The 57,671-nt window shown below is 37.5% G+C and carries 46 protein-coding genes and 1 tRNA gene (1 of these 47 running past the window's edge); 18 read left to right on the top strand and 29 right to left on the bottom strand.

All coding sequences use genetic code 11. From position 1 onward, the window contains the following. From LB454_RS09165 to xrtF, 5 genes are all read right to left on the bottom strand, one after another. Nucleotides 1–497, bottom strand: partial view of a TolC family protein gene (locus LB454_RS09165; RefSeq protein WP_224464366.1) — the beginning only. It extends 766 nt beyond the left edge of the window; only the first 497 of its 1,263 coding nucleotides appear in the window; its start codon is at nt 495–497; the stop codon falls past the left edge of the window. Nucleotides 498–511: 14 nt separating this feature from the next. After that, nucleotides 512–4,426, bottom strand: a complete 3,915-nt coding sequence (locus LB454_RS09160) for an efflux RND transporter permease subunit (protein WP_224464365.1) — start codon at nt 4,424–4,426, stop codon at nt 512–514. A 209-nt stretch (nt 4,427–4,635) separates the two neighbouring features. After that, nucleotides 4,636–5,034, bottom strand: a complete 399-nt coding sequence (locus tag LB454_RS09155; RefSeq protein WP_224464364.1) for an HYC_CC_PP family protein — start codon at nt 5,032–5,034, stop codon at nt 4,636–4,638. Between the two features lie 17 nt (nt 5,035–5,051). Continuing rightward, nucleotides 5,052–5,489, bottom strand: a complete 438-nt coding sequence (locus LB454_RS09150) for an exosortase F system-associated membrane protein (protein ID WP_224464363.1) — start codon at nt 5,487–5,489, stop codon at nt 5,052–5,054. Continuing rightward, the gene (gene xrtF, locus LB454_RS09145; protein WP_224464362.1) at nt 5,482–6,033 is read right to left on the bottom strand and encodes an exosortase family protein XrtF; all 552 of its coding nucleotides are present in this window, start codon (nt 6,031–6,033) and stop codon (nt 5,482–5,484) included. Before xrtF ends, LB454_RS09150 begins: the two co-directional genes overlap by 8 nt. A gap of 135 nt (nt 6,034–6,168) precedes the next feature. On the opposite strand from xrtF, the gene LB454_RS09140 reads away from it, so the two are divergent. After that, a complete protein-coding gene (locus LB454_RS09140) occupies nt 6,169–6,630 on the top strand; it encodes a GAF domain-containing protein (RefSeq protein ID WP_224464361.1) in 462 nt (153 codons plus the stop codon). A gap of 1 nt (nt 6,631) precedes the next feature. Here the strand turns inward: LB454_RS09140 and LB454_RS09135 are convergent, their stop codons facing one another. Beyond that, complete coding sequence (locus tag LB454_RS09135) at nt 6,632–8,548, bottom strand: polysaccharide biosynthesis protein (protein ID WP_224464360.1); 1,917 nt, start codon at nt 8,546–8,548, stop codon at nt 6,632–6,634. 174 nt (nt 8,549–8,722) lie between these two features. On the opposite strand from LB454_RS09135, the gene LB454_RS09130 reads away from it, so the two are divergent. The 4 genes from LB454_RS09130 to LB454_RS09115 are packed head-to-tail and all read left to right on the top strand — an operon-like array spanning nt 8,723 to nt 14,464. Next, nucleotides 8,723–9,487, top strand: coding sequence for a polysaccharide biosynthesis/export family protein (locus tag LB454_RS09130; RefSeq protein ID WP_224464359.1), 765 nt, complete (start codon nt 8,723–8,725; stop codon nt 9,485–9,487). Nucleotides 9,488–9,496: 9 nt separating this feature from the next. Further along, nucleotides 9,497–11,890: a GumC family protein gene (locus tag LB454_RS09125; protein WP_224464358.1), complete on the top strand. Its 2,394-nt coding sequence runs from the start codon at nt 9,497–9,499 to the stop codon at nt 11,888–11,890. Continuing rightward, nucleotides 11,881–12,387, top strand: coding sequence for a C40 family peptidase (locus LB454_RS09120; RefSeq protein ID WP_224464357.1), 507 nt, complete (start codon nt 11,881–11,883; stop codon nt 12,385–12,387). Before LB454_RS09125 ends, LB454_RS09120 begins: the two co-directional genes overlap by 10 nt. A 13-nt stretch (nt 12,388–12,400) precedes the next feature. After that, a complete protein-coding gene (locus LB454_RS09115) occupies nt 12,401–14,464 on the top strand; it encodes a ComEC/Rec2 family competence protein (protein WP_322962863.1) in 2,064 nt (687 codons plus the stop codon). On the opposite strand, the gene LB454_RS09110 is transcribed toward LB454_RS09115, so the two are convergent. The 3 genes from LB454_RS09110 to LB454_RS09100 are packed head-to-tail and all read right to left on the bottom strand — an operon-like array spanning nt 14,461 to nt 19,105. Beyond that, the gene (locus tag LB454_RS09110; RefSeq protein ID WP_224464355.1) at nt 14,461–15,000 is read right to left on the bottom strand and encodes a thioredoxin family protein; all 540 of its coding nucleotides are present in this window, start codon (nt 14,998–15,000) and stop codon (nt 14,461–14,463) included. The genes LB454_RS09115 and LB454_RS09110 overlap by 4 nt on opposite strands. A 5-nt stretch (nt 15,001–15,005) precedes the next feature. Next, nucleotides 15,006–16,910, bottom strand: coding sequence for a peptide MFS transporter (locus LB454_RS09105; protein ID WP_262902779.1), 1,905 nt, complete (start codon nt 16,908–16,910; stop codon nt 15,006–15,008). A 5-nt stretch (nt 16,911–16,915) separates the two neighbouring features. After that, nucleotides 16,916–19,105, bottom strand: a complete 2,190-nt coding sequence (locus LB454_RS09100) for a S9 family peptidase (protein WP_224464354.1) — start codon at nt 19,103–19,105, stop codon at nt 16,916–16,918. Nucleotides 19,106–19,308: 203 nt separating this feature from the next. Here LB454_RS09100 and LB454_RS09095 point away from each other — a divergent pair, with 203 nt between their 5' ends. Continuing rightward, nucleotides 19,309–20,619 (top strand): hydroxymethylglutaryl-CoA reductase, degradative, encoded by a 1,311-nt coding sequence (locus LB454_RS09095; RefSeq protein WP_224464353.1) that lies wholly within the window; start codon nt 19,309–19,311, stop codon nt 20,617–20,619. Continuing rightward, nucleotides 20,619–21,530, top strand: coding sequence for a GYDIA family GHMP kinase (locus LB454_RS09090; protein WP_224464352.1), 912 nt, complete (start codon nt 20,619–20,621; stop codon nt 21,528–21,530). The genes LB454_RS09095 and LB454_RS09090 overlap by 1 nt, the downstream gene beginning before the upstream one ends. Before the next feature lie 56 nt (nt 21,531–21,586). Here LB454_RS09090 and LB454_RS09085 read toward each other — a convergent pair whose 3' ends face one another. The 7 genes from LB454_RS09085 to LB454_RS09055 all read right to left on the bottom strand — a co-directional run bounded on the left by LB454_RS09085 (nt 21,587) and on the right by LB454_RS09055 (nt 29,236). Further along, nucleotides 21,587–23,680 carry a peptidylprolyl isomerase gene (locus LB454_RS09085; RefSeq protein WP_224464351.1) on the bottom strand — a complete coding sequence of 698 codons (2,094 nt, stop codon included), beginning with the start codon at nt 23,678–23,680 and terminating at the stop codon, nt 21,587–21,589. Between the two features lie 151 nt (nt 23,681–23,831). Beyond that, entirely contained in the window at nt 23,832–25,121 is a 1,290-nt protein-coding gene (locus tag LB454_RS09080) for a hemolysin family protein (RefSeq protein ID WP_224464350.1), read from the bottom strand. Beyond that, nucleotides 25,121–25,312, bottom strand: a complete 192-nt coding sequence (locus tag LB454_RS09075) for a hypothetical protein (protein ID WP_224464349.1) — start codon at nt 25,310–25,312, stop codon at nt 25,121–25,123. The genes LB454_RS09080 and LB454_RS09075 overlap by 1 nt, the downstream gene beginning before the upstream one ends. Then, nucleotides 25,312–25,869, bottom strand: coding sequence for an LPS export ABC transporter periplasmic protein LptC (gene lptC / locus LB454_RS09070; RefSeq protein ID WP_224464348.1), 558 nt, complete (start codon nt 25,867–25,869; stop codon nt 25,312–25,314). Before lptC ends, LB454_RS09075 begins: the two co-directional genes overlap by 1 nt. 1 nt (nt 25,870) lies before the next feature. Then, entirely contained in the window at nt 25,871–27,241 is a 1,371-nt protein-coding gene (locus LB454_RS09065; protein ID WP_224464347.1) for a tetratricopeptide repeat protein, read from the bottom strand. A gap of 13 nt (nt 27,242–27,254) precedes the next feature. Further along, a complete protein-coding gene (locus tag LB454_RS09060; protein WP_224464346.1) occupies nt 27,255–28,505 on the bottom strand; it encodes a lipid outer membrane transport protein FadL-like protein in 1,251 nt (416 codons plus the stop codon). Beyond that, nucleotides 28,505–29,236 (bottom strand): type III pantothenate kinase, encoded by a 732-nt coding sequence (locus LB454_RS09055; RefSeq protein ID WP_224464345.1) that lies wholly within the window; start codon nt 29,234–29,236, stop codon nt 28,505–28,507. The genes LB454_RS09060 and LB454_RS09055 overlap by 1 nt, the downstream gene beginning before the upstream one ends. Before the next feature lie 95 nt (nt 29,237–29,331). On the opposite strand from LB454_RS09055, the gene LB454_RS09050 reads away from it, so the two are divergent. Then, nucleotides 29,332–29,404: transfer RNA gene (locus tag LB454_RS09050), tRNA-Phe, on the top strand. 50 nt (nt 29,405–29,454) lie between these two features. Further along, the gene (locus LB454_RS09045; RefSeq protein ID WP_224464344.1) at nt 29,455–29,736 is read left to right on the top strand and encodes a GIY-YIG nuclease family protein; all 282 of its coding nucleotides are present in this window, start codon (nt 29,455–29,457) and stop codon (nt 29,734–29,736) included. A gap of 429 nt (nt 29,737–30,165) precedes the next feature. Here LB454_RS09045 and LB454_RS09040 read toward each other — a convergent pair whose 3' ends face one another. The 4 genes from LB454_RS09040 to LB454_RS09025 form a co-directional block, all read right to left on the bottom strand. Further along, nucleotides 30,166–30,360: a hypothetical protein gene (locus LB454_RS09040; RefSeq protein ID WP_224464343.1), complete on the bottom strand. Its 195-nt coding sequence runs from the start codon at nt 30,358–30,360 to the stop codon at nt 30,166–30,168. Between the two features lie 117 nt (nt 30,361–30,477). Beyond that, nucleotides 30,478–32,607 (bottom strand): prolyl oligopeptidase family serine peptidase, encoded by a 2,130-nt coding sequence (locus tag LB454_RS09035; protein WP_224464342.1) that lies wholly within the window; start codon nt 32,605–32,607, stop codon nt 30,478–30,480. Nucleotides 32,608–33,094: 487 nt separating this feature from the next. Continuing rightward, the gene (locus LB454_RS09030; protein ID WP_224464341.1) at nt 33,095–33,820 is read right to left on the bottom strand and encodes a DUF6733 family protein; all 726 of its coding nucleotides are present in this window, start codon (nt 33,818–33,820) and stop codon (nt 33,095–33,097) included. Between the two features lie 401 nt (nt 33,821–34,221). Further along, nucleotides 34,222–35,214, bottom strand: a complete 993-nt coding sequence (locus tag LB454_RS09025; RefSeq protein ID WP_224464340.1) for an aspartate-semialdehyde dehydrogenase — start codon at nt 35,212–35,214, stop codon at nt 34,222–34,224. A 158-nt stretch (nt 35,215–35,372) separates the two neighbouring features. Between LB454_RS09025 and LB454_RS09020 the strand changes: the two genes are divergently transcribed. After that, complete coding sequence (locus LB454_RS09020) at nt 35,373–37,250, top strand: ABC-F family ATP-binding cassette domain-containing protein (protein WP_224464339.1); 1,878 nt, start codon at nt 35,373–35,375, stop codon at nt 37,248–37,250. 303 nt (nt 37,251–37,553) lie between these two features. On the opposite strand, the gene LB454_RS09015 is transcribed toward LB454_RS09020, so the two are convergent. Next, on the bottom strand, nt 37,554–37,715 hold the full coding sequence (locus tag LB454_RS09015) for a hypothetical protein (RefSeq protein WP_224464338.1): 162 nt from the start codon (nt 37,713–37,715) through the stop codon (nt 37,554–37,556). Nucleotides 37,716–37,761: 46 nt separating this feature from the next. On the opposite strand from LB454_RS09015, the gene LB454_RS09010 reads away from it, so the two are divergent. The 3 genes from LB454_RS09010 (at nt 37,762) to mfd (ending at nt 42,231) form a co-directional block, all read left to right on the top strand. Beyond that, nucleotides 37,762–38,571 carry an O-methyltransferase gene (locus LB454_RS09010; protein WP_224464337.1) on the top strand — a complete coding sequence of 270 codons (810 nt, stop codon included), beginning with the start codon at nt 37,762–37,764 and terminating at the stop codon, nt 38,569–38,571. A 49-nt stretch (nt 38,572–38,620) separates the two neighbouring features. Continuing rightward, a complete protein-coding gene (locus LB454_RS09005) occupies nt 38,621–38,797 on the top strand; it encodes a hypothetical protein (protein WP_224464336.1) in 177 nt (58 codons plus the stop codon). Between the two features lie 62 nt (nt 38,798–38,859). After that, entirely contained in the window at nt 38,860–42,231 is a 3,372-nt protein-coding gene (gene mfd / locus LB454_RS09000; RefSeq protein ID WP_224464335.1) for a transcription-repair coupling factor, read from the top strand. A 174-nt stretch (nt 42,232–42,405) separates the two neighbouring features. On the opposite strand, the gene rfbD is transcribed toward mfd, so the two are convergent. The 7 genes from rfbD to LB454_RS08965 are packed head-to-tail and all read right to left on the bottom strand — an operon-like array spanning nt 42,406 to nt 49,777. After that, a complete protein-coding gene (gene rfbD, locus LB454_RS08995) occupies nt 42,406–43,257 on the bottom strand; it encodes a dTDP-4-dehydrorhamnose reductase (RefSeq protein WP_224464334.1) in 852 nt (283 codons plus the stop codon). Continuing rightward, on the bottom strand, nt 43,254–43,802 hold the full coding sequence (rfbC, locus tag LB454_RS08990) for a dTDP-4-dehydrorhamnose 3,5-epimerase (protein WP_224464333.1): 549 nt from the start codon (nt 43,800–43,802) through the stop codon (nt 43,254–43,256). The genes rfbD and rfbC overlap by 4 nt, the downstream gene beginning before the upstream one ends. Beyond that, a complete protein-coding gene (rfbA, locus tag LB454_RS08985; protein ID WP_224464332.1) occupies nt 43,803–44,657 on the bottom strand; it encodes a glucose-1-phosphate thymidylyltransferase RfbA in 855 nt (284 codons plus the stop codon). Nucleotides 44,658–44,668: 11 nt separating this feature from the next. After that, nucleotides 44,669–45,676 (bottom strand): dTDP-glucose 4,6-dehydratase, encoded by a 1,008-nt coding sequence (rfbB, locus tag LB454_RS08980; RefSeq protein WP_224464331.1) that lies wholly within the window; start codon nt 45,674–45,676, stop codon nt 44,669–44,671. Between the two features lie 3 nt (nt 45,677–45,679). Further along, entirely contained in the window at nt 45,680–47,383 is a 1,704-nt protein-coding gene (locus LB454_RS08975) for a DUF6909 family protein (RefSeq protein WP_224464330.1), read from the bottom strand. A 21-nt stretch (nt 47,384–47,404) separates the two neighbouring features. After that, entirely contained in the window at nt 47,405–48,895 is a 1,491-nt protein-coding gene (locus LB454_RS08970; RefSeq protein ID WP_224464329.1) for a GH3 auxin-responsive promoter family protein, read from the bottom strand. A gap of 6 nt (nt 48,896–48,901) precedes the next feature. Continuing rightward, nucleotides 48,902–49,777 (bottom strand): M23 family metallopeptidase, encoded by an 876-nt coding sequence (locus tag LB454_RS08965; RefSeq protein WP_224464328.1) that lies wholly within the window; start codon nt 49,775–49,777, stop codon nt 48,902–48,904. Nucleotides 49,778–49,885: 108 nt separating this feature from the next. Between LB454_RS08965 and LB454_RS08960 the strand changes: the two genes are divergently transcribed. Continuing rightward, nucleotides 49,886–50,086: a Sec-independent protein translocase subunit TatA/TatB gene (locus LB454_RS08960; RefSeq protein ID WP_164005118.1), complete on the top strand. Its 201-nt coding sequence runs from the start codon at nt 49,886–49,888 to the stop codon at nt 50,084–50,086. Nucleotides 50,087–50,139: 53 nt separating this feature from the next. On the opposite strand, the gene LB454_RS08955 is transcribed toward LB454_RS08960, so the two are convergent. Further along, nucleotides 50,140–50,898, bottom strand: coding sequence for a UDP-2,3-diacylglucosamine diphosphatase (locus tag LB454_RS08955; protein ID WP_224464327.1), 759 nt, complete (start codon nt 50,896–50,898; stop codon nt 50,140–50,142). Nucleotides 50,899–51,024: 126 nt separating this feature from the next. Here LB454_RS08955 and LB454_RS08950 point away from each other — a divergent pair, with 126 nt between their 5' ends. The 4 genes from LB454_RS08950 (at nt 51,025) to LB454_RS08935 (ending at nt 57,420) form a co-directional block, all read left to right on the top strand. Beyond that, nucleotides 51,025–51,717 (top strand): head GIN domain-containing protein, encoded by a 693-nt coding sequence (locus tag LB454_RS08950; RefSeq protein ID WP_224464326.1) that lies wholly within the window; start codon nt 51,025–51,027, stop codon nt 51,715–51,717. 11 nt (nt 51,718–51,728) lie between these two features. Next, nucleotides 51,729–52,730, top strand: a complete 1,002-nt coding sequence (locus LB454_RS08945) for a ligase-associated DNA damage response exonuclease (protein WP_224464325.1) — start codon at nt 51,729–51,731, stop codon at nt 52,728–52,730. 107 nt (nt 52,731–52,837) lie between these two features. Then, nucleotides 52,838–53,740, top strand: coding sequence for an ABC transporter ATP-binding protein (locus LB454_RS08940; RefSeq protein WP_224464324.1), 903 nt, complete (start codon nt 52,838–52,840; stop codon nt 53,738–53,740). A 5-nt stretch (nt 53,741–53,745) separates the two neighbouring features. Next, on the top strand, nt 53,746–57,420 hold the full coding sequence (locus LB454_RS08935) for a M1 family aminopeptidase (RefSeq protein ID WP_224464323.1): 3,675 nt from the start codon (nt 53,746–53,748) through the stop codon (nt 57,418–57,420). The last annotated feature ends 251 nt before the right edge of the window (nt 57,421–57,671 follow it).

Raw genomic sequence — 57,671 nt, 5'->3', positions numbered from 1 at the left:
TCCACAATGGCTTTTAAATCTTTTAAAATTTGAAGCTGTTCGGCTTCCAATTCAGCGATGTGTCTTAACGCAGATAGGTCGTAGTACTTTTCAGCAACATCGAGATATAACTTCAATTTTTGATCTTGAAATTTTTCAAATTCTGCTTCAGCCTGGTAGGCAGCGATATCGCCTTTGGATTTATAGGTGCCAAACCAAGGCAGCATTTGCGTCAATGAAAATCTGGCGATTTGTGGTCCAACCCGCGTTTCAATCGGACTGATGAAATACCCAAAACTCAAATTAGGGTCTTGCCAGGATTTGGCCTGAGTGACTCCTTCTAGCCGCGCTTCAAACGCCTTGTATTGCGCTTTCAATTCTAAGTTGTTTTCAGCAGCAGCAGTTTTCAACTCTTCAAGGCTTTGAGCCTTCATCTGAAAACCAAAAAACAGCAAAACAGCAACCAACAGAAGTTGAGTTGAAAAGCTAACTGGTTTTATATATTGAATTTTAAACATAAATTTTTATTTATTTATTTGAGTTCGATTTCTGAAGTGTTTTTCAACACTCTACTGTAAACGAGATAGAACAAAATCGGCAGTAAAAAATAGGTCAAACTTGCCATCAACATCCCGCCAAAGGCTGGAATCGCCATCGGTACCATAATATCCGAGCCTTTTCCTGTGGAAGATAAGACTGGCAAAAGGGCGATAACGGTAGTTACGGAAGTCATCACCGCTGGTCGAATTCGTTTCAATCCACCTTCCATGACCGCTTCGCGCAATTCTGCTTTAGACTTGGTCGGGTTGGCCTTGAATGATTGCCTTAAATAGGTGGCCATTAACACCGCATCATCAGTAGCAATGCCAAATAAAGCAATGAAGCCTACCCAAACCGCCACACTCAAATTGATGGTTTTCAGCTGAAAAATATCCCGCAAATTTTCTCCAAACCAACTGAAATTCAGAAACCAATCCTGACCATAAAACCAAATCATGATAAATCCACCACTAAAGGCCAAAGCAATCGACGAAAACACCATCAAACTGATGCGTACCGACTTGAACTGAAAGTATAAAATCAAGAAAATCACGACAAAAACGACAGGAATAATCATAGATAATCGCTTTTCAGAACGCACCTGATTTTCAAAACTTCCTGCAAATCTGTAGGTCACACCACTCGGAACTTTTAAGTTGCCCTTATCAATTTCAGCAAGAATAGCATCTCTTGCCGATTCCACTGCTGTGACTTCGGCAACGCCATCAGCACGGTCAAACAGCACATAGGAATTGAGAAAAGTCTCTTCACGTTTAATCATTTGTGGGCCTGGCTCATATTCAATATCCACTAGCTCTCCCAGTGGAATTTGTGTACCAGAAGAGGTAGAAATCAGCATATTTTCTATGACCTCGGGTGTATTTCTCAGTTCTCGTGGATAACGAACACGTACGTTGTAACGCTCACGACCTTCCACAGTTTGGGTAAGATTTTGACCGCCAATAGCAACAGAAATATAATCTTGCACATCGTTGATGCTCAATCCATATCGGGCTAAATTTTTCCTGTTGAGTTCTAAATGCAAATAAGGTTTAGCCACCACTCGATCGGCGAAAACCGCTTGGGTTTTGATGTTATCCACTTGTTTTAAAATGCCTTCTAGTTGTTGCCCAAAACTTTCAATGGTTTCTAAATCTGGACCAGAGACTTTGATGCCCATCGGCGCACGCATGCCAGTTTGCAACATCACTTGGCGTGTTTCAATAGGTTGTAATTTGGGCGCTGAAGTAATGCCTGGAATCCTGGTAACCTCTGCAATTTCATTCCAAATATCATCTGGCGATTCGATATGTTGACGCCAGTTTCTGAAGTAGTTGCCGTCTTCATCTTCGCTTAAAAACGGCTCGAAATCATTTTCTATTTCAAATAAAATCTTGGATTGAATTTCATCTGAATAGGCTTCATTCGATGTATTCTGAAAAACAAATTCAGTATTATCAAACCATAGCACATCTTCAGAATTATTGGTGATTTCAACCTGATTATTTTGAGTTTTTAAACCCTTCAATTCAAAAAACCCATCAGCATTTGTTTTGAAAGCCTGGCGTTTACCATTTTCATTCAAGATAAATTCAGGTTTATACGTAATCAGATTTTCAAACATGGAAATGGGCGCTGGATCGATAGCCGATTCTACACGACCCAATTTACCGACAACGGTTTCCACTTCAGGAATTTGCTTCACTAGAATATCCATCTGTTGAAGTTTATCTTTATTGAATTCGATACCCGAATGCGTCATACTGGTTGGCATCAAGATAAAACTGCCTTCAGCTAAACTTGGCATAAATTCTTTACCAATACTGGGGAAAGTTTCGTCCATGTGTTTCCAAAACCCAGTGTCTTCAATTGCAAAACCAAGTGCATTGGAAGCTTGTTGGGGATAATGAAACACCTTTGAAAAACCGAGCCAAATCATTAATCCTATAAAAATCGCAAAAATGGGAAGTACTAAAAAGGCTTTGACGTGTTTTAAAAAAAACGTCAAAATCTGTTCATAATACCGTTGCAGTAACAAATAAAACGTCAGTAACACACCTACCAAAATTCCTACAAAAACAATATTCGAGAACATGGATTGTTGTGGCCCTAAAGGCAACCAAAAATTGGAAAGTAACACTAAAACTCCTGCCACCAACACATAAAAATGAAGGTTTTTAAGCTTAAATTGTTCTGCATAAGTTTGGTAGGAAACGAAATAACTTATGGCATAAAGCAAAATAAATACCCCTAACCAAAATTCATAAAAAATCGTCCAAACGCCTATAATTCCTAAGAAAGCATTGAGATAATAAGCTGTTTTTGTTTTGTTGATTTTAATCTTGAAAGCAAAATACATCAAGCTTGGCAAAACTAAAACAGTAACCAAAAACGCCGCAATCAGCGCAAAGGTTTTGGTATAAGCTAAGGGAATAAAGAGTTTTCCTTCGGCAGCTTCCAAGGCAAACACAGGCACAAAACTGATGACGGTAGTTAACACCGCCGTTAAAATTGCTGAACTCACTTCGGCTGAACCTTTGTAGATGTTTTTGACTAAGGAATTTTTTGGTGAGTCTTCCAATTTCTTCAAGACATTTTCAGAAAGGATAATCGCCAAATCAATCATGGTCCCGATGGCAATAGCAATACCAGATAAGGCCACAATATTGGCTTGCACATTGAAGAATTTCATGGCGATAAACACCAGTAATACCGAAATCGGTAAGACCGCCGAAATCACCACCGAAGCCCGCAAGTTGAACACAATGATAATCACCACCAAAAGGGCGATAATCAACTGTAAACTAATGGCTTCTTCCAGCGTTCCAATGGTTTCATTGATCAATTCGGAGCGGTCGTAAAAAGGCACAATTTTCAGCTGACTTTCGGTGCCGTCTGCCAGTGTTTTACTGGGCAAACCAGGAGAAATTTCTTCAATTTTCTCTTTGATATTGGTAATGGCCTGCATGGGATTGAAGCCGTCGCGAGCCACCACAACACCACCCACCACATCGGCGCCTGCCTTGTCGAGAATACCACGACGTTGTGCCGGACCTGTTTTAATGTTGGCGACATCTTTTAGATAAATCGGTACGTTTTGATACTCATCAACCACGATAGATTCAAAATCTTCAAGGTTTTCTAAATAGCCTAAACCTCTAACGATATATTCGACTTGATTGATTTCTAAAGTTTTGGCTCCTACATCCCGATTGCTTTCTTTCACCGCTTTAGCGACTTGCATCAAGGAAATCCCATACGACTTCAAGGCGTCGGGATTGACATCGATTTGGTATTCTTTCACGAATCCACCGATTGAAGCAATTTCAGAAATGCCTTTGGCACTGCTCAAGCCGTATTTCACATAAAAGTCTTGTACGCTTCGGATTTCGTCGAGATTCCAGCCTCCAGTGGGTTCATTGTTTTTATCTCTGGGTTCTAGCGTGTACCAAAAGACCTGACCAAGAGCCGTGGCATCCGGGCCTAACGTGGGCTTGGCTTCAGCAGGTAAAAGTCCCTGAGGAATGGAGCTGAGTTTCTCGAGAATACGAGAACGCGACCAGTAGAATTCGACATCGTCTTCAAAAATGATGTAAATGCTGGAAAAGCCAAACATGGAATTGCTACGCACCGATTCTACGCCAGGCAAACCCAGCAAATAGGTAGTTAACGGATAGGTGATCTGGTCATCGATATCCTGAGGAGAACGCCCTGGCCATTCGGTAAACACGATTTGCTGATTGGCGCCTGTATTAGGAATCGCATCTACAGGAATGGGGTTTTTAGGCAAAAATGAATCTGCCCATTGAAAGGGTGAGACCATCAAGCCGCCAATGACGATTGCAGCCAATAGTATAAATGACACCAGGCGCTGGTTCAGAAAAAATTTGATAATCTTATTCAACATAAGTATTTGATATTAAAAAACCTTTTTTTTGAAATGTTAAATGTGGTTTCAGCTATTGTCTGTTCGAGTGGTTTTTTGAATGAAGCCTTGCGGAATTCAAAAACAGTGTATCGAGAACCATTACGCAGTGAGCTCTCGATACAATTTCAATTTGTTTTTTGCCAAAAACGAATTGAAACCACACGAGATGACAGAAAAGTTTTAATAAATCAAATAAGGAAGACTTGATGTAAAATTTGAAAATCCCGATGGTATTGGGGAGGGTCGTAAATTTCAGTTGATGCAGTTTCCTGAGAAGGAAAATCAAGTAAATTGAAATGTATCAAGCTGAATATCGCAAATTCCAAAGGGATATCGAGATCAAATTCAGCCTTAGACAACTGAAGTTCATCTTGACCTTCTATGATTTCAACCTCATCATCGCAACACTCAGATTTTTCTTCTGAAGGATGGTTTTGATGCATCTCGCAAGGCTCAGCTTGAGCTAAAACCGCTTTATCCATCATGATGTTTCCACAATAGTGAATTCCTACCGTGAAAGACAGGGTAGAAAACAGCACGAGAAGTGCCAAGAAAAGGGATGCTATTTTGGAAACTAAAGTTTTCACACTACAAAAGTAAGCAATTATTTCTCTCTGACATTTTTCTTTTGATAGTAAAAGGCTGGTAATAAAATTAATACAAAGATAGGCTGAATCAAAAAACGGCGGATATAGAAAATAATAAGGTAGTTTTCTTTTTGCATGTCGCTGATAAAGAACCATAATGTAGCCATCAAAACCACAAAGGCAAGCCCGTAAAAAGACGCTGAAAACAAAAGTGTTCTTTTGGATTGAAACGCTAACCATATAATGGCTAAGGATAGAGCTGTGTTGAATAAGTACCTTGTAGCAGTATTGAATAACACGTGAAATGTATTGAATTGTGGAGCTTCCGCATAACTAAACTCAGTTCTATAGAACTCTAGCAAGGCATCTGGAAACAACTCATGCTCAAAAAAACGAACCAGGGCTAAGCCAAGAATAAGAATGCCTATCAATCCAAATCTAAGGAGCTTACTCATCGACTGTGTTTAGGTTAGTTTTATAATTTCTTATCCAAAAAATCCAAAGCAAAAAGACAAATCCATAAATAAAAATCGGGAATAAAGTACCGTGCATAAGTTCCTGGTATTTGGGGATTTCATAAATCCCTATGGTGAGGAGAGCTATGCGCAACACATTGAAAACGTAGATCAAAACGCTTCCGGCAAATATGAACAGCAGAGTAGTCTTCCAGTCTTTTTTGAAAGCCAGAATAAAGGATAAAAATAATATAATTACACTTACAGCATTGCAGCCTTCTACCACTCTTACAAGGTATTTGCCATCGATTCCCAATCGCATAGACGGATCAAAATGACTGGGAATCATTTTCGTCTCATAACCGAAGAAATTGACCAGGCTTTCAGTTTGTAAAGCGACGATATGAGTGATGGGTTCTGGAAAATAGACCTCTGAATCTGCATTGTCTAGGTAAAACTGGTAACCAAGCGTAAAAACGATATAGGTCCCAAAGAAAATCCCCAGGAACTTGATTACCGCTTTATTTTTTTTAAAAATTTCCAACTTTATAGGTCTAATTTCAAGTTTCTGACGTCAAATTGCACATCAGGTTGATTTGAAAATATTTAACAAATTTATAGAAAATGGCCTATCTGAAATGCTATTATAATAAATACTTTTGCGCAAAATTGTAATATTATGAGTTTCGAGAATTTAAAGCCAGAAATTGAAAAGATTCTTACGCAAGAGAATCTAGACCTTAACCATAGATTGACCGAAGTGTGTGACCTGCTTCAAACTAAAGTTGAAACGTATGACTGGGTTGGTTTCTATTTTAAAAACGGTGATAAACGTGAACTCATTTTAAAGGCTTTTGCAGGCGAACCTACCGACCATACCATTATCCCTTTTGGAAAAGGAATTTGCGGTCAAGTAGCAGAATCCAACCAAAACTTTGTGGTCGATGATGTCTCGGCTCAGGATAACTATATCGCTTGTAGTATAAACGTAAAGTCTGAAGTGGTGATCCCATTATTCGTAAATGGAGAAAATATTGGACAAATTGATATTGATTCCCACACTAAAAAAGCTTTTTCTCAAGAAGATGAAGACTTTTTAACCTGGATAAATGCTCAGGTGAGTAAACAACTCGAGGTATAACTTAAATTGCGTTTTTTTGCCGTTCGGATTCTGTTAGAGGTATAAATTCGGGCACTAGCTTTTTAAGGACTTCCACTGATTTTAATACGTTATTATTTGAGATTTGATTTTGAAGGTTATTGAGTAAAATCAATTTTTCACTATCAAAGTCATAGCTTGCTTTAGCTATCAGTATTTTTTGATGATGAGTGGGTAAGGTATTTTCTTTATCTGCCAGTAGTTCTTCATATAACTTTTCTCCTGGTCTTAAGCCCGTGTAGACAATATCGATATCTTCAAAAGGAACAAATCCAGACAAGCGAATCATCTGCTTAGCGAGATCTGTTATTTTGACTGGTTTTCCCATGTCAAACACATAAATTTCACCACCGTTCCCCATAGCTCCTGCTTCCAGCACAAGTTGACATGCCTCGTCGATGGTCATAAAATACCTTGTAATCTCTGGGTGAGTAACGGTCACAGGACCAAGATTTTCTATTTGTTTTTTGAAATGAGGAATTACAGATCCGTTGGAACCTAACACATTTCCAAATCGTGTAGTTATAAATCGCGTAGTAATCGATTTGTCTCTTGCAATGGACTGCAAATATATTTCGGCACTCCGCTTGGAAGCCCCCATGATGTTTGTAGGGTTTACAGCTTTGTCTGTAGAAACAAAAACAAATCTGGAGACCTTAAACTTTACAGCTAGATCTGTCAGATTTCTTGTTCCCATAAAGTTGACATCCAAAGCCTCAATCGGGTTGGCTTCCATCATTGGCACATGCTTATAGGCAGCTCCGTGGAAAACAACTTCTGGCTGAAAATGATCAAATATGGCCTCCAGGCGTTTGTAATTTCTAACGTTGGCTATAATTTTTTCAAAATGAAGGTTTGGATAATTGGATTCCAATTCTAAGCTCATATGGTGTAGTGGGGTTTCCGCCTGATCTAGCATCAATATTTTTTTGGGCTCAAAGCGAATGAGCTGTCTCACAATATCGCTACCTATAGATCCAGCCGCTCCTGTCACTAGTATGACCTTGTCTTTGTAGATGGACTTCAGCTTCTCGCGCTGAAGTTTGATGGGTGTTCTTTGAAGTAGATCTTCCAGATTAACTTTTTTAATTTCAGAAGAAATGGATTCTCCGCTCCAATCCTGAAGATCTGGAAGTTTATAGATTTTGAGATTCAACTCCAGAAGTTGATTCAATATATCAGAATCTGCAATTGCTAATTCTCTTAACTTTTGACTGGAGACGATTACAGAAGTTCCTCCTCGTATTTTTTTATGGCTTAATTGTTCTAAAGTGACGATTGGGAGAGTAAGGATTCTTGTTCTTTTCAACTTAGTAATTTCACTTATAAAACCCACAATATCAAAACTAGTTCTTGAGTCTGAAATAATGCTTTCTGCTAAAGCAACATCTGTGAGGCTAGTTCCTAACAAATAAGCTTTGGTTGAAGTAGAATCTGCATAAATAAGTTGATAAGCTCTTTTTACGATCACTCGAAACAAAAACAACATGGAGAAAACAATAAATCCATAAATTATCGCACCACCATTGACAAGGATTTTGGTTTGATAAACACTGTAAATGATCTCGTTGATAATTATAAGAGAGGCAACCGTTGTAATTGTAGTTTGCAGCTGTTTTATAGAATCTTTGAATCCCGTATATCTCACTATACCTGCGTAAGATTTAAAAATCAGAAAAAATAAAATCTGAATGGTAACTAAGGAGACAAATTCCCAATTGAAGTGAACGAACTTAAGTTTACCTTCACTTACCGAGGAGATAAGAAAAAAAGTAAACTGGGCCGATAATATGGAAATACATATATCAATTAAGAGTATAACGAATCTAGGCACATAGTTGCGGGCAAGTCGTTTTAAAATTTGCAAGCTGAAGCGCTTAAGTACAAGGATAAAGTTCATTTCAATTGGTTAAGATTCAAATGGATAAGCAAATTTACTTATAAATTTGACACTTGTCCACTTTGTGCTTTATTAAAAACATATTTACGTATATATTTAGTTTTAAGACCAAAAGACTTTCTTTTAAATAAAAAATTGCGCTTATTTGTATTAAATTTGATTAACAAAATCTTAATGAAACAATCCTTCCTATTTCTGTTGCTACTTGTAATCATGAGCTGTTCGACAAGAAAAGAAATCGTGTATTATCAAGATATTGATGATAGAGAATTTTCTACAATTGAATCGATTAATTCTCATCCTAAAATACAAATCAATGATATTTTAAATATCTCGACAGCTGCCTTAAATCCAGAAAGTGTATTGCCTTTCAGCTTTAATACAGGTGAAAATACTTCTATGCAGCCACGTCAGGTAGAACTTTTAAAATTAACCGGCTATTTGGTCAACAGTGACGGAGAAATCAATTTTCCACAGCTAGGAAAAATTCACGTCCGGGGTAAAACTACTCAGGAAATACAAGACATGCTTGAAGAGAAACTATCTCTTTACATAAAAAATCCAACAGTGAATGTTAGAATCATAAATTACAAGTTCACAGTACAGGGCGAAGTGAGACAGCCCGGGACTTTTGAGATCATCGAAGAAAACATGACCCTACCACAGGCCCTTGGATTGGCAGGAGATTTGACCATAAATGGGAAAAGAGAAAACGTCATGATTTTTCGCCAAGAAGGAGAGAAAAGGGAGGTCAAGCGAATTGATCTTACACAATCTGATTGGGTAAATACAGAATTTTATTTTATTAAGCCCAACGATATTATTTATGTAGAACCTAATAATCCACGTGTTAAATCCGCTGGATTTGTAGGAAATGTTGGTACTGTCATTTCAGTTATTTCCATTATATTCTCTGCCATAGTATTACTTGCTCGATAACCTCTTCTTATGGAAAACCAAAACTCACATCTTAATTCAGCTTCAAGTCCGGAAGACAGCAGTGAAGACCTCAAAAAAATTGTACTTCAGTACTTAAAATACTGGCCCTGGTTTATCATTTGTCTTGTCATATCAGTGTCTCTCGCCTTTATCTATTTACGGTATTCAACAAATATTTATCAAACCAATGCTCAGGTAAAAGTTCTTAAAGATCAAAGCGGGCTTGATTTATCTGGATTACAGGGTGGCTCCCCGCTCATAGATATGAGTAAGGTCAATTTAGAAAATGAAAGAAGTGTTTTAAAATCTAGAAGGATTTCAACAAAGGTGGTTGAAACCTTGGGGTTGACTAGCAGCTATTTCAAATCTGGTAATTTTAAAAGTTCAGAAATTTGGGAAGATGAGAGGCCATTTAAAGTCTCGTGGATAGAAAATGACTCTGTCTATGATACAGGGACGCCACTTTATACGGTTGAATTTTCATCTTTGAACGAATTTGAGATCAAAAATCCAGAAACAAATTTTTCAAAGAAATTTACTGTAGGAGAACCCATGGATGTGGAAGGCTATCCACTGGTACTTAATTTTAATCCAGATTATAATGGAGATATAACCCAGCTCAAGGGATCTACGTTTAACTTCAATTTCCGTTCTTTATCTCAGGCCGTAAGCTCGCTTACAAGTAAGGTCAGCGTTGAACCTCTTGGTGACAGAAGTGAAGTTTTAGACATTTCTATGAAAGGTCAAAACAAAGCTAAAAATGAAGCCATTCTGAATGCGCTTATCGATCAATTTAATGCCGATGGAATTGATGATAACCGATTGGTAGCCAAGAGAACTGAAGAATTTGTCATAGAACGTCTGGAGTTTCTGGTAAGTGAACTGGATACGGTAGAAAGCGGACTTGTAAGTTTTAAAAGTGAAAATGACATTGTAGAAATTGAGAATAACGCCACCGCTTTGTTTGGTAAAAGTTCTGAAGCAGAATTGCGAGTATTCGAAATAAGCAACCAACTGTCGTTGACCAAAAACTTTAAAGAAGAGCTTTTAAGACAGGACGAATATGATTTGCTTCCAGCACGCATAGGAATTACAAATGATAACATCAACAGTTTTACTCAAACCTACAATGAGAAAATCTTAGAAAGAGATCGCTTACTTATATCATCTACGCTTGAAAATCCAACCGTAAAAGAGGCCGAAAAGTTGATTGGTCAACTGAGAAAAAACATTCTCAACACCATCAATAATTACATAAGCAGTCTAGAATATTCTCTGAAAGAAGTAAAACGTAGAGAGCGTGAATTTGATTCAAATATTGGAAAACTACCAGAGCAGGAAAAAGAAATAAGAAACATAAAACGCCAGCAAGCAGTTAAGGAAAAGCTTTATTTGTTTTTACTTCAGAAAAGAGAAGAGGCCGCACTTTCCTACGCTATTACAGCACCAATTATAAAGGTAGTAGATTATGCTTACACCCAGCCAACGCCCGTGAGTCCAAAATCTCAAATCATACTTCTCTCCAGCATGGTTATTGGCCTTGTAGTTCCTTTTGGAGTGCTTTACATACTCTTCTTGTTTGATACCAAAATTAAAACCAAAGACCAGATACGAGCCTTTTTACCTAATATGCCTATTGTTGCAGAAGTTCCTCAACATCAAGAAAAAGAAAATAAGGTAATTTTACCTAATGACAGATCATCGATTGCAGAATCTTTCAGGATCATGAGGACCAACCTCAATTTTATGAGCATGAAGAGCCAGGATTCAGCATCAAATTCTGAGGTGGTTTTTGTGACCTCAACGACTAAAGGTGAAGGTAAAACCTTTGTAGCTATCAATCTTGCCTCATCCCTTGTAGCGGCCAAAAAGAACGTTTTATTAGTTGGATGTGACCTTAGAAACCCACAGATTCATAATTATCTCAACTTAAGAAAAGATCATATTGGAGTTTCCAATTACTTATACGATGATAGTATTTCCTTTGAGGAGTTGATCATCAAAAATGCTATTGATGAATTGGATCTGGATGTTATCCTCTCAGGTGATATTCCTCCAAATCCAGCTGAAATGTTGATGAGTTCTAAATTTAAGCAGCTACTTGAAGAGGCAAAACTAAAATATGATTACGTTATAATCGATACAGCACCAACTATTCTGGTGACCGATACAATTCTGATATCCAAATATGCGGATATAACCTTATACATCACAAGAGCTGGTTATACAGACACAAGATTGTTACCACATATCAGAGACATTCAAGACCAAAAAAAGCTTGTAAACATGGGAGTAGTTATCAACGGATTGGATGAAAGCGGAATAAATGCCTACAACTATGGATATGGGTATGGGTATGGAGAAAATTTACAAAAAAAGAAATCCTGGAAGTTTTGGCAATAACTAATAGTCTTAAAAGAAGATACTTTAATTTACTTTTTTGTGCCTTTGCTTTAGTACTTATATCCTGCGGTGGTTCCAAAAAAGCAAAGCAGGCCGAAATTGAGAGAGCAAATAAAGTTACAAGTATTGTCAATTATTCAAAGACTTATCTCGGAACTCCATACAAATATGGAGGAATGGCTCCGTCTGGAATGGATTGTTCTGGATTATTACAGCTTTCTTTTTCAAGATACGGTATTGAATTACCAAGAACAACCCGGCAAATGTCAAAAATTGGAGACAAGGTAAAGCTGAAACAAGTTGAAGAAGGAGATCTTATTTTCTTTAGAACTTCCAAAAGAGGCGGAAGGGTAAATCATGTAGGACTGGTTGTAAACAAAACTAATAAAACCATTGATTTTATTCATTCAAGTACGTCTCAGGGTGTCATGATTTCTTCTATCAACAATCCCTATTGGAAAAAAAATTACGTAAAAAGCAGGCGAGTGATTTATTAATCTAGACTTACATATGATGAAGTATGCTAACCTTTCTTTACTGCAAGTGTGTATAGTATTCTTCATTGGAATTTGGTTAGGATTCACAGATTTTGGGTTTACTTATTCAGTTTATTTCTATTTAAGTTTATCTCTCTTTGTTCTCTTTATTATTTCATTTTTGATGTCTAGATCGCATTCAAAATTGAAATTAGTATTTTCAAGTATTGCCCTTTTATTGGTTTGTAGCTTAGGCCTCATTAAAACCAAAACACATTTACCAAAACACCAGAAGGCACATTTTACTCACAAATTACCAAAGGTTTTATTACAGGACGAGTACATCAGTTTTGAAGGAAAAGTTGTAAAAACACTTAAGCCAAATGCTTATAAAGACAAATTTGAAGTTGATTTACAATCCTTAAACGGACAAGCGGTGAGTGGCAAAGTTTTGTTTCAAATTCCTGTGTCTTCAGGAACACCGATAAAATCAAACTCCAAACTATCAGGTTTTGGTCAACTAAAAGCATTTCAAGATCCCCAAAATCCTCAGCAGTTTAATTACAAAGATTATATGGCAACGCAACAGATGAGCCATGTCATCGACTCAAAAATACATGAAATTGTGGTTGAAAAACAGGCTGTGTTCAGTTTTGTAGGCCTGGGAGAGAAAGCCAGACAAAACATAAAGGAGTCGTTACAAAATCACAATTTTACCAAAGAACAAATGGGCATCATACAGGCTCTTCTTCTTGGTCAAAAACAAGATATAGACCCAGAAACCTATGATAGATTTTCCAAAGCTGGGGTAGTTCACATTCTGGCAGTTTCTGGCTTACATGTAGGGATTATACTTATTATTTTACGCTTTTTGTCAAGAGGGTTTCTTAGGTTTAAACACGGCAGGTTCTACCGGGGTGGTTTCGTATTAGTTGGAATTTGGGGGTTTGCAACTCTGGCCGGCTTCTCGCCTTCTGTTTTGAGGGCTGCTGTCATGTTCTCTTTCTTGAGCTTTGCTCTCAATAACAGACGAAAAACCAGCGCGATAAATACTTTAGCCATGTCTGCAGTATTCCTGTTGATGTTTAACCCTTATTTTATCTTCCAGGTGGGTTTCCAATTAAGCTACTTAGCCGTGGTGAGTATCGTCACTCTACAATCTAGGCTTTCAAAAATTTACCGACCTAAATTTTGGCTGGATAGAAAGATATGGGACATTATAACAGTGACTATTACCGCTCAGCTAGGTGTTTTGCCACTAAGCCTTTACTATTTTCATCAGTTCCCTGGCTTGTTTATCTTAAGTAATTTGTTAATTCTACCAGGGCTAGGGATTCTTTTAGGAGGTGGTATTTTGATGATTTTGTTGAGTCTTACAGATAGTCTACCTGACTTTTTAAGTTCACTATATGGATATCTGTTAGATCTGTTATTGGCCATTGTCAATTGGATTTCCTCCAAAGAAGATCTTGTTTTTTCAGACATTTACTTTACAAAATCAATGCTCATCACTAGCATACTCTTACTTTTTAGTCTAATCCTCTGGAATTCGAGACGAAAATTACTAAGCTATTCTCTTCTGAACTTGTCTCTACTTGCTGTAATAGTAATAACTCATTTAGAATTTCGTAATCAACTTCAACAGAAAGAACACGTTATCTTTCAAACCTATAGAACCTCTCAACTAGGAATTTTGAATGGTTCTTTTCTGAATTTGTACAGTGATAAAACTTATCCTAAAGATTCTATTATGGGAATTTATCATATCAAGAATTATAAAACCCTTAAAGGAGTTGACACTGTTGAGCTAAAAGGCTTTAAATCAATTTATAAATTTAATGAGCACAGAGCTTTTTTTGTCTTGGATAGTACAGCAGTCTACCCAAAGCAAGGCTTTGAGCCCTATTATGTTCTTCTCAAAAATTCACCAAATATCAATTTGGATAGAGTTATTTCAGAAATAAAACCTAAGCAGATCATTGCCGATGGAAGTAATTACAAGTCTGATGTAGAACGCTGGCAAAATACCGCTAGGACATTCAATGTGAAATTTCACTCCACCTGGGAAAATGGGGCCTTTATTTTTCCTAAAGACTAGTTTTTGAAAGTTCCTTCAAAATCTGATTGATATTCCTGCCATGCTTCTTGAGTATTAAGCTCTTTATAAGCGTCTGTAGCAATCATCTTAAGATAAATCTCAAGTTGCTCTGCCGTTCTGTACCCTACAACTGGAGATATAACATTAGACTCTTCATCAAAAAAAACAACTGTAGGATAGGCATTGACTTTTAAAGCATGTGCAAAGAAGTGCTGAGCATTTCGCTTTCCTTTCCGATCTGGTTTATAATTTGGGTTGGTATAATCGAAATCCTGATAGGTCACTTTTTCTGTCCCTTCAGCATTGAACTTGACTGGATAATAGTGTTTATTTACATATTTGATTAAATCCGGATTCGAAAAGGTGTTTTTATCCATCTGCTTGCAAGGGCCACACCAATCGGTATAAATATCTGCAAATATTTTTTTAGGCTTCTTTTGCTGGGCTTCCAAAGCTTCATTCATAGTCATCCATTCAATCTGAGCATGAATAGAATTGATTATAAACAGCATTAAAACTAAATGTAGATACTTCATAGTGGTTATTTTACTTCGTCGTCTGCAAGCTCAAAGCCTTCTGCTTCCAGACCTTCGATTTCTTTTTCTTCGGCTCCATGAGTTAAGCGCTTTAGAGGTTTAAGCAATAGTATTACCAATATACCAAAAGCAACAGTAAAGGCAATAATTCCTGCAAAAGTTTTAAATTCTAAATCGGTTTGAAACTGATCCACATCTACTCTACCTAAATACCTACCGTCCTTGTAATCAAATTTCAAATACGTCAATAGTTTATCATCGACCGAAGAATTGTAGGGTTCAATCCTGTCTATTAATTCTTTTTGAGAGTCTTCTCCTTCATAATTAAAGATAGAATTGATGTTTTCCTCAGTATTTACCTCTTCAAAAACAACTTCACCAGTAGAATTGGTGTACAATTGAGTTTCAATAGTGAAGGCCTTATTGTTTTCGAAAGCTTCTTCTGCAGCATCATTTTCAAAAAATCGTGATAATTGTTCTTGGTTTGCATTGAGCTCTATCACAATACGCTTTGCCTGAGAAGACTCTCCTATGATTCCAGCCACCTTATTCCCTAAGCCTGTAGCTGCAAAATAGAGCCCCATCATTAAGGCGCCATAACGCAATGGTGCCAATTTTGTAATAAACGACAAGGCTACTGGAGAAGCGGAAAGCTCACCGATGGTGTGAAGTAGATAAGCAAAAATAAGCCAGTAAATTGCAGCTTCGCCATTCGCATCATAATCCATAGTAGCAAATACCATAAAGACAAATCCCAGCCCCATGATAATGACCCCCATCGCCATTTTAAAAATAGAGGACGCTTCCTTACCGCGACGTTTCATCCAAGCCCAAAATCCTGCTAAAGGAATACCAAAAATAATGATATAGGTAGGGTTAAGAGACTGAAGAAAAGCTGCTGGTACTTCCCAGCCACTTATAAATCGATCTGTTTTCTGTTCGGCATAGATATTCAATAAACCACCGGCTTGTTCGAAGGCACCCCAAAATACAATGACAATTAAGAAAGAAAGCAATAACACAATGAATCTGTCCTTCTCCACTTTACCGCTCAAATCTTCGTAAACCGTCATCATAAATCCTACAACAACCGAAAGGAAAATAAAAAAGATGATGTATGCAGAAACTTCAGTTTCCATAAACTGAATAGGAATTACAAACGAAAGCGCAATGAGTAAGACTAATACGGCCAGCGATTTCTTGGTAGACAGCATTCTTTGAAAAATCTCTTTGATGGATACCGATGGTTCATCAGTATTCATCAAACTACTAGGTTTATTTCCAACGTGAGTAAGATACCTTTGTCCAAAAATGTAGACCAGTTGTCCTAAAACCATACCTATAGCCGCTAAACCAAATCCATAATGCCAACCGTATTCTTTAGCAACAAGGCCAACCAGTATAGCTGCTACAGCAGCACCTACATTTATTCCTATATAGAAAATAGAAAATCCCTTGTCCCGTCTTGGATCGCCTTCCTTATAAAGACCACCTACCATCGTAGAAATATTTGGCTTCAACATACCAACACCAAGTACAATAAGTAAGAGCCCTCCAAAAAAGGCCCAATCCTGTTCTATAGATAATACTCCGTGTCCTGCTACCAAAAGCCAACCCCCAATCATGACTGACATTTTCTGCCCTAATATTTTATCGGCTATAATTCCACCTGGAATAGAAACCACATAAACAAGCATGGTATACCATCCGTAAGTGGCAAGCGCTTTACCTTCTTCCCAGCCCAGACCAGGATTGTCGGAGCTTACTTTAGCAAGCATATACAAAGTTAGTATGGCTCGCATCCCATAATAGGAAAAGCGCTCCCATAATTCTGTAAAAAATAAAATATAAAGACCTGCTGGATGGCCAAATAATTCTTTTTGATGGGCTGGTTTTACTGTGGCTTCCATAAAGGTTATAGGTTTTCTTTAATAAATTTAGTCATCAGAGTGTACAAGTGTAATCGTGTATTTCCTCCGTAAATTCCATGATTCTTGTCTGGATAAATTCTCCAGTCAAATTGTTTGTTGGCTTGCACTAATGCCTCTATGAGTTGCATGGTATTTTGAACATGCACGTTATCATCTGCACTCCCATGAACTAAAAGATAATTGCCTTTATCAAATTTATCGACGTGACTTATAGGTGAATTATCATCATAGCCAGAAGCATTTTCCTGTGGTGTAGTCATGTAACGCTCGGTGTAAACCGTATCATAAAATCTCCAACTGGTCACAGGTGCCACAGCGATAGCAGCCTTAAACACGTCATTGGCCTGGAACATTGCATTAGACGCCATAAAACCGCCGTAACTCCACCCCCAGATACCAATTCTATCTGCATCTATAAAGTCTCTTTCTCCAAATAATTTAGCTGCAGAAATTTGATCTTCAAGTTCAAATTTACCCAACTCTTTTTGGGTAACTTTTTTGAAATCTCTTCCCTTAAAGCCTGTTCCTCTTCCATCTACACAGGCTACAATATAACCTTGTTGAGCAAGCATTTGATACCAGTAATCGTTGGTCCCAAAGAAAGTATTGGAAACCGACTGAGAACCTGGGCCAGAATATTGAAACATTAGTAAAGGGTAGGTGTTTTCAGGATTAAAATTTGGTGGTTTTATCATCCATGTGTTCAACTTGTTGCCATTGACTTCAATAGTAGACAGTTCTTTTGGAGACAAATTGTAATTTTCAAGCTTATTGAGCAAAGCAGAATTATCCTTAATATCCCTTACCAGTTCGCCGTTACTTGCTTTGTTGAGCGTGTAAACTGGTGGCGTTTTGGTGTTTGTAAATGTGTTGACAAAATAGGTGAAGTCTGCACTAAAATCTGCTCTGTGAGTTCCAGTTCTTCGAGTGAGTCTCAATTTATTTTTTCCATTTGCAAGCACAGAGTACACATCTCTATTCACACTTCCATTTTCTGTACTTTGAAAATAAATCCGTCCGGACTTATTGTCAAAGCCATAAAAATTGGTCACTTCCCAGGCGCCACTGGTCACCTGATTGATTAGTTTTCCATCTTCAGCATAATGATAGATATGTTTCCACCCATCCTTTTCGCTAGTCCATATAAAACTATTATTGTTAAGAAATGTCAAATCGTTGGTGACATCTACGTAAGCATTGTCCTTTTCTGTAATCACCAACTTAGACTCTTTGGTCTCAGCGTTGATCAGATAAAGTTTTAGCTCATTCTGATATCTATTTAAACTTTGTACGCTAAATAAGTCTTCATCCTGAGTCCACTCCAACCTTGGCAGGTACTCATATTCACCTAAGTTTATTTTGGAATTGCTTTTCGTATCCAAATCGAAAAGATGCAAACTTACTTCAGCATTATCTTCACCAGCTTTTGGATATTTGAAAACATCCTGAGAGGGATACAAATCCTGGCCATAAGATCCATACAAATCCATTGAGAATTCCGGCACTTCGCTTTCATCAAACTTTAAGTAGGCAATTTTAGTACCGCTGGGATTCCATTCAAAAGCTTTTACGAACCCAAATTCTTCTTCATAAACCCAGTCTGTAACCCCATTGATGATTTTATTCTTTACACCGTCTGTAGTAACTTTTGCAACTGAATTAGTTTCTAGATCTTTATAAAAGATATTGTTGTCTTTAACAAATGCTATTTTATCTCCTTTTGGTGAAAAAGCAGGAGATTGAATTTTATTATCATCGATTTTTATCAAATTCTCACTTTCTAAATCGTAAACGTAGTACACACCTCTTGTAGATCTTCTGAAGATGGATTCCACGTCGGTTCCTAAGATGACTTTGGTCTCATCCTCACTCAATTCAAAAGTTTGAAAAACTGATAACCCAGGTATTGATTTACTGCTGATGAGGGTTCCCGTTTTTTCTCCAGTTTCATAACTGAAGATTTCAACTTTCATATTTTGATTTGCCCTATCGTAATCCTGAACAATGTAAGATTTACCATCTTTTAAAGATTGTAAATTTTGCATACGCTCTTGACTAAATTCTCCTCCCCAGATTTCTTCTAAAGTAATATCCTTGGTTTGGGCATGTAATGAAACTAGTGAACTGGTCAAAAAAATGACAAATAAACTTAATATAACTTTAGGGCTTTTCATGGTGTTTAATTTGGAGGTCAATTTTACTAAAAAAACACCAAAAAACACTCACTTTTTTTATTAAAAGTCCAATTAAACACAGATTTGGCAGGACTTTAGTCAAGTTACGGCCGATTCTACAGTTCTAAAATAGAATACCATCCACAAAGTGCATGATAAGATATGAAGTGTATCTTTGTAGTTCATTTTTTTAAAGAATTCAAATGTCTCAAATTTCTGGCTTCTCCAAGTTGACCAAACTTGAAAAAATAGATTGGATTACAACCCATTATCTGTCCAATTATCCACAAGCTAAAAGCGTAATTAAACAATACTGGAATTCTGACGAAGCGCTTCAAAAGCTTCACGACGAGTTTACTGAAAATACCATTTCCAATTATTATTTACCGCTTGGAGTAGCTCCCAATTTTGAGATAGATGGAAAGCTGTACGCTATCCCTATGGCCATAGAAGAAAGCTCTGTGATAGCCGCTGCCAGCAAAGCAGCGAAATTTTGGCTTGATAAAGGAGGCTTTAAAACTGAAATTCTTGGAACCACTAAAGTGGGACACGTACATTTCAACTTTGAGGGAAACCCTGAGCATCTGAAGGCATTTTTTAACTCCGTTAAATCGAAATTTTTCTCTGAGACTGCTTCTATTACTAAGAACATGGAGAAGAGAGGCGGAGGAATAAAAGACATCCAACTCATCAACAAAACAGATTCCCTTAAGAATTATTACCAGCTCTACTGTACGTTTGAAACTGTGGATGCCATGGGAGCAAATTTCATCAACTCGTGTTTGGAACAATTTGGCCACACTTTGGAAGCTGAAGCAAGATCATATCAGGAGTTTATTTCTGAAGACACCTATCCTGAAGTCATTATGTGCATTCTTTCCAATTATGTTCCAGAGTGCCTGGTAAGAGCAAAGGTTTCCTGCCCAGTTTCTGCCTTGGGTGATACCAAAGAAGAGGCTGAGCGGTTTGTTCGCAAGTTTTCACAAGCAATTAAAATAGCGGAAATAGAACCTTATCGAGCTGTTACTCATAACAAAGGCATCATGAATGGCATTGATGCCGTGGTTTTGGCAACAGGAAACGACTTTAGAGCCATTGAAGCAGGTGTGCACGCATATGCTTCGAGAAAAGGCCAGTATAGCAGCCTTACTCATGTAAAGGTAGAAGATGGCAATTTCAAATTTTGGATTGAAGTTCCCTTAGCCCTTGGTACTATTGGCGGCCTAACGAGCCTTCATCCTCTTGTGAAGTTATGTTTAGCCATGCTCAATCATCCTTCAGCAGAGGAACTAATGAGGCTTACAGCAGTTGCAGGTCTTGCTCAAAATTTTGCAGCGGTTAATTCGCTGGTGACTACTGGAATTCAAAAAGGTCATATGAAAATGCATCTGATGAATATTCTCAACCAATTTGAAGCAAACGAAACCGAAAGAGCAGATGCTGTGGAATATTTCAAAACGCATACGGTAACACATTCCGAAGTAATTAATCTGCTTAAAAAAATGAGAGCTTAGTGAAAACTCAGCAGTTTTATAGTCACGGAAAACTTCTTCTAACAGGTGAATATTTGGTTTTGGATGGAGCCAAGGCACTAGCTATTCCTTGTAAATATGGTCAATACCTAGAAGTAAGTCCAACTCATGATGGAATTTCTACATGGCTAAGCTATGATCATCAAAACAAAGCCTGGCTGAAAACTGAATTTGATCTTCAAAAAGTGGTCACTTATGAACTTGAAGGTGAAAGCGATGTTGAAAAACGGCTTTTTCAAATTTTAAAAGAAGCTTTTCAGCTCAATTCTGAAGGATTTACTCAAAACTACAATTTCAAAACTCACCTTGAATTTCCTAAGGACTGGGGACTAGGAACATCTTCTACACTTATTGCCAATCTAGCCAAATGGGCAAAGGTGAATCCTTATGACTTATTAAGCAAAACCTTTGGTGGAAGCGGTTATGATATTGCTTGTGCAGATTCAAAAACAGCGCTAACTTACCAAATCGATAACCAAATCCCTAAAATAGAAGAAGCTAAAATTCCAGAACACTTAAAAGCTTTCATTTATTTTGTGCATCTAGAGCAAAAACAAAACAGCAGGGATGCTATTTCGAATTACAAAGCTGTAAAACCAAAAGATCTGAAAGGGTTAATTTCAGAAGTAAATTCGATCACAGAGAAGTTTCAGAAAGTTAAGACACTAGAAGAGGCCGAAGATCTAATAAGCCAACATGAAGCTCTTCTTTCAAAAGTGCTTCAAGTAGAACCGATTAAAACTCGATTATTTTCTGATTTCAAAGGAGGGATCAAAAGCCTTGGAGCTTGGGGTGGTGATTTTATCATGGTACTAAGCAGGTCAAATCCTTCAGAATACTTCACAAATAAAGGATTCAAAACAATACTGAATTTCCAGGAAATGTCTTTATAAAATAAACCCTTCAACTTATAGCTGAAGGGCTTATTTAATCTTACACTCTAATTTGATTAGTAAATCAAATGACGGTTGTCTTCGATTTCTTTACTGTTTTTTAGAGCTTCTATAATAGGGCTTGTTCTAGGGTTCATCAAAGAGCGTGTTCGTTTTTCAGTTTCTTCTTTGGCGATGGATCTATAGGAAGGCAATTGTTCTGCTGTTTTCTTTTCAAGAAGTTGAATTACGTAAACACCAGACCTGCCTTGAAGTGGTTTGGAAACCTGTCCTTCTTCCATAGCAAAAGCAGCACCAACGATTTTTGGCTCTCTACCTCCACCAGGTATAACTGGATTGCTCATGTTGATCAAGGTTGCTTTTTGTTTGATTTGTCCAAAGCTTGCTGCTATAGCATCTAAATCATTTTCTTTAATCTGAGCCATAATCTTTTCAGCTTGTTTTCGCTTTTTTAAGATTGGAGTTACAGCTGCAGAGGCTTCCTCAGGTGTTTTCAAACCTTTCTTGGTCTTTTTAGTAACTCTAGCTACAATATATCCGTTTCCGGTATCGAAACTCTTCACGTCTCCAACTTTGGTTCCGTCTTCAAAAGCCCATTTCACAATGGATCTTTGTCTTCCTGCACCTGGAATGCTTTCATCCAACTTGTTGATTCCACTCACTGGTTTGACAGTTTTTCCTAAGGTATCTGCCTCTGTACGGAAATCATTTTCCTTTGCTGCCAGTTCAAACTTACTTGCAGAACGGTAAAGCTCATTCAAGGTTTTCTCTGATGGCTCCACTCTTTTAGTAACAGTAGCCAATTTCACAACATCTTTTGGAGAAGTTCTTTCTTCCACATAAATCACATGAAAACCAAAATCAGTTTCAACAACCCCGTAAGAGTTAACCCTAGCTTCTTCAAAAACGTAATCATTAAATTCTGGCACCAAAGCACCGTAGGGAATCCAATCCAAATCTCCACCTTTTTCTGCGCTTTGACGATCTGATGAAAACTCAGTAGCCAATTCTGCAAACTTATCTGAGTTTCTTTTGACTACAGAATTGATACTATCGGCAAGACTTTTTGCTTCTTCTTTGGATCTGGTAACAGAACCATCGACACGTGTTCCATCATAAGTGACAAGGATGTGACTGGTTTTTACTGAATCTGGCTTTTGTGAGCGCTCAAGCATTCTAGTCAACTTATAGCTTTCATTCTCAAAATATGGCCCGTAAACTTCGTTCACATCAAGACCAAGGATATCCTCAGCAAATTCTCCTTTGATATCGTATTCGAATGTATATGTGTCGTTATAAGGAGTTTCAGAATTTACTGCTAAAAATTCTTCAACGTTTTCAATTGTTTTAAAGTTGTCATTCTCTCCAGAAATCAGTTTTTCAATTTCAGCTAAAACTGCTTCATTATCTTCCTCTGATGCTTTTTCCTCAAAGGAAACAAACTCTATATCTCTTTTTGCTTCCTGTTGAAAACGCTCTTTGTGGTCGTTGATATAGCTCTTAATATCCGATTTTGAAATTTCTACGTCTTCTGCAGAGTCAAAAGGAATTTTTACAAATTCAAAGGTTAAATTATCATTTTCCTGGTGATAAACTTGCTGTCCTTCCAGAAGAGTTGCCTGTACACCAGCTCTCACCATATTGAAGTAAAGCTGAGACTTAGCATTAACTTCCATGGACTTTTCAAAATTCACCCATTGCTGGTATTGCTCTGGTGAAGTTACTTTCAACTCAGCGATAAACTGCTTTAATTTAGCTTCGTCAAAAAACCCTGCTTCATTGGAAAATCTAGGATCACCAGCTAGTTGCTCTGCCATAGCATCTGTAATTTGATCTGTACCAACTTCAAGACCAAGCTTTTCGAATTCCTGCTTAAGCAAAGTTCTACGAAGGTTATTTTCCCAGGCTTGCTTTGCAGCTTGAACTGAGCTTGTTCTTCCTTGACTTTGCTGGACAATATTTTCAACCTCGGAAGCAAATTGCTCTCTACCGATTTCTTCATCACCAATCACACCAACAGAACTGGATGCTTTATCTGCAGAAAACCCACCGTTTCTAAATAAGTCTGTAAGAACAAAAGCAAATAAAGCTAATGCTATGATGACTATGAGGAAAACCGTACGTTCTCTAATTTTACTAAGTATTGCCATTTTAGGATATTTTAAGAAATATAGGGGGCGAAAATAAGATAATTAGCCCATATATAAAACCTTGTTGTTCAAAATATTTAATTCGTTTTATTGTGGTGATAATCGCAAGGAAAACCAAGCCTTTTAGAAGTAAGTGAAAGGATTGAAAACATCAGTCATCGTTAAAAACTTTGATGGAAACCAAGTCAATTTTTTTATTGGATGCTTCCAGAATTTTAATCTTAAATTGGTCGATCATAACTTCTTCACCAACTTCTGGAATTTCTTCAGTAGTGTTCACAATCATGCCGCCAAGGGTTTCATAATTTTCATTTTCCGGCAGATTGATATCGTACTTTTCATTGATGTAATCTACATCGAGTCTAGCCGAAAATTTATATACATTTTCTCTGATAACTTCTTCAACCAAAATAACAGAATCGTGCTCATCTTCAATCTCACCAAATAATTCTTCGACGATATCTTCAACGGTCATCATACCACTTGTTCCCCCATATTCATCTACGACCACAGCTATACTTTTACCTTTTTTGATGAGGATATTCAGGATTTCTTTTACCAGCATAGTCTCTGGAACAAATACTACCGGCATCAAGATACTTTGGATGTCTTTGGGCTGTCGGAACATCTCAAAAGAATGAATATAGCCTACAATGTCATCATTGCTTTCTTTATAAACCAAAAGCTTGGAGAGACCTGTTCTGGTAAAGATTTCAGTTAAGTTTTGAGTGTCTTCTGAGATATCTACAGCAACAATTTCGTTACGGGGAATCATGACCTCTCTTGCTTTTACTTCAGAAAATTGTAACGCATTTTGAAAAATCTGTATCTCAGAATCCACGTCTTCTTTGGAGTCTACTGCTTCCATCTGTTCATTGATGTAATCTCCTAATTCAACTTTACTAAAATTCAGCTGAACTTTATCTCCTTCAATTTTAAATACTTTTTTCAAAATAATATCTGAAATCCAGATCACGAAGCTGGAAATAAAACTGAAGAGATAATAAAAAATAAATGCAGGAACACTAAAGACCTTCAAAAGTACATTGGCATAAATTTGAAAAAACACCTTTGGAAGGAATTCTGCTGTGAAGAGGATAACTAAAGTGGAAATCAAAGTCTGAGTGAATAGACTTGCTTCAGTAATAAGGTAACTCAGGAATTCATTATCGACGGGCTGCATGCTTACAAACCAATTCATGATCAAATCTCCCATAAAGAAACCATATACAACTAGAGCGATGTTATTTCCTACCAGCATGGTTGCTATAAACTTGGAAGGCTTCTTGGTAAGTGTTTTTAAAACACTCGCAATGATGTCTGTTTGGTTTTTCTGTAGTTCAATGTGAACCTTATTGGAGGATACAAAGGCAATTTCCATCCCAGAAAAAAAGGCTGAAAGGAGAAGACAAGAGATAATGATGAGGACTTCTGTACTCATTACTTCTTGTTTTTATTTTCTATTTTTTTACGGAATCTTCTTTTGAAAAAGAACATAAAAACAGCTAATGCTGAAAAGAAAAGGTATAGATAAGCTCTGCTTTCACTATCGGCCCAGGTGCGGACGGCTTCAATAATGAAGAAAATCGCAAAAGCTATATAAGCAAACTCAAAATATTTAAAAAATTTCATCACTCTTGTATGTATTGGATCCCTGTATTGGATCTTGAATTGAAAGTACTAAATTTCTGATCAGAATCAAAACCTTCCCCTTGGTTTCTAGCTCCGTTGGGTAATTGTAAATCGTATTTATAATCTGTAAATAACCATTCTTGCTCCTGGTCCCAATAGAGTTGAGGACCTCTCAAGATTGTGCTGTCTGAGGTCACAATTTTCACATTATCCCTCAAGTCTATCAAACCACTCTCCAGATACTGAATTGCGTAATCTGAGACAATTGTATTTTTACTAGAGTCCTGCTCAAAAAAATCCAATTCTATACCCTTAGGAAATTCTCTAAAAGGAAAACTCCTGTTAGAAAAATCCAGCATTTCAGGACTTCTCAAATTGGCTTTCACTGTCCCACTATCTGTGTAAAACAGATTGAGGTCGTAAACTTTGGATTGAGGCGTGAGAAAATCTTTTTCCATTTCCTTGACGTCTTTGAGATTTCCCTCACAAGCAAAAAGCATTGCTGTAAATGTACATACAGCAATGCTTTTGTAAATAATTGATTTTTTAATAAACATTCTAGAGATTTGGTACAACCACACTTTCTCCTATCCAACAATTTGAAAATGAGATTTTTGTTCCAGCTGCATCTTCCTGAAAGATATCCGATTTTTGCGGAGCTCTACCTTTATAACTTTCTGCTGCACCACTCGCATTAGAACTAATAGACGGGTCTACACGTCCTGCTCTGGCTGCATAATCTGCTGCCAACCAGTAAACCGCTCTCTTCTCAAAAACTGAGTTTCCACAGTCATTAGCACTTTTGGCATACATCTCTGCAATTTTTAGATAAGCTACACCAAGTGATGGTTTGTTATCCAATGCTCTTCTATAATATGTTCTGGCCTGAGAATAACTACCCTGTGCATTATAGTTATTGGCGATTCTGTAATATATTCTAGACTTTCTACCCTTATCAGTAGCCAGCTCTGCAGCTTCATTCAGGTATTCTAAGGCTTTCTTTCTGTTGCCTTCTGCTTCTGCCAACTGACCCAAAGAATAAGCTGAATTCGCAGAAGGTTCAATCTGATGAAGTGCTTCAGAAACTTTGAAGAACAATGGGTCTTCTGTACAGTCTTTTGCAGACAGTCTTTCGTTCGCATTCCTCAACCAATTAACATCAGTTTTCTTTTCTTCAAAGTCCTTGTTATATAATGGAATCAAGTTATCACAATCTGCCTTAGATCCTAATAAAGAGTTGACACTTCCCTTAATCTTGGTATAGTTTCTCAAGTAGATTTCAGAATTTTTTAGAATTCTAGCTTCTCTAGATGTTAACTCTTCTTGAGCTTCCTGCTTTTCAATAAGCGGTTTGGCCTCAATAGCCTTATCGTTCTCTTGAGTTTCGATTAACTCAATTACCTCATCGTATTTATTGAATAAAAATTGGATGTCTCTCTCTCCAGCATCATTAAGATCGTTTGCGATTCTAAAATAGGCATACAAAGCAACTGGTGAGGCAAAATTATCTTTATCAATTTCTACTACTTTTTCAAATGCCTCAAGACGCTCTTCCAAGCTTCCTACTTCATTTTTATATTGAATCATTGCAATATCTGCGTATATGTCTGCTTTCTTAGTTTTATTTGGGAACTTCTCCAAACGCATCATTTGGTTATCAATAAACTCTTGAACTAACTCTTGTTTTCTCTCGACATTTTCTTCTTCATCTATCATACCTTCCAGTATTTTTTCCCCTCGCTGATAGATAAGTATGTGAGAGTCTGAACAATTCTCTAAGAGTTGCTTATATTTTGGATAAGCATCGCTAAAGTTATTGACTTTGGCACTTTCGTTAAATAAACTTAGTGTCACATTACAATCTTGAGCACTTGCCATATTGAAAGCGAAGAATACTCCTAAAAGTGTAAAAACGAATTTAAACTTCATAATTTTTAAGTATTTAATTATATTTAGATTTAATGAACCATTTGTCGTTGAAAGAGAAACTCAAAAATACACTAATAAAATTTTCCTGTATTAAATTATTTGAAGTTGTACCCCTTTCAAAATATTCAACTCCTAAGTTGGCATTGGTAAAAACCCGACCGGCAGGTAAACCTAAACCAAATGATATGCCAAACTCGTTTATATCTTCTCCCTGATACTCCAGCCCACTCTCTTCATACCTTATTCCAGCTCTATAAACCACTCTTTTAAAGTAGCTTACGGGGTCATTGTACCTAGGCACATAAAATCCACCTAATTTAAAAGTATTCGACTCTTTCTGGACAACTTCAGGGCCAAAGTTGAATGCCAATGCAGAAAAGTCTCCCGCCTGATAGTTTTCATACTCTAAACCAACAAACCATTTTTTGTCCTCACCAAGCCCTAATCCAAAAGCATACATCTCTGGCAAATCAATTTCTGTATCCAAAGGTTCAACATCAATTTGATTGATCACGTTTTCGGTTTCATTTTGCCCTAACTGTATCGTTGCTAATTCTCTTCTTCTATTCACACTCAATGAAGATCCCGTCTCGTACCTAGCAGAAGACTTCAAAGTTAACTGATTTGTAAGTTTCAAATCATAAAGTGCTCCAGCATCAAATGAAAATCCATTGATGTCTGTAAAATTAATTTCTCTTGAAGCAAATTGCACACCTTCATTGAAAACGATGGCCTTATTTTCTATATCACCAAAATTGTAATTGGCAGTGGCTCCAAGTCTTAAATTTTTGATAGGTTCAAAACCAACTGAAAAATAAACTGTATTGAGTCCACCTCTACCATCAAATCTTGAAATCTGAGTAGATGACGATTGCTCTAATTCATATCCCACTGCGCTTTTTGGCTTAACCCCAAAGCCTACACCCAAATTATTAAAAGGAAGCCCTATCGCAATATAGTCTAAGGTTAAATAATTTAAGTTATCAGAATTTTGGTCAGATTCTAATTCAACTGAATTATAGGTTGCACCTGCCGTAAAAGCCGTTAATTTTAAATCTGCATAAGCAGCTGGATTTCTAAGGTTTAGGTGAATACTGTCTCCTATACTAGCTAAACCGCCCATAGCTCTGTTCTCGACTGTTCCTCTAAATCCTTTGGTTCCTATACCTAAAAATGAGTAGGGGGATAAAGAGCCTTGCTGAGCAAGAAGAGAGGATGACGTAAAAAGTAGTATCGAGACTAAAAGAATAAATCTTGTAAACATTAATTTGAGTTGAGTTGTAGAATTTTATTTAATCCTTTCAATAAAAAATTAGAAGTGGCAAATATGCTATTTTTTATAGATGCTGACAACAAATAATAATCTCCACCTGTTAAAACCACTGTTAAATCTTCATAATCAATAAGATAATCTTCTATATAACCATCTATTTCATAACAAATGGACTTGAGAACTCCTATTTGTATAGCTTCTTTTGTAGATTTACCTAAATAATCTGATCCCTGGAAGCTTTCTGTAATCAACGGTAATTTTCCAGTAAACGTATGCATGGCTTTAAATCTCATCTGCAATCCAGGTGATATAGCACCTCCTTGAAAAACTGAATTTTTGTCTATGAAGTCATAAGTTATGCAGGTTCCTGCATCGACGACCAGAACATTTTGATTTGGGTAGACTTCTGCTGCTGCAGCCACTAAAGCAATTCTATCCGAGCCTAAAGTTTCTGGAGTCTTATAAGCGTTTGTAAAATTTAATTTGCTTTGGTGAGAAAACTCAATAAGTTGTAGCCTGTGAGATAATGCATTTTTCAGCGCATCTGGAGGCTCCGCAGTAGAAGAAATAATACTTTTAGAAAGATTCGGGAAGGCACTTAATAGTTCCAGAAGATCTGAAACTGCATTTTCAAAAGTTGAAATGTGTTTTTCTTGTAGCTGATCACCCTCAAACACAGCGAATTTGATTTGTGTATTTCCAACGTCAACAACTAAATTCATAACTGATTTTAAGTCCAAAGATAAGGATAAGAATATTTCATCTTTTCTTTTGTTTAATTAAATAATGGTTTTATATTTGCCCCCGCATTAAAACTGGTGCCTTAGCTCAGTTGGTAGAGCAATGGACTGAAAATCCATGTGTCCCTGGTTCGATTCCTGGAGGCACCACCTTTTTAACCTCAACTTTTATTAGTTGGGGTTTTTTTAATTCTGATAAAATGCATTTTCTGTATATTATTTATTCTAAACAAAAAGATAAGTTTTATGTAGGTGAAACTTCTGATGCTGACTTCAGAGTTAATCTTCACAATCAACATCAGTTTAAAGGTGCTTTTACTAAAATTGCTGATGATTGGAAACTCGTTCTTTCTTTTCAGTGTCAATCCAAAAACGATGCTATTTTACTTGAGAAGTTCATCAAACGCATGAAGAGTAGAAAGTTTATCAAAAAAATCATTGAACAACCTGAAATTCTTAAAGATATTCTCAATAGAAAATAGTCCCTGGTTCCCCCGAAGCATCGGGGCTGGAGGCACCACCTTTTAAACCTCAACTTTTATTAGTTGGGGTTTTTTTATGCGTAAAAAATTCGTATGTGTCCCTGGTTCTCCCCAAAGCCTTGGGGACTGGAGGCACCACCTTTTTAACCTCAACTTTTATTAGTTGAGGTTTTTTTATGTGTAAAAGATTCGTGTGTGTCCCTGGTTCTCCCAAAAGCCTTGGGGACTGGAGGCACCACCTTTTTAAGCCCCAACTTACTAGTCGGTTTTTTTTAATTCTAAGTCAATGCAGTCCTTATTCATAGGCTTATCATTCTAATTAACGAAACCACTAGTGTTAAAAACAGACTTAAAAAGCAACATCATATTTAACTACATAAGTCATCATTTGAAGATTTGACTTTTAAAAAAATTAATTTGTTATGGGTTTTACTTGCCACGTCTCAATAAAATTCCAACAATCAAAACCACTACACTTAAAATAACTGGCGTCCAATTAGCGGTACTTACAGCTATATCCATTCCAAGAAAATTAAAACTTTCTGAGTCCTCAAAGGCTTGAATACCAAATACTATAGTTCCCAATATGCCTATTACCATTAAAATTGTTCCGATTAATTTCATAATTTTTAATAATTGTTTAATTTGATTACGGAAATGTACGGACTAGAAAGGTTACAAAAAAATAAGCCCTCTATTCTTAACAAATAGAGGGCTTATCTTCATTAAAAAAAATTGAGATTACATCTCCTCGTAACCCATATTATAAAACGTAAAGGCAAAAATATCAGCGTATTCCTGAATGATTTTAGAGGTGGGTTTCCCGGCTCCATGCCCTGCATCGGTTTCAATCCGAATCAAGGTCGGGTTGTCTCCAGACTGTTTGCTTTGCAATTCCGCTGCGAACTTAAAACTATGCGCCGGTACAACTCTATCGTCATGATCTCCAGTAGTAACTAAAGTTGCAGGGTATTCAGTGCCTTCATTGATGTTGTGTAAAGGTGAATAGCCTCTCAAATATTCAAACATTTCTGAATCATCCTCAGATGTCCCGTAATCGTAAGCCCAACCTGCGCCAGAAGTAAAGGTGTGGTAACGCAACATATCCAATACCCCTACGGCTGGTAAGGCCACTTGAAATAAATCTGGACGCTGAGTCATCGCAGCACCTACCAAAAGTCCTCCGTTAGAACCTCCGCGTATCGCCAGTTTTTCTGAAGAGGTATAGTTTTCTTCAATTAAATATTCTCCAGCTGCGATGAAATCGTCAAATACATTTTGCTTTTTCAATTTAATCCCTGCATTATGCCAGTCTTTGCCATATTCTCCTCCACCACGTAAATTGGCAACAGCATAAATACCACCGTTTTCCAGCCAAACCGTGTTAGCGGTACTAAAGGATGGCGTCAATGAAATGTTGAAACCACCATAACCATAAAGCATGGTTGGATGTGTCCCATCCAATTCAATTCCTTTTTTATGGGTAATGATCATAGGGATTTCGGTGCCGTCTTTTGAGGTATAAAAAACTTGCTTGCTTTCGTAAGCATCTGTATCAAAATCAATCTCAGGTTTTACATATACCTCAGAAGAACCATTTTCTGGATTGTATTTATAAATGGTACCTGGGGTTGTATAATTTGTAAAGGAAAAATAAAGCTCTTCAGCATCCTTCTTTCCGCCAAAACCACCTACAGATCCAACACCTGGAAGCTCGACTTCTCTTACCAGTTCTCCTTCGTAATCGTATTGCTTCACTTGAGAAACCGCATCTACCATATATTCTGTAAAGAAATAACCTGCCCCAGTAGATGGTGAAAGCACGTGTTCCGTTTCAGGAATAAAATCTTCCCAATTTTCAGATTGTGGATCACTAGCGTCTACGGTTACTATTTTCTTATTTGGTGCATCTTTATCGGTGACCAAGAACAATTTGCTTCCGTCATTTTCTATGACATAGACATCATTGTCATAAGTGTCTACAACGTCCACAAATTCAGAGTTTTTCTGAGTCAGATCCTTGATCATCAAACGATTTCCCGAAGTTGATTTTGAAGCTGAAACCACCAGATATTTATTATCTTCGGTTACACTTCCAGATACATAGCGGTGCTTTTCTTCTTCAGTACCACCATAAACCAACACATCTTCATCCTGAGAAGTTCCCAGTTTGTGGTAGAATAGCTTATGTTGATCTGTTTTTGCAGACAATTCGCTTCCCTCAGGCTTATCATAACTGGAGTAATAAAAGCCTTCATTCGCTTTCCAGGATACTCCGCTAAATTTCACATCTACAAGTGTATCTCCTTTTTGCTCTTTAGTTTCAGCATCCAGAATGATAATTTTACGCCAGTCGCTTCCTCCTTCAGAAATGGAATAGGCCAACATTTTACCGTCTTCTGTAAAACTCATGCCTGCCAAGGAAGTGGTTCCGTCCTCACTGAAGGTATTAGGGTCTAAAAAAATGTCAGCCTCTTCTGGAGTTTCCTCATTTTTATACCGATAATAAACATATTGATTTTGAAGACCATCATTTTTAGAAAAGTACGTATACTCTCCACGTTTGAAAGGAGCTCCTATTTTTTCATAATTCCAAACCTCAGACAGGCGTTCTTTTAGCTTATTTCGGTAAGGAATGTCTTCCAAAAAGCCAAAGGTCAGTTCATTTTGAGCTTTCACCCATTCTTCGGTTTCATCACTACGATCGTCTTCCAGCCATCGGTAAGGATCTTTCACCTCAGTATCAAAATAGGTGTCTACCGTATCGACTTCTTTCGTTTCAGGATATGTCAAATTTGCTTGATTTTTTTCACCTTCGTTGCAGGAGACTAGAATGCACGCCACTGCTACAGGCATTAGTATTTGTTTCATGTGTTGAGATTTTAGGGTAAATATAAGCATTCAGATTTATCTCCCTCTATTCTGAATTTGATAGAAATTCATTTAAATATGAAAATCAATCTTTAAACTTTTCATATTTATAAATTCTCTTGTTTAATGTGGGTAAAGGATTCAAAAAAAAAATTAAAGCTGATAAAGAGACTTCTCTGAAATTTAATAAATTATAGGGTTGTCTTTGGGATAAATCCTAAAAATCATTTTATGAATTAGTTGATGCCTAGACTAAAAAATAAGCTTTGATAAAAAACAATCTTAAGAAACAGAAAACCTGTAGCACGCTTTAATAATAAACCAGCTTGTATAACACCAAATTTTAGGTTGGGACTAATTCCAATTCCAACGCACAACTATATATCTGCGTTAAACTCAGCTCTTTTGTTATAAATATAAAAGTCTGCTCTCGAAAGAAAGCAGACTTTTATATTACCTTAAGTTATACTTATGAATATAAGAAGTATTAAAGATTCATAAAAAAGGCTAGTTTATAGAAATCATTGGGTGCGAAACCATCATCTACTAAGTTTGCTCCAAAAGAAAACCTTAACCCAGCATTTCCTTTAGTAAACTGAATATAAGGGCCTATCCACTGATAACCATCCAGCCTGTCTAAACTTCCTCCTCCATCTGTTTCGCCTCCTGATAGATAAAGTTCTTCAAAGTGACCTCCAAAGGACAGAAATGAGCCAGCCTTATAACCAAGATTTGCCCAATAATGCACATAATTGTTGGTTGAGTCTCCAGCTTCGGTATTGTCACTTAAAGCACCATAATATCCGAAGTAAAATTCACCTTCAAAATTTTCGCTATCATAGCCTATGGTCAGGTTAGGAACAATACCGTCACCAACAATACCTTCCTGAGCTGCACCACTTGATAGTAAGCTACCCATGGTAAAGCCTAGCTGTGGATTGATATCAAAATTTCCAACAGTTTTATTATACCCTATGCCAAATTCTGTCCATTGTCCCCATCCACTTCCAGTACCAGCACCCCATTGTATACCATAAGCTGTAAAGGCATCAGTTTCTGATAATGAATAACTGAAAGTCATCATGGGATTAAAACCAAAAAACGCATCTAAGTTAAGACTTAGTCCTACATCAAATTTGTCTTCTTCCGACTCTTGTGCATTTGTAAAATGTAATCCAAAAATTAAAATTAAGATTAGTGTAATTTTTCTCATAACAAAAAATTTAAAGTGATTATTATTTAATGAATGAGATAAATTTACGACAAACACTGAAAATTTTAGAGAAACCCTGTTAAAAACAGGGGTATAATTCAATTATTTATAGTATTAATATTTTACACCTCTTGTTTTTAGGGGGTATAAATTTTTTTATTTATATTTTTATTATAATCCTATAAAAAATTTAACATTTCAGGAGAAAGGATGCTCATTTTAAGGTATACAATCTCAAATATTTTATTAAAAAGGTCAATTATCTGATTTTAAAGCCATTAAAACTAAGTCTTATGATTTTGCATTTTATCTAAAAATACATTGTGTTGAAAAAAGTTTTAAAAAGAAAAACGCCTTCCAGAATTTCTGAAAGGCGTTAATTTTAAATTCCAAAAAGTGTTTTAAGCCTTAAAACGAGTATTTAATAAATATTCTGCGATTTGAACGGCATTCGTGGCCGCTCCTTTTCTCAAGTTATCTGAAACGATCCACATATTCAGCGCATTATCTCTTGTAAAATCTCTACGAATTCTTCCAATGAAGACGTCGTTTTTTCCTTCGGCGTAGATGGGCATAGGGTAAGTGTTGACTTCTGGATTGTCCTGAAGCGTAATCCCTTCGGTTTCACTTAAAAGTTTCTTCACATCAGTAATTTCAAATGCTTTTTTGAATTCAATATTCACCGATTCAGAGTGGCCGCCAACTACAGGAATTCTTACAGCTGTCGCTGCTACTTTTACAGAATCATCTGAAAGTATTTTCTTGGTTTCATTGGTCAACTTCATTTCTTCCTTGGTGTAATCGTTTTCCAGGAACACATCACAATGTGGAATTGCGTTTTTATGAATTGGGTAAGGATATGCCATTTCGCCAGTTTTACCAGCATATTCATTTTCCAACTGTTCCACTGCTTTTACTCCAGTTCCCGTGATCGACTGGTAAGTAGAAATGACCACCCTGTCTATTTGGTAGGCCTTATGCAAGGGCTGCAGAGCCATGACTAACTGAATTGTTGAACAATTTGGATTGGCAATAATTAGGTCTTCACTAGTAATATCAGAAGCATTGATTTCAGGAACCACCAATTTTATGTTAGGATCCATTCTCCAGGCAGAAGAATTATCAATCACCGTGGTACCCACTTCAGCAAACTTTGGCGCCCATTCTAAAGAAGTATCGCCACCAGCAGAAAACAGAGCCATTTCAGGTTTTCGTTTCACTGCGTCAGCTAAGCTTACCACCTTGTAAGATTTATCCTTGTACGTGATAGATTTCCCAACAGACTTCTCCGAAGCCACTGGTATTAATTCAGTTAAAGGAAAATTACGCTCCTCAAGAATCTGGAGCATCACTTGGCCTACCATTCCGGTAGCGCCGACAACAGCTACTTTCATTTGAATTTGCTTTTAAAAAGTTACAAAGCGGCAAAAATATGCTTTTGTTATGAAGCTTGAACTGGTTTTAGAAATATTTATAGCCTATTTGAAATCCTATAAGGTTTAGAATTAGCTATTTCAAGCGGACTTGAGTACTTTTGCAAAAAATATACGCCTTGAATTATCTATCGGTTGAAGAAGTTTCAAAATCATTTGGCACCTTGGTGCTTTTCGAAAACCTGTCTTTTGGCATCAGCCAGGGACAAAAAATAGCCCTTATCGCCAAAAATGGTACTGGCAAAACGACACTGCTCGATATCGTTTCTGGCAAAGAAGCGCCCGACAATGGACAAGTAGTTTATAGGAAAGGCGTGAAAGTTGGTTTCTTGCCTCAAGAGCCAGATTTAGAACCCACCTTGACGATTGAAGAAACCATTCTTTCCTCAGATAATGAAATTCTTGGCATCATCAATGCTTACGAAAAAGCACTTCAAAATCCAGACGATGCGGAAGCTTACCAAAAAGCTTTTGACCAGATGGAGGCCAAGCAAGCCTGGGACTTTGAAACCACTTACCGTCAAATCCTTTCCAAGCTAAAACTCGACGATTTATCTAAAAAAGTAAATGACCTCTCAGGCGGTCAAAAAAAACGTTTGGCTTTGGCCGATCTGCTCCTGGGCAAACCAGACTTATTAATTCTTGATGAACCTACCAACCACCTGGACCTTGAGATGATTGAGTGGCTGGAAGAGTTCTTAAAAAGCGAAAATCTCACCTTATTTATGGTAACTCACGACAGGTATTTCCTGGATAGGGTGTGTAACCACATCATTGAGCTGGAGGACAAAACTTTGTACAATTACAAAGGAAACTATAGCTATTACGTTGAAAAGCGAGCAGAACGTATTGAGGTAGAACAAACCACAACGGCGAAAGCCAAACAACTTTATAAAAAAGAGCTGGACTGGATGAGACGCCAGCCTAAAGCGAGAACAACCAAATCCAAATCCAGAATTGAAAGTTTTGGGGATATCAAAGACCGGGCAAGCAAGCGCCGCAACGACCATAAAGTTGAGCTGGAAATTAACATGGAGCGTTTGGGTTCTAAAGTTTTGGAAACGCATCATGTCTCCAAAGGGTTTGAAGATAATTACCTCTTTCAAAATTTCGATTATATCTTCAAGAAGAACGAACGCATCGGGATCATTGGAAAAAACGGAACAGGGAAATCTACATTCTTGAACGTTTTGACGGGCGGATTAGAACCAGATCAAGGCAAAGTAATCCATGGAGAAACCTTAAAAATTGGCTATTACACTCAAGGTGGAATTCAGGCCAAAGAAGGCCAAAAGGTAATTGAAGTTATTAAAGATTATGGCGATTATATTCCCTTATCTAAAGGACGACAAATTTCTGCATCGCAATTACTGGAAAAATTCTTGTTTGACCGAAAAAAACAATACGATTTTGTTGAGAAATTAAGTGGTGGAGAGAAAAAACGCTTGTATTTATGTACGGTTTTGATTCAAAACCCTAACTTCTTAATCCTCGATGAACCTACCAACGACCTCGATATCGTCACCTTAAATGTTCTTGAAAACTTCCTTTTAGACTTTCCTGGCTGTCTTATTGTGGTAAGTCACGACAGGTATTTCATGGATAAAATTGTGGACCATTTATTTGTGTTTGGTGAAGGAAAAATCACAGATTTCCCTGGCAACTATTCAGATTACAGGGACTTAAAAGCCCTGGAGCTGGAAGCAAAATATGAGGAAAGTAGCCAGAGCTCATCAGAACCTAACAACAGCAGTAAGACCAAACAAACTACAGATCCAAAAAATAAACTTAGCTTCAACGAGCAAAAGACTTATAAGAAACTGGAAAAAGACATCAGTACTTTGGAAAAGAAGAAGGAGAAACTCGAAGCAGAATTCCTCAAAGACTTAAGTCCTGAAGAGATCAAAGAAAAAACCATCGAACTTCAAAAGATTCAAACCGAGTTGGAGGATAAAACTGAGCAGTGGTTTGAGCTGTCTATGAAGTTGGAAGCTTAGGAGTTTTCTTTTTTTAAAGCAAGATGACTTTGAGGGCAGCGCCCTCGAATCTTAGTAACTCAAAAAATCGAATTGAAATGAAGGGGCAGCGCCCTGAAATCTCAAATCTGTCAAAAAAAACAAAAATGTCAGAGCTATGCCCCTAAAATTTTGTGACACCTTTTTACAATGAAGATTAAGGGGCTATCCCTCTTTTTAAGCAATTGCTATAGCACTCATTATTAAAATTAATTAGATCTCTTTATACCATGTTTCATAGAAGTCATTTTGACAAATTTTACTTAATACTTTATAGGTGAATGCTTAGGCGTTTTCTTTCTCCTCTTTGCCTTCCCTTTCTTTCTTGGCTGATTTAGAAATATAATAAATTACAAAACCGATAAGACTTGCAATGACGAGTCCAAAAATAGCGGTCATGATAAAGGCTCCATTGGACCAATTGACGAAAAGTGTTTGTAGAAACATATCCTTATATTTTATGCAATTTTACCGCTTGATTGAATCAAAAAGTATGATTTTTGTCAGTTTAATTGAAGTCCAGTATTTAATGTGGTTCAAATCTAAAGCCTTTCTGAAGTTCTTATGGCATTCCAAAAATCAACATGGAATCCATTCGCCCTTTGTTTATAAACTGATCACCAAATGCTTCTACAATAAGGAAAATTTTGAAGCTTATGATCTTTGGGATATGGCTAAAAAAGTGTGTTTAAAATCAGACGAAGTCCTAAAAGTCGAAGATGTTGGCGCTGGATCTAAAGTCTTTAAAACTAATTTGAGACCTGTTTCAAAAATTGCCAAGCACGTTTCCATTTCCAGAAAACGTGCCAGATTAATGACGCGGCTTGTGGATTATCTGTCAGTTAAAGTCGCTTTAGAACTTGGCACTTCTATTGGTTTAGGCAGTGTTAGTATCGCTGGATCGGGGCAGGCGCATTTGAAAACCATTGAAGCTTGTTCGGCGACTTCAGCTTATGCTCAAAGCCAGTTCCAAAAATTAAACCTTCCTCATATCACTAGCATAAATTCATCTTTTGCTGAAAGTCTAGCAGGATTAAATTCAGAAGAAAAATTCGACCTAATTTATATCGACGGACATCATGACGGAGAAGCGACGCTTACATATTTTGACAGTCTTTTGAAGCATAAACACAACGACACCTTGTTTGTTTTTGATGACATTCATTGGTCGCCATCTATGAACATGGCCTGGGAAGCGATAAAAGCTCATCAAGAAGTACAGGTGACGATAGACACCTTTCAGTGGGGATTGGTGTTTTTCAGAAAAGAGCAGGTAAAACAGGATTTTGTGATCCGGGTTTAATTTTCAATTTTATTGAAAACTGATTATGTTTACAACATAAAATAAATTCATGCTTGATCAATTTTCTCCAGATATGCAATTCATCATCGTGATTGTGATCATTGCTGTGCTTTTCCTTTTGGTTTTATTCAATAACAAGCGCAATAGAAAGAAAAGATACGATCGCAAGAATAGAAATTTCCGAAGAAATTTCTACGAGAAAAAACAAAACAAAAAGGAAGATTAAAAAGCCTTGGCAACTTAAGATTCCCCTTACAAATTTGAGTTTTTCTAGTATCTTTGCGCGCGATGACAAAAGCTGAACTTACAGAGAACCTCTCAAAAAACCCAGCTCTCGCCGAGCTCAAAGAAGCGCTAGCTTCTCAACATCACCAATCTATTTTTCTGAAAGGCCTCGTAGGTTCTGCCGTGTCTTTTGTCCAGGCAGAGGCTTTCCTTTCTTCGGAAAGACCTTTCCTTTTGATCTTTAATGATAAAGAAGAAGCCGCTTACCACCTCAACGACCTAGAACAGCTGGTAGATGAGAAGAATGTTTTGTTCTATCCAGGAAGTTACAGAAGACCTTACCAGATTGAAGAAACCGACAATGCCAATGTATTGTTGAGGTCCGAAGTGCTTAACCGCATCAACTCCAGGAAAAAACCATCTATTATCGTCACGTATCCTGAGGCCCTTTTTGAAAAAGTTGTGACCAAAAAGGAACTGGACCGCACTATTTTAAAGATCAAATTGAACGATGAGTTGTCTATCGATTTCGTCAACGAAGTACTTTTTGAATACAAATTCAAACGGGTCGATTTTGTAACCGAGCCTGGCGAATTCTCCGTAAGAGGTGGAATCATTGATGTGTTTTCGTTCAGTAATGACGAACCCTACCGCATTGAATTTTTTGGTGATGAAGTAGACAGCATTCGGGCATTTGATGTAGAAACCCAGTTGTCTACCAAGCAAAAAAAGCGCATCGACATTATGCCAAATGTCGAAAAGAAACAGCTTGACGAGGTAAGAGAGACGTTTTTGGATTACATCAGCACCTCTACCACCGTATTTTTGAAAAATATGGATGTGCTTGCCAATACGATCGATGATCTTTTTTCTAAGGCTGAAAAAGCTTTTGCTGAGCTCTCTACAGATCTTAAACACAGTAAGCCCGAGGAGCTTTTCTGTAAAGGCTCACTTTTGAAAAAACAACTGCTAGATTTTAGCGTGGTCGAATTTGGCACTCAGGCGTTTTTAAATCCAAAACAAACTATAGTTTACCCTACCAGTCCGCAGCCTTCCTTCAATAAGAAATTTGATCTACTAATCGAAGATTTGAACTCCAAGCACGAAAAAGGCTACGAAAACTGTATTTTATGCACCAGTGATCAACAGGCCAAGCGCTTTAAAGATATTTTTGAAGACCAAAATCAGGAAGTGCACTACAAAACTTTAGTGCTTTCTATGCATCAAGGCTTTATCGATGAAGTCAATAAGTTAGTCTGTTATACCGATCATCAAATCTTTGATCGTTATCATAAATTTCATTTGAAAAACGGCTATGCTAAAAAGCAGGCCATCACGCTTAAAGAGTTAACCAGTTTAGAGGTTGGAGACTACGTCACCCACATCGACCATGGGATTGGTAAATTTGGCGGCCTCCAGAAAATTGATGTGGAAGGTAAAATGCAGGAAGCTGTCAAATTGATTTACGGCGATCGAGATATCCTTTACCTCAGCATTCATTCGTTGCATAAGATTTCCAAATTCAATGGAAAGGATGGAAAGCCACCTCAGGTTTATAAATTAGGCAGCAAAGCCTGGAAAAGTCTTAAGAAAAAGACCAAAGCCAGAGTAAAGAAAGTTGCCTTCGATTTAATTAAACTCTATGCCAAACGAAGGCTGGAAAAAGGCTTTCAATACGGGCCAGATTCGTATCTGCAACACGAGCTGGAAGCTTCCTTCATTTATGAAGACACACCAGACCAAAGCACCGCGACGCAGGATGTGAAAAGCGACATGGAAAAAGAACAACCCATGGACAGATTAGTGTGTGGGGATGTGGGTTTTGGCAAAACAGAGGTAGCCATTCGTGCCGCTTTTAAAGCTGTAGATAATGGCAAGCAAGTTGCTGTTTTGGTGCCTACAACCATACTCGCCTTTCAGCACCACAAGACGTTTTCTGAGCGTCTGGAAGAATTTCCAGTAACTGTGGATTACCTCAACAGATTCCGTACGGCCAAAGAGCGAAGAGGGGTTTTGGAAGGGTTGGAAAATGGAAATGTTGATATCGTCATCGGCACGCATCAACTGGTGAATAAGGCCGTAAAGTTTAAAGATCTTGGCCTATTAATCATTGATGAAGAGCAAAAATTTGGAGTGTCGGTTAAGGATAAACTGAAAACCATCAAAGCGAATGTAGACACCCTCACGCTTACGGCAACACCGATTCCAAGAACGCTCCAGTTTAGTTTGATGGCTGCCAGAGATTTATCCACGATCAAAACACCACCACCCAACCGCTATCCTATAGAAACGCATGTCATTCGGTTTTCTGAGGAGCAGATTCGGGATGCGGTGTCTTACGAGATTCAAAGAGGCGGACAGGTCTTTTTCATCAACAACAGAATTGAAAACATTCAGGAAGTCGCTGGATTGATTCAGCGCTTGGTCCCTGATGCCAAAATAGGCATTGGTCACGGGCAGATGGAAGGTAAGAAACTAGAACAATTGATGTTGAAATTCATGAACAATGAGTTTGACGTTCTGGTTTCTACTACCATTATTGAAAGCGGATTGGATGTCACCAATGCTAACACGATTTTAATCAACGATGCCAACAATTTCGGCATGTCCGACCTTCACCAGATGCGTGGACGTGTGGGCCGAAGTAATAAAAAAGCCTTTTGTTACTTGATCACTCCGCCACTCACCATGATGACCGATGATGCAAGAAAACGTTTAACCGCTTTGGAGCAATTTTCAGACTTGGGAAGCGGTATCAACATCGCCATGAAGGATCTTGAAATTCGCGGGGCTGGAGATCTGCTAGGTGGCGAACAAAGCGGGTTCATCAGTGATATAGGCTTTGATACGTATCAAAAAATTCTGAATGAAGCGATACAGGAATTGAAAGAAAACGAATTCAAATCGGTGTACGAAGATGAAGTCAACGAAGAAGAAAAGGTGTATGTGAAAGACGCTCAAATAGACACTGATTTTGAAATTCTATTTCCAGACGATTACATCAACAGCATCAAAGAGCGCTTGAGTTTATACACCAAATTGAATTCTATAAGTGATGAAGAAGGACTTGAGAAGTTCGAAAAAGAGTTGAAAGACAGGTTTGGTGACTTGCCAAAAGAAGCCCAGGATCTGGTCAACAGCGTTCGCTTGAAATGGATCGCCGCCAGTGTAGGTTTGGAAAAACTGGTTTTGAAAAAAGGTAAAATGATTGGTTATTTTCTATCCAATCAAGAATCTAGTTTTTACAATTCAAGTCGATTTAGAGAAATCCTGCAGTATGTACAATCCCATCCAAGGCAGTGCCAGATGAAGGAAAAAGAAACCAGAAATGGATTGCGCTTGCTTTTGACCTTTGACAATGTGAAATCGGTGGATAAAGCTTTGCAGTTGCTACAACCACTTGAGCAAAAGGAAGCGATGGCTAACAAAGAATAATGAATGCTGAATAACTAATGTAGAATATTTTTTCGCTCAACTCTCACCACTCAAAAACTAAAACTCTCTACTAACTTTGAGGCTCTGCTGTGAATAGGACTACTGAATATCGGATACAAAACACCGAATCTCGAATATTTTTCACTCATCTCTCACCACTCAAAAACTGACCAACTACTCCACTTCCTTCAGCAATCCGATAAGGCTTTCTCGCCAATGTGGAACTTTAGTTTTGAAAGTATGTTCGACTTTCGATTTATCTAAGACACTAAATTTTGGGCGTTTAGCTTTGGTAGGGTAAGAAAATGTAGCCTTCAGGTTAACTTGATCTTTAAGTTGTTTTTCTTCCAAAATCAGTCTAGCGAAGTCATACCACGAGGCTTCACCTTGGTTACTATAATGATATAAACCGAAAGCGTCAGACTTAACGTTTATCAAATTCAGAATAAAAATGGCTAAGTCGTTTGCATTGGTGGGTGTGCCGATTTGTTCAGTCGTAATATTAAGATCTGCTCCTTCTCCTGCTTTCTTCAAAATGGTATTGAAAAAGTTGTGACCAAATTCAGAATACAGCCAGCTTGTTCTCAAGATAAAAAATCGATCCATCTGTTCAGAAATCATGGTTTCTCCCTGAAGCTTGGAAGCTCCGTAAATATTGATTGGATTTTCTGAATCTGTTTCGAGATAGGGACTAAACTTTAAACCATCGAACACATAATCGGTTGAGATATGAATTAATTTGGTACCATGAGTTTTACACTGCTCTGCAAGGGATTTCACCGCTTCAGAATTCACTTGAAAGGCAAGTGCTTTCTCACTTTCGGCTTTTTCCACATTGGTGTAGGCAGCACAATTCACGCAAAAATCAGGTTGATGTTGGTTGAAAAACCTAGCCAAAGTTTCTTCAGAAGTAATGTCTAAAGTTTGGGAGGTTTCAAATAGAAACTCGAGTTCTGAAAATTTTTGAGAATGCTTCTGAAGGCATTTCCCCAATTGACCGCTGGCTCCTGTGACTAAAACTTTCATGAGTTCAAATAAGCTTCAAGCCTTGGTAAATTTTGATCTTTTTCTGAAACGATTTGCTCTTTCTTCGGAATTTGCCAATCGATGTTGAGTGTTTCATCATTGAATAAAATTCCACTTTCAGAAGCTTTATGGTAGTAATTGTCACACTTATAAACAAAAATCGCCTCATAGGAAAGACAGGCAAATCCATGAGCAAAACCTCTTGGAACAAACAATTGGTGGTTGTTTTCTCCTGTCAATACATAACCAAATTGCTTGAGGTAGGTTTCAGACTCTGGTCGCATGTCCACCACCACATCTAAAACTTCGCCCTGGGCTACACGAATCAATTTGGCTTGTGCAAATTCTCCAGTTTGAAAATGAAGACCTCTTATCGTTCCATATTGTGAAATGGACTGATTATCCTGCACGAAATCAATATCAAGACCTGTATTCTCTTTAAATGTTTTAGAATTGAAGCTTTCAAAAAAGCTCCCACGTTCGTCTTTAAATACGTTAGGTTCTACAACAAAACAATCTTTAAGCGGGGTTTGCTTAACTGTCATTTAATTTGGGTTTATATTTTTAGAATAACCACTTTTTAAAAAGGGTTTTGTAATTTTTTTGAGTTGATCTCTGGAAATAAAGCCCATTTTATAGGCCGTTTCTTCTATAGAGCCGATTTTAAGCCCCTGGCGTTCTTCGATAACTTCCACAAACTGTGAGGCTTGCATTAAAGAATTGAAAGTACCCGTATCCAGCCAGGCAGTGCCTTTATCAAGTATACTCACATTTAGTTTCCCCTTTTTGAGGTAGGCGTTGTTCACATCGGTGATTTCAAGTTCACCTCTGTCGCTGGGCTTTATAGACTTGGCAATGTTTACTACATCATTGTCATAGAAATAAATTCCAGGCACAGCGTAATTAGATTTGGGATGCTTTGGTTTTTCTTCAATAGAAATCACCTGTCCGTTGTCATCAAAATCAACGACACCATAACGTTCCGGATCGTGAACGTGATAGGCGTAAATAATACCTCCATCTGGATTGGTATTATTTTGAAGTAACTGATCCAGGCCTGTTCCGTAGAAAATATTATCACCCAGAATCAAGGCTACTTTGTCTTTTCCAATAAAGTCCTCGCCAATTACAAAAGCTTCCGCAAGTCCGTTAGGTTCAGCCTGAACAGCATATTCAAATTTGCAACCTAAAGTGGATCCATCTCCAAGAAGTTTTTCAAAAAGGGGTAAATCATTGGGAGTAGATATAATTAAAATTTCTTTAATTCCAGCTGACATCAATGTAGACAAGGGATAATAAATCATCGGCTTGTCATAGATAGGCATCAGTTGTTTACTTACAGCAAGCGTTAAGGGATGTAGTCGAGTTCCAGATCCTCCTGCCAGAATAATTCCTTTCATATATAATTATGCTATTGGTTATATTTTGCAAGATACCATTCTACTGTCTTCTTAATGCCTGTTTCAAATGTTTCATCTGCTTTCCACCCTAATTTACCTTCAATTTTAGAGGCATCAATCGCATAGCGAAAATCATGACCAGGTCTATCAGTGACATACTCAATTAGCTTATTGTGAGGTGCTTGTTCTGGTCTTAACTCATCTAAAATTTCACAAATCTTAGTAGCTATATAAATATTCTGTCGCTCGTTTTTTCCTCCTATATTGTAAGTTTCTCCCAGCTTCCCCTCGTGAATCGCTAAATAGATGCCTTTACAGTGGTCATCGACATACAACCAGTCTCTCACGTTTTTACCATCGCCATAAATAGGAATGGGGTGTTGTTGTATCGCCTTACGAATAATGGTCGGAATCAATTTTTCATCATGCTGGTGAGGTCCATAATTATTGGAGCAATTGGTCGTCACTACAGGAAAACCGTAGGTATGAAAATAACTTCTGGCAATCATATCTGAAGAGGCTTTTGAAGCACTGTACGGACTGTTTGGAGCGTAAGGTGTATCTTCCGTAAACAAACTTTCATCATCTTCCAGGGTGCCATACACCTCATCGGTAGACACATGTAGAAATCTTGAATCTTCATATCCTTTTCTGAATTTGAAAGGCGATTCCATCCATAGCAAATAAGCCTGGTGAAGCAAGTTGAAAGTACCAGTTATATTTGTTTTTATGAAGGCATCAGGATTGGTTATAGAATTATCGACATGAGATTCTGCTGCAAAGTGAATGACTTTTTCGAATTTATAAGTCTTGAATAAGTCTTTTATAAGTTCGACATCACAAATATCACCTTCTACAAAAGTGTAATTCTCATGATCTGATATTTCAAGATTATTTAAATCCCCAGCATAAGTCAATTTATCAAGATTGACAAAGTGGTATTTTTTTTCAGGAACAAAAAGGTTCAAGAAGTTAGAACCAATGAACCCAGCTCCTCCTGTGACTAGTACAGTCTTCATAATTTAAGATTTAATATGTTGAACAGCATCGCTAAAAATCTGTTCTAAAATTTTTTCAGTAATCAAATAGGTTGGTTTTACTCCAGCGGTTCCAAGTCCACCTGAAGCCAATGTGCTTCCTGTTTCTAAAGGATTATCACTGGCGTAATAGGCATATCTCAATTTGACCTTTTCAGAAATATTCCCTCTTAGTTTAGCGGCTGCCTGTATGGCTTTCTGGTAATGTGCCCCTTCCATTTCAAGACCAATAACATTCCAGGTTGAATCATGGAAAAACTTCAGCAGATCTCTATTTTGTAGAGAAGTTCCCAAAACCGTTACCATGGATCCATCATACACTCTCAAGCCCTGATTTTCAAAATGAGATTTTTTTAATTCATTAGGGAACGGATAATTATCTGCAGTACCCTCAAACAAATGCGCATCTGGAATCATTAGATCTCCTTTGCCTCCTTGCAAGATGCCTGCTTTTCCCATGATAGAGATGGAGTCTACGTTCATATAGGCTTGCTCTTCTCCGTCTTTAAAAGGTTTCAAAAGCTCATCCATCGTTTCGTAAGCTTGTTCCCCGAAGGCATAATCCATTACAATTATAACAGGCGCATCTTCTTTTCCATTCAAATGATCATCACCTTTGTAGTGACTCAGTTTGGCGAGGTCAAAAATCTGTACGTCTATGTTTGTTCCGCTTCTATCATTCAGTTCAATCATACCCTCTTCTAAGGCCTTTTCGGTAACGGTCTTTCTAAGCTCTCCATTTTGAAAGTTACTCAGCTGCTCATAAACCTGAAAATTTGATTTTTCTTTCAGAACTTCTTTGAGCGCTATAGGCGAATAGAGCGTATTCATCACAGAATGCATATTTGCACTAATGATGTGTAATTTCCTGTTCAACAAGCCATTTTCATGAAGTGTCTTCTTGATATTGTTGGCCCAAACTTCACCATGAATATGATGACCAAGTCGTTCCCGAACAATTGGACTAAAGGTAATGACACGTTTTTCGCCGTGAACAGCTTCACGAATGGCGAGTTTACCCAGACTATGAATCAAGTGAAGGAATTTGTTGGGGTTATCTAGGGTTGCAAACCTATCGTAAACCTGATTGATTTCAGCAAAAGTCCTTCCCAGAATATTGGCCGTATGCGTGATCGCAATTTCCTTTTCTTTCTGGGTCAAATCTCCCTCTTTTAAAACGGCAGCCGTCAATTTTTCCCAATCTCTAGACGTATGCCCCTCCTCGTTAATCACAACATTTTGCATGATTTTATGGGACTCAATGAACATAAACGTGAGGTGGGTTAAAATATCGTAAATCTCTGAGCGTCCACGTGTAATTTCAATATTCATTTGCTCATCATCTATCCTGTAGCAATTTCTTCTACGCTTTGGGGGAATAATAGGCTTAAAGTGTGAATTGGAGTAGCCTTCATCGCTAGTGAGATTGATGAAACTACATTCTTCAATCCCTTCTGGCAGCCGTTCTATAATATATTGAAGTCCACTCAACTCTACTTTAGATTCTGCGATGGTGCCGTAAATCTCAGGTCTTAGCGTCAGCAAGGCTTCACGCAAAGTTTCTCCCGAAACTCCCATTGGTTTATAAAATCCTCTTATGAATAGATGTCTCATAGTGATGTACATACGCTCAATGGCATTTGTACTTTCCTGGGCTCTATTTCGTCCTACATTTAATGGTTCAGTCATATATTTCTATTGTCTTATATTCTAGATCTGTTTTTCTAATTCGTCTGCAATTTTTCTGTCATTAGATAATCTCGGCACTTTATTTTGACCGCCGAGTTTACCAACCGATTTCATATACTCCTGAAATCCATTTTTCGGAACTTTTGTAATAACTAAGGTTCTTAACATATTTCCTTTAATCAAGTCGTTGTAATAGGCGTTTTGTTTTTGTAGCAACTCATCAACTCTTTTTCTAAAAGCATCCAGGTCTTCGGGTTCTTTTTCAAACTCGACAAACCATTCGTGATAAGGCAAACCTTCTATCGGGTTGATTTGAGGTGCCACAGTAAACTCATTGATCTGCACCTCAAATTCTTCTGAAGCTGTGATGATGGATTTTTCTACTTCCTGAGCAATAACATGCTCGCCAAAGGCTGAAGTAAAGTGTTTGATCCTTCCCGAGACTTTCAATCGATAAGGTTTTGTATTGGTAAACATCACTGTATCACCAACATTATATCGCCACAAACCAGCATTGGTAGAAATAACCATAACATAATTTATACCCACCTCAACATCTCCAATGGTAAGAATTTCGGGGTTTTTATCAAAAAACTCATCCGCCCTTATAAATTCATAGAACATTCCAGAATCGAGTTGTAAGAGCATTCCCTCTTCATTTCTAGTATCTTGAAATGCGAAAAACCCTTCTGAAGCTGGGTAAAGTTCAATACTATCAACTGATTTTCCTATCAAATTTTCAAACTTGGAACGGTAAGGTTCGTAATTAACTCCTCCATAGATGAAGAGTTGTAAGTTTGGAAACAATTCTCCAATAGTTTTACCCGTTTTTTGGTACAATTTCTCAAAATAAGTCTGTACCCAGGAAGGGATTCCACTTATAATGGTCATATCTTGATCGTAAGTCTCTTCAACTATGGCATCAATTTTTTCATTCCAATCGTCTATGGAATTGGTTTCCCAGCTGGGGAGACGGTTTTTCTGAAGATAATTTGGCACAAAATGAGCCACGATACCAGAAAGTCTGCCAAAATGTATTCCGTTTTTCTTTTTCAATTCCGGACTGCCCTGCAGGAAGATCATTTTGCCATCTACAAAGCTGGAATTTCCAGTTTCTGAGATATAGCATAGAATAGCATTTCTGGCGGCGTTGGTGTGATAAGGTATAGACTCCTTGGTCAATGGAATGTATTTTGCTCCACTAGTAGTGCCAGATGTTTTTGCAAAATACAAAGGTTTTCCTGGCCAGAGCACATCTTCTTCACCATCAACGACTCTATCTACATAGGGCTTTAGCTCTTCATAATCCTGAATAGGAACATTCTCAAAAAGGTCCTTAAACCTCTCAATTTTATCAAAGTTGTGGTCTTTACCAAATTTTGTTTTCCGACCTTCAGAAATAAGCATTTTAAAAACCTTCAGCTGTATGTCTTCAGGACGTGAAGACCAGCTTTTGATTTGTGATGAAATGTATTTGGCAAATAATTTTGCTCCAAAGGATTTTAATGACATAAATTATTATTCTTCAAAATTGATGTAATCTGATGGATTGACAGGATAACCATCTACCCAAAGTTCAAAATGCAGATGAGGACCATAGGAAAATTCCCCCGTGTTTCCAACAACTGCAATGGCCTCGCCTGCTGTCACGAGATCCCCCTGAGATTTCAACAAGGAATCATTGTGTTTGTATACAGAGATCAACCCAAAGTTATGTTCTATGATTATCACATTACCTGTTTCTACTGTCCATTCAGCAAAAATAACTGTCCCGTCCAGTGTTGCTTTTACAGGTTCATTTTTCTCTGTGACAATATCAACAGCAAAATGTTTTTCTTCTGCATTATAGGCTTCAGAAATTCGACCAGAAACTGGTGGAAATAGGGTGAAATTGGTATTGAAAGTTGCTCTTTCCAATAAGCTGTATTTATCTTCTTGCTCAACTTTTTCTCTCAAAATGGAATCTTGTTGAGAAGCTGAAAGGTTTACAGATTCAGGATCTACTTTTTTGGATTCTTCAAGCGTGTAAACTTTATCCATGCCTAAAGAATCCACCTGTCCTGTAAGCACATTTCGGATAGACTGGAAGTAAGCAGAATTTTTATTAACAACGGTTGTCAAAGAATCTACAGTCATGGTCAATCTTGTGGCTTTATTTTTTAAAGCAGTAGAAGAATACCCAGGAATAAACTCTCTTATGGGTGTAAAAGCGATCAAAAGCGCTGTACCAGAAACCAATAGCAATCCAGATATCGCTGTTAAAATAATGACATAAAGCTTAGATAATTGGAACGAAAGTCTTTCCTCGAAGGTATCTTCATTTAAGATCACCAAACGGTACTTGTGAAGCAGTTTCTGCTTAATTTTTCGCTTATCTTTTTTCGGTGATTCCATAAAACTAAAACTCTTACAAAGATAGAATAAAGTTAATTTATGTAGGTTTTAGATTCATAAACCTTTGATTTAGATTTTTATCACTAATTTTGTATCAAATTTAAAGTTATGAATGCACTTAATGTAATAATGGGAATGGTAGGACCATGGCAATGGGTTATCATTGGTATTGCAATTCTTCTTTTGTTTGGTGGAAAGAAAATACCAGAATTGATGAGAGGTTTGGGTAGTGGTATCAAAGAATTTAAAGATGCCTCCAAAGAAGACGAAACTAGCGAGACTAAAAACGAATCGAAATCTATCAAGTAGATTATCGATAAACTTATAATTTTAAACTCTGTTTACTTCGTATACAGGGTTTTTTATTGTTCAAATTTTTCCAAAGTAAACTCTTGCCCGTCATACACTCCGTATGTATAATGCACAATCCAATCGCCAAGATTGAAATAGGTAGAGTTTTCTCCTACCTGTATTTCCATAGGTAAATGCCTGTGGCCAAAAATGAAATAATCATAGTGCTTGGTTTGCAATTTTCGTTTTGCATATAAGGCAAGCCACTCATTTTCTTCGCCTAGGAATTTAGCATCTTCATCGCCCGATATCAGTTTGTTTTTAACTGAAAGATGTCTGGCTAATCTTACCCCAAGATCTGGATGTAACCATTTAAACAACCATTTGGAAACCGGATGTATAAAAACTTTCTTCATCCGTTTATAGCCTTTATCTCCGGGACCAAGTCCATCTCCATGACCAAGAAAAAAGACTTTAGAATTGAACTCAAATACCTGAGGTTGATGAAAAACAGGAATATTAAGCTCATCCCTAAAGTAATCCTTCATCCACAAATCATGGTTGCCTACAAAATAATAAATGTCAATCCCGGAATCTTTAAGCTCTGCCAATTTCCCAAGTGTTCTTACAAAACCTTTGGGCACCACTTCTCGGTATTCAAACCAAAAATCAAACAAGTCACCAAGCAAAAAAATAGCATGCGCATCTTTTTTGATCTCATCCAACCATGAAATAAAGATTTTTTCACGCTTCAAACTTTCAGAATGCGTCGGAGCTCCCAAATGATTATCACTAGAAAAATATATTTTTTTGCCCTCGGGAAGTTTCATGCAGTTTAAATCTGGCTCAAATATACTGAAACCTTAAAAATACCTCTATCGAACTTTTAGGTAAAATTTAATGCAGCCACAAGAGAGAATCTATTACATTTGAGAATCTAACCTAATTTAAAACTCATGACATTAAAAACCAACTTCATAGCCTTCCTTTTCCTTATGGCCTCTACTTCAGTATTGGCTCAGATAAAATCAGTTTCACCAGGAAAAGACTTTACCTCCATAAGAGTGTCTACGGGTCTTTTTGTTGAAATTGAAACAAATTCAGAAGAAAACAAAGTCGAAATCAAAGGAACTGAACGGGATAAAGTAAATATTGAAGTGAAAAAAGGAGAGCTTCAGCTCAGTTTACCTGTAGGTCAAATTTTTTCTGAAGCTGAAATTCTGGTGACTGTTTATACTAAAGAAGTTGAAGAACTAAAAGTTCGCAACGGTTCTGAAGTTGAATTCATTTCAGTGGTAGAACAAGACAACATCAGCCTGATTGCTTCTGAGGGCAGTTACATTGGTGGCGAATTGAAACTGAATAATTTATCTGCAAAATCGGTGACCGGCGCAAGTGTAAGTCTCATCGGTTCAGCAACAACAACGAATATTGAAGTAAAAACTGGTGGCTCCTACGATGGAGATGACTTAATTTCTGAAACAACAAGTGTAAGCATCAGTTACGGGGGAGAAGCCACAGTGCATGCGACTGATACCTGTAATGCTAATGTAACTGCTGGCGGTTCAATTGAAATCCACGGAAATCCATCTACACTCAGTCAAAAAACAAAACTTGGCGGCAGTATAGAGGTGATCGAAAAAATGTGATTTAAAATTTTATGAAAGAACCCTTATTAGCGTTCAATCAAAACGGAATTTATTGCGCTGAAGCCAATGTCTACTTAGACCCCTGGCGTAAAGTCGACAAAGCCATTATATCGCATGGTCATGCCGACCATTCCCGCTGGGGAAACAAAAAATACATCACGCATCACAACAACATTCCCATCATGAAACATAGATTGGGGGAAATAGATGTGGAAGGCAAAGCTTACGGAGAAACCTTCACTATTAATAATGTCAAATTCAGTTTGCATCCTGCGGGCCATGTGATAGGGAGTTCGCAGATTCGCGTGGAACACAAAGGTGAAGTTTGGGTCTTTACAGGCGATTACAAAGAGGAAGTAGATGGCGTTTCCACTCCTTTTGAACCTGTAAAATGCGATACTTTTATTACTGAATGTACCTTTGGCTTACCGGCCTTTAAATGGAAGCCTCAGGCCGAAGTGATGGGCGACATCAACCAGTGGTGGGCAGAAAATCAAGCGGAAGGACGAACCTCAGTATTATTTGGATATTCGCTTGGTAAAGCCCAGCGACTTCTGAAGCACCTCAACCCAGAGATAGGGAAAATCTATACCCACGGCGCTATCGAAAATATGACCGACGTCCTTAGAGAAATGGTCGATTTCCCAGAAACCATCCGAGTTACCCGAGACACTACCAAAAAAGAATTAAACGGAAATTTGGTTCTGGCACCGCCAAGTGCGCACGGCGGAACCTGGATCAGGAAAATGGTGCCTTACGTTACAGCCTCGGCCAGTGGGTGGATGACCTTCCGTGGGGCGCGACGTCGTAGAGCTATTGACAAAGGTTTTGTGATGAGCGATCACTGCGACTGGGATGGTTTGCTCAACAGCATCAAAGCGACTGGCTGTGAAAAGGTGATTTGTACTCACGGGTACACCGACATCTTTTCAAAATACTTACGTGAAATAGGCTACGATGCCAGAACCGAGGCAACACAATACGAAGGTGAAGCCGACGATTCTGATATATAGGTTCTAAGACTTCGTCTGAAGTGAAATTTCAATTTTATCCTGGTTTGTAACATTTATTCAAAATTATGACTAATAGATGATTGTTTTATAACCAAAATCTATTACGAATGAATACACTTCGACTTCAGAATGTTTCCAAAACTTATAAAAACGGTGTAAAAGCCCTGGACGATGTTTCTATAGAAATCAACTCTGGAATGTTTGGATTACTCGGCCCAAATGGTGCTGGAAAATCTACATTAATGCGGACCATCTCCACCTTACAACAGCCAGATAGTGGAGAAATTCATCTAGATGACATAGATATCCTCAATCAAAAAATGGAATTGAGAAAGGTTTTAGGTTACTTACCTCAATCCTTTGGAGTATATCCAAAACTTTCAGCAGAAAAACTTCTTCATTATTTCGCTGAATTAAAAGGGCTTTCCAACAAAGCAGAACGAAAGAAAATTGTGGATTACGCCTTGGAAATCACCAATCTTTATGATGTAAGAACCAAACATGTGGCTGGATATTCTGGCGGAATGAAACAGCGGTTTGGTATTGCTCAACTCTTATTGAATGATCCAAAGCTAATAATTGTAGATGAACCTACAGCCGGCCTAGACCCTGCAGAACGCCACCGTTTCCTGAACGTCTTAAGGGAAATAGGCACCAATCATATTGTGATTCTATCCACTCACATTGTAGACGACGTCAAAGAATTGTGTACAGATATGGCTATCTTAAATGGAGGTAAATTGCTTTGCCATAAAAAACCTATAGATGCGGTTTTGGATCTGGAAGATAAAATTTGGGGGCATACTATAGATCGGGACGATTTAGAAAAATACGAGACCAATTTCAAGCTTATTTCTACCAACTACAATCAAGACAATTCTTTAAATATTCGGGTTTACGGAGATGTTCAGCCTGGTGAAGAATTTATAAAAGTTCAACCAGATTTGAGTGATGTGTATTTTGTTCACCTCAAAGCAGACGAAACTGAAGCCATTAACTCTCAATCTTAAGTCGCATGTTTTCAAAAATCTACAAGTTTGAGGTCAAATCTTGGCTAAAAACACCTATAACTTACATTTATTCTGGTATTATGTTTCTGTTTGCTTTAATTCTAATGGCTTCAGCAGGCGGAATTTTTGATAGTTTTACGGTAACTACTACTTCTCCTACCTATCAAAACACAGCTTCTGCCATCAATGATATATTGGGTGGCATCAATGTCTTTTTGTATTTCTTATTACCATCTATTGTTGGCGCATCCATAAGTAAAGATTTTAAATACGAGATGCATCAGGTCTTATATTCTTATCCCATTTCTAAAGCGAGTTATCTCTTTGCAAAATTCCTAAGTGCATTGAGTATAGTTTTGATCATTATTCTTTTCATCTGCTTAGGCATATACCTTGGAAGTGTATTTCCAGGAACCAATCCAGATTTGTTTACTGACTTTAATATTTGGAATTACCTACAACCCTTGCTACTATTTGTTATCCCTAATATGATATTTTTTGGAGCTGTTGTATTTGCGGTTGTCACCTTTTCGAGAAATATTTTCATCGGATTTATCAGTATTTTAGTGTTGATCATCATACAGGGTTTTGCACAAACTTTGACTGCTGATATCGACAACAAAACTCTGGCAGCACTTATTGATCCTCTCGGAGCTCAGGCTTTAGCATTTGAAACTGAATACTGGACTGTTTTTGACAGGAATACGAGTTATCTTCCTTTTGAAGGCTATATCGTTTATAACAGAATCTTATGGGCTGCAATAAGTATTTTGATTTTTGCTTTTGTGTTTTTCAAATTTAAATTTAATCAGCAAGCTATTCAGTTGAGGCTGTTCAAAAGAAAAGCTGAGCGGGTTATCAAAAGAAACTTTGGAAGCCTCATACGCGTAAAATTACCTGAAGCCAGTAAAGCTTACCATTTCAAACATTGGTTGAAGATCGCTTTTAAACACAGCCGATTTGAAGCAAGGTATATTTTCAAAAACTGGGTCTTTATCTCATTTGCATCTGTTACTATTTTAATTACGCTTATTACGCTAGCTGTGAGGACCCCTATTTATGGAACTTCCACTCATCCTGTCACTCGAGAAATGGTAGATAATGCCTCTAGCCTTGTCAGTGGATTTATGATCATCATTACATTTTTGATAGTAGGCATGTTGATGAATAGAGCCAAAAGCGCCAATATGAATCAACTTGTAGATGTGACTCCTTTCCCTAACTGGTCGTTTCTTTTAGCCAAGTTCATTGCTGTTTTCAAAATGCAGGCATCGTTTTATATACTTGCATTGATTTTAGCAGTTGGTGTACAGATTTATAATGATTATTACACATTTGAGCTGGAGTTGTATGTATTCCGTTTTTTTGCCATCGATTATTTGAGGGTGTTGTCCTGGACAGTGATGGCCTTTTTGTTTCATTCACTGATCAAGAATCACATTGTCGGGTTTGTTTCACTTCTGGCTTTTCTTATTCTGTTGTCTTTTTTCCCTCAGTTTGGGATAGAGCAAAGTATATTCCGTTATGGAAGTGGCGGTGGTTCTACCTATTCTGATATGGCAGGCTATGGTCCTGGCCTAAAAGTGTTTTACATATACCGTATCTATTGGTTCGCTTTAGCTATTGTCTTATATCTGTTAGCCATTCTGTTTTACCGCAGAGGGGTTTCTTACTCAGCAAAGCAACGGATAGAACGATTTAAAAACAACTTAAGTCCGCTATTTGCCTCTATTATTGCTATGAGTTTGGTCATCTTCTTAGGAATTGGTTCCTGGATTTATTATAACGATAACGTCTTAAACGAGCGCTATTCTGGAAAGGAACGGGAACAACTTCAGGTGGATTTTGAAAAGCAATATGCCTATCTAGAGCAGCTTGAACAGCCAAGAATAACCAGTGTGAAGATCTATTTGGATTTATTTCCTGAAACAAGGGATTTGAAGGCAAAAGGTGTTTTTATTCTGAAGAACAAGACGTCTGTTCCTATTGATTCTGTTGTCATTTCATTAAGCGATGATAAAGATTATAAAGAAATTTATGCATTTGATAAAAAAGGAGAAACCGTTTTGAAGGACAGTCTTTATGATTTTGATATTTTCAAATTTGATAAAAGTCTAAACCCAGGGGAGGAAGTAAAATTTACCTTCGACATGGAAAATAAGCCCAATACCCTTTTGAATTCCAGGTCTCCAGTACGAACCAACGGCACCTTTATCAACAATCAAATTTTTCCAAGTTTTGGCTATAGAAGTGAGTATGAAATTCAAAATAATAAGACTCGGGAAAAGTATGGTCTTGCTCCAAAAGAACGTATGAAATCTCCTTTAGATTCTACAGCTTTAGGCAATACCTACATTTCTGATGATGCCGACTGGATAGATTTTGAAACAACCATCTCGACGTCCAAAAATCAAATTGCTATAGCTCCTGGCTATCTGCAAAAAGAATGGGAAGATGGCGATAGAAAGTATTTCCATTATAAGATGGATAAGAAGATATTGAACTTTTATGCGTTCAATTCTGCAGAGTATGAAGTTTTTGAAGATAAATGGAAGGATGTGGATATTCAGGTGTTTTATCATAAGCCTCACGATTATAATATTGAGAGAATGGTAAATTCAGCCAAGAAATCCCTGGCGTATTATTCTGAAAACTTTAGTCCCTACCAGTTCAATCAACTACGTATTTTAGAATTTCCGTTGACCTCAGGGACCTTTGCGCAGTCGTTTGCCAATACCGTTCCATATTCTGAGGCCATTGGTTTTATTGCCAAAGTAGATGATGAAGACAATGAAAGTGTAGATTATCCTTTTAGTGTGACTGCTCACGAGGTAGCGCACCAATGGTGGGCGCATCAGGTCATTGGAGCTAATGTGCGCGGAGCTACATTGCTTTCTGAAAGTATGTCTGAGTACAGCTCGCTTAAAGTCCTAGAAAAGGAATATGGAGCAAAACAAATGCGAAGCTTCCTTAAAGATGCTTTGGATAAGTATTTGAGAAGTCGCCGTTTTGAAAGCCAGAAAGAATTGCCGCTAATGTTTAATGAAAACCAGCAATACATTCATTACAATAAAGGTTCACTGGTGCTTTATGCGATGAGCGATTACTTAGGTGAAGAAAAAATGAACTCTATTTTATCCTCTTATATAGATAGGGTAGCTTTCCAGGAACCGCCTTATACCACTTCGGTTGAATTTGTGAATCTCCTGAAAGAAAACACCCCAGATTCGCTACAATACCTAGTAAAAGATATGTTTGAAACCATCACCTTGTATGACAATAAGGTAAATAAAGCAACTTACAAAGTTCTTGAAAACGGTAAGTATGAAGTGACTTTTCAGGCTAATGTTTTGAAGTACCGTTCTACAGAAAAAGGCGAGAAGGAGTACAAAGATGCCAGAGGAGAAAGTTTAGTTTTGGAAACAGAAAAAGAAGAGCTCACCTCTTTACCTCTTAAAGATTATATTGAAGTGGGTGTGTTTGGAGAAACTGATGAAAGCATAGACGGTATCCAAAAGGAAAATGTACTCTATTTGAATAAACATCTGATTTCAGACATTGCCAACGAATTTACGATTGTCGTTGATGAATTGCCCGTTGAAGCAGGTATTGATCCCTATAATAAATTGATTGATACCAATTCTGGGGATAATAGAATGGAAGTGAAGGTTGAGGAATAGAATGGGTTCTGAGTTTGTGAGTTATTGAGTAGTCTTGGAAGAATTGGGTGGTGGAGTACTAAATTTAAAATTCTATGTTCTATAAAAAGTATTCAGTAAAAAGAGAAAAGAGAATAGAACAAAGACTGGTCAACTGGTCAACTGGTCAACTGGTCAACTGGTCAACTGGTCAACTGGTCAACTGGTCAACTGGTCAACTGGTCAACTGGTCAACTGGTCAACTGGTCAACTGGTCAACTGGTCAACTGGTC

The organism is Psychroflexus montanilacus, from assembly GCF_020164535.1.
Taxonomy (GTDB): Bacteria; Bacteroidota; Bacteroidia; order Flavobacteriales; family Flavobacteriaceae; genus Psychroflexus; species Psychroflexus montanilacus.
This window is presented reverse-complemented; position numbering and strand designations above follow the sequence as displayed.

Coding starts and splice junctions, on each gene's coding strand:
- LB454_RS08950 (WP_224464326.1), top strand. CDS start 51,025: ATGACATTAAAAACCAACTTCATAGCCTTCCTTTTCCTTATGGCCTCT.
- rfbD (WP_224464334.1), bottom strand. CDS start 43,257: ATGAAAGTTTTAGTCACAGGAGCCAGCGGTCAATTGGGGAAATGCCTT.
- rfbB (WP_224464331.1), bottom strand. CDS start 45,676: ATGAAGACTGTACTAGTCACAGGAGGAGCTGGGTTCATTGGTTCTAAC.
- LB454_RS09130 (WP_224464359.1), top strand. CDS start 8,723: ATGAAACAATCCTTCCTATTTCTGTTGCTACTTGTAATCATGAGCTGT.
- LB454_RS09060 (WP_224464346.1), bottom strand. CDS start 28,505: ATGTTTACAAGATTTATTCTTTTAGTCTCGATACTACTTTTTACGTCA.
- mfd (WP_224464335.1), top strand. CDS start 38,860: ATGACAAAAGCTGAACTTACAGAGAACCTCTCAAAAAACCCAGCTCTC.
- LB454_RS09125 (WP_224464358.1), top strand. CDS start 9,497: ATGGAAAACCAAAACTCACATCTTAATTCAGCTTCAAGTCCGGAAGAC.
- LB454_RS08960 (WP_164005118.1), top strand. CDS start 49,886: ATGAATGCACTTAATGTAATAATGGGAATGGTAGGACCATGGCAATGG.
- LB454_RS09005 (WP_224464336.1), top strand. CDS start 38,621: ATGCTTGATCAATTTTCTCCAGATATGCAATTCATCATCGTGATTGTG.
- LB454_RS08970 (WP_224464329.1), bottom strand. CDS start 48,895: ATGTCATTAAAATCCTTTGGAGCAAAATTATTTGCCAAATACATTTCA.
- LB454_RS09015 (WP_224464338.1), bottom strand. CDS start 37,715: ATGTTTCTACAAACACTTTTCGTCAATTGGTCCAATGGAGCCTTTATC.
- LB454_RS09085 (WP_224464351.1), bottom strand. CDS start 23,680: ATGGCAATACTTAGTAAAATTAGAGAACGTACGGTTTTCCTCATAGTC.
- LB454_RS09105 (WP_262902779.1), bottom strand. CDS start 16,910: ATGGAAGCCACAGTAAAACCAGCCCATCAAAAAGAATTATTTGGCCAT.
- LB454_RS08955 (WP_224464327.1), bottom strand. CDS start 50,898: ATGAAACTTCCCGAGGGCAAAAAAATATATTTTTCTAGTGATAATCAT.
- LB454_RS08940 (WP_224464324.1), top strand. CDS start 52,838: ATGAATACACTTCGACTTCAGAATGTTTCCAAAACTTATAAAAACGGT.
- LB454_RS09040 (WP_224464343.1), bottom strand. CDS start 30,360: ATGAAATTAATCGGAACAATTTTAATGGTAATAGGCATATTGGGAACT.
- LB454_RS09035 (WP_224464342.1), bottom strand. CDS start 32,607: ATGAAACAAATACTAATGCCTGTAGCAGTGGCGTGCATTCTAGTCTCC.
- LB454_RS09030 (WP_224464341.1), bottom strand. CDS start 33,820: ATGAGAAAAATTACACTAATCTTAATTTTAATTTTTGGATTACATTTT.
- LB454_RS09075 (WP_224464349.1), bottom strand. CDS start 25,312: ATGAAATTTTTTAAATATTTTGAGTTTGCTTATATAGCTTTTGCGATT.
- LB454_RS09055 (WP_224464345.1), bottom strand. CDS start 29,236: ATGAATTTAGTTGTTGACGTTGGAAATACACAAATCAAATTCGCTGTG.
- LB454_RS08965 (WP_224464328.1), bottom strand. CDS start 49,777: ATGGAATCACCGAAAAAAGATAAGCGAAAAATTAAGCAGAAACTGCTT.
- LB454_RS09100 (WP_224464354.1), bottom strand. CDS start 19,105: ATGAAAAGCCCTAAAGTTATATTAAGTTTATTTGTCATTTTTTTGACC.
- rfbC (WP_224464333.1), bottom strand. CDS start 43,802: ATGACAGTTAAGCAAACCCCGCTTAAAGATTGTTTTGTTGTAGAACCT.
- LB454_RS09080 (WP_224464350.1), bottom strand. CDS start 25,121: ATGAGTACAGAAGTCCTCATCATTATCTCTTGTCTTCTCCTTTCAGCC.
- LB454_RS09010 (WP_224464337.1), top strand. CDS start 37,762: ATGATTTTTGTCAGTTTAATTGAAGTCCAGTATTTAATGTGGTTCAAA.
- LB454_RS09115 (WP_322962863.1), top strand. CDS start 12,401: ATGATGAAGTATGCTAACCTTTCTTTACTGCAAGTGTGTATAGTATTC.
- LB454_RS09135 (WP_224464360.1), bottom strand. CDS start 8,548: ATGAACTTTATCCTTGTACTTAAGCGCTTCAGCTTGCAAATTTTAAAA.
- LB454_RS09150 (WP_224464363.1), bottom strand. CDS start 5,489: ATGAGTAAGCTCCTTAGATTTGGATTGATAGGCATTCTTATTCTTGGC.
- lptC (WP_224464348.1), bottom strand. CDS start 25,869: ATGTTTATTAAAAAATCAATTATTTACAAAAGCATTGCTGTATGTACA.
- LB454_RS08945 (WP_224464325.1), top strand. CDS start 51,729: ATGAAAGAACCCTTATTAGCGTTCAATCAAAACGGAATTTATTGCGCT.
- LB454_RS09095 (WP_224464353.1), top strand. CDS start 19,309: ATGTCTCAAATTTCTGGCTTCTCCAAGTTGACCAAACTTGAAAAAATA.
- LB454_RS08975 (WP_224464330.1), bottom strand. CDS start 47,383: ATGACTGAACCATTAAATGTAGGACGAAATAGAGCCCAGGAAAGTACA.
- LB454_RS08935 (WP_224464323.1), top strand. CDS start 53,746: ATGTTTTCAAAAATCTACAAGTTTGAGGTCAAATCTTGGCTAAAAACA.
- LB454_RS09045 (WP_224464344.1), top strand. CDS start 29,455: ATGCATTTTCTGTATATTATTTATTCTAAACAAAAAGATAAGTTTTAT.
- rfbA (WP_224464332.1), bottom strand. CDS start 44,657: ATGAAAGGAATTATTCTGGCAGGAGGATCTGGAACTCGACTACATCCC.
- LB454_RS09160 (WP_224464365.1), bottom strand. CDS start 4,426: ATGTTGAATAAGATTATCAAATTTTTTCTGAACCAGCGCCTGGTGTCA.
- LB454_RS09110 (WP_224464355.1), bottom strand. CDS start 15,000: ATGAAGTATCTACATTTAGTTTTAATGCTGTTTATAATCAATTCTATT.
- LB454_RS09065 (WP_224464347.1), bottom strand. CDS start 27,241: ATGAAGTTTAAATTCGTTTTTACACTTTTAGGAGTATTCTTCGCTTTC.
- LB454_RS09140 (WP_224464361.1), top strand. CDS start 6,169: ATGAGTTTCGAGAATTTAAAGCCAGAAATTGAAAAGATTCTTACGCAA.
- LB454_RS09025 (WP_224464340.1), bottom strand. CDS start 35,214: ATGAAAGTAGCTGTTGTCGGCGCTACCGGAATGGTAGGCCAAGTGATG.